We start from the raw sequence: 42,018 nt of genomic DNA on the forward strand, positions 1-42,018 counted from the left end.
ACTCCTAAGCGTTCATCTGAGAATATGTTAACTGTTACCTATGTATCCGGTCACTTGTGTTACCGATGTATCCGGGTCGGACCCCCTGGTCAAAATTCTAGCGCGGGCGAGGGGGTTCTCTTTGGTTTTGCCAATTTTTCTTATTGAACAAAAATATATCAGGATCACTCCGAGCGAAGCGGAATGCGGGAATAGCTCAGCCAATTGAGAAGTTGAATAACTTAGGGGTGAAATAGCGTTTGTTGTGTATCTGAATTAAGTGTCTCATCCTTTGGCGGTGGGCGAAAAATCGAAAGCCGGGGTAATTTATCTTTCACACGTGCGATCGCATGCTCTATGGTGAACGATCCTTTAGCCACGTGCTCATAAGAGGCGCTATCAAATTCACCTTTTTGATTTTGATATTTTTCCCCTGTTAATGTCACGTTATCGGGATGTTGCATCCAAAAGCGTAAAAGCGACTGCATACCGGTTTTGGCAATTTTGTGCTTAGGCTTTTGCTGCTCCATCACCTGCAGCAAACATTTACTCCGCCATACCGCCTGATCGATGGAGGGCGATTGCTGAACCTGCTGCTTTAAAAGCGATCGCAAATCCCGTTCTTTATTCGCCATTGTTAAGAACCATGTTTCAATCGCTTTTGAACCCATGAGGGGGTTTTGGGGCATCGTATCACTGAAAATATCAACATTATCCGATCTTGAATTCACAACCGCATTCATGGTCACATTACGAAAGTTAACTAACAATGTCTGCGCGTCTATCATGCGCATACTGATTTTCTTCTGCGACGCAATTGCTTTACTCATGTCATCGATGCAGTCATAAAAGCGATTCTGTGATAGAAGCATTTGCAGAAGTGAGGGTGCATTGCCGCTTGGCTCATCCTTTTTTGCTTACTTATAAATAAGTTAGCTATAGTTAATAAATAATGTACTTTCATCCTAAGGCTATAAAACAATGAATCTAAATACCGCCTATTTAAATGGTCAATTTATGCCATTATCGGAGGCAAAAATCTCACCATTAGACCGGGGATTTTTATTTGCTGACGCGGTGTATGAATTACTCATCGTTTATGAGAAACAGCCATTTCAACTCGACGCCCATTATCGACGATTACAAGGAAGTCTTCAGGCCATCCATCTGGCAAATGCGATAGAGTATGCAACGTTTAAATCGATTATCGCTGAGTTAATACAAAATGCACCCTATTCGAATAGCTTAGTGTATTTGCAAATCACCCGAGGATGTGATTCATCCAGAAACCATTTCCCGCCTAAGCAAATCTCACCGACGGTGTTCGCTTTCATCATGCCTTATGAAGAACAAACCATCGCACAGCGCTCCGTTGGTTATCATGCCATGATAGAAAACGATATTCGATGGTCTCGTTGTGATATCAAATCAACCTTACTACTGCCTAATATTCTTGCGTTAATGGCTGGAAAAGAAAAAACCAAAGACTGCATTGAAGTGCTACTAGTGAAAGATGGCTATCTGCAAGAAGGCGCCTCTAGCGCTGTCTTTATTGAGAAGGCTGACCATTTATACACAACCCCGTTAACCACGGCTGTGTTACCAAGCATTACGCGTCAAGTGGTCATCGATATTGCTCGCCTAAAGCGTATCCCAGTCCATGAAGAACCAATCCCTATACAGCGCTTATTTGATGCCGATAATCTGTGGCTTGCGAGCACGTCAAAAGAAATTTCGCCGGTGATTCGCTTAAATCAAAAACCCATTGCTGATGAGAAACCAAGCCCATTATGGTATACAATGATTGAGTCTTATAAAACAAGAACGCGGGAGTAGAGTCTTCCCACATGACTCAGAGCGAAGCGACGTTACCTAGTATATGCTTATCTTTTCTTTATTGGTCAGAATCTCATCGCTTAAAATGGCTGCTAGTTCGTCAATCCGAGTAACGGCATAATCAAACGTTTGATGTTCAAGGTGCTGATTTTTTTTCTCGGATTCCTCATCTTTAGAGCGATTAATAAAGGCCGTTTTGTATCCACATTTAGCAGCAGCGATTAAATCATATTCATGCGCCGCTACGAGTAAAATTTCCGATGGATTTAAATTTAATAATTCAGCGGCCTTTTGATAGACCAGAGGATTGGGTTTATAACAATGAAACATTTCTCCGGATAAAATCACATCCCAATCAAGCTTGGCATTTTTTGCTAAGGTTTCTAACAAGTGGATGTTTCCATTGGAAAGCGGCCCCACCGTAAACTGTTTTTTTAACTGATCAATCCCTGCAACCGAATCTGGCCAAGGATTTAATCGTTGCCAAATCGTGCCCATTCGTTCTTGCTCTTCATCGGTGAATAAATGCGAAAGTTGGTATTGTTGCAGTGTTTTCTTTACCGCTATTTTATTTAAATCATCCACTAAGGCAAAGGATTCTTTCCCTTCGCTAATGCCGTTCATACTTTGTGAATAGAACGTTATTAATTGATGCGCGAATTCGTCACAATCGATTGTTTTAAGCCCTTTTGACTGGAACAATTTGTTTAGCTCGGATAGCAGGCTTCCCCTCAAGTCGACAACCGTTCCAAACACATCAAATACAACCGCTTTAATCGAACCATGATTCTTCGATGGTATACTATCCTGCTGTTCGTCGTCTTTATTTGAAAAAAATCCCACGGTTTATCACCCGCCATTGAAAGTAACTGGTTAGATTGAATATTAGGAAACGTCCCTAATATATCGGATATTTATTAAAGAAATATTAAGGGCGTTGACTTTAAAAAGCACAAACTTTGCGGCGGAAGGACGAAACGGTCTCGGCTATGCCGAGTTGCTGCCGCATTCCGCTTCGCTCTATGCAGGCTACGTATATGGCATCGGCTGGAATACGGGAAAATCGGCAAAGGCGATTCAATTTTTTGTCCAAGATTAAAAAGCACAAATTATTTTGATAAACCCATATTCAATTGTGATTATTTCAGTTATAACTCAGTATATTGCAAATTCATTTTTCAGTTCGAATGTTCAATCAAAAAGAAAAGACCCTCTTGATAGCCAATAACCTATGGTATCTTTCTGAGGGTATGTTAGGCCCTTTATTCGGCGTGTTTTGTGAACGATTTAACTCATCCCCCCTCGATATTTCATGGGTTTGGGCGCTGTATTTAATATCCGTCGGTGTTGTTGTCATTGTGTTAGGCTTCCTTTCCGATTATTTACAAAAAGAAAAGCTCTTGATATTTGGCTATGCCATGCAAACTTGTTTGACGTTTTGCTACCTATTGGTTGAGAGCAAAACCCACCTGGCCATATTGCAAATCGCCTTAGGCGTTTCTGGTGGGCTATCGACCACAACTTGGTATGCCCTTTATTCCCGCTATGAAGATACCAGTCGAGAAGGCTTAACTTGGGGGTTAGCCAATGGGCTTTCGAGCATCTATACCGGGGTTGCTTTGCTCATAGGAGGCCTCATCATCTCTTATGGTTCTTTTGAAAAACTATTCTTTACCATGGGCCTGGCTCAATTAGGTGCCACTATTTATGTCAGCCGCTTGATCTATTATATCCATCCCCGCAGAACGCAAATGATTGACGTTTGATATCATTGATAACAGATAGCCATGAACTCACCCCACTTTGTCGGTTAGAGAAAACAAGCCAATCTATCTCAGACAACCATCAATAAAGCGGCAGCTATGCAGTGCGATTTTCGCATCGCTAAGTCCAATAACCCTCAGCGACGCTACTTATTATTCCGAAGATAACCTTGGTTTTATTGTTCCCCGATCATTACAGTAATTACCCGCTGCCTCAGTCCCTTTCCTCATCTTAAATACTGATTGGGAGGTTAGAGCCGTTTTTTCTGGTTTTGGTTTGTTCAAATTGCCATCATCACTATTCGCGGTTAAAACGCCTTTCTCGTATTGAAATGACTGAATGTCACCTTCTTGAGTGACGATTTGAACGTGGCAAGTTGGGGTAACCTCGGTTAAGAGGGGGTGAATTTTTGTTAATAACTCTGAGGCGCTGAGTGCTTCTCGGCAATGCCCCAAAAGGTAATATTGGTTCGATTCCGCGCTATAACGCAATACCAAAAACAAGATATCAGCCGCTTTTTCACCAAATACTTCTTCCGTTATCACTTGATAATGTAACGATGCGTTGTCTTTATAATTCGGTCTTGGAAGAGAAGCAACTAGCCTGTTAATGCCGCTAATATACCCAATTAAATCATGGCCTTTTAATTTCGAAATGGGCATTCCCACATGCGTGCTTTTAGCATATTCTTGGAATACTTCCGGTTTGTGGGTCAAGCCAAACTCATCACCTGCTAATGAATACCAGCCGCCTGAATTCATCAGGCTGGCGATAAAGATTTTCTCACGCATGCGCATATCCAAATCCAAATACAGTTGGGATATTTCTCTTTGACTTAATGAAAATTTAGCGGCAAGTAATGAAGTTAATTCAGCTGTGCTTCTAATCGCTTTAATAGTGACCTGCTTAAATTCCTGATAGATCGCATCAATATGGTTAATTTTTTCAACATCTTGGCCCGCCCTGCTCAGCGCTCTGCTATAAGCTATATCAAGCATCACTTTCGCTTTCAACGTGCCGACATCATGGTTTCCAACCACGCCGACTATTCCCTGACCACGTGAATTTCTGTTGGTTAAATCGTGTTGAATATCCAAGCTGTGAAAAATGTAATCTTTAATCAGCGAGCCTAGCTGGGTCATTTGTGACTTAATATGGTTTAACTCCAACATCAAGTCTGTTTTTAACCTTTCCAACTCGATATGGGAAACGCTCTCACCATGCTTAATTTGTTGATATTTTTTTTGTAATTCGCCAAGCTGCTTACCCTTGCGTTTATGATTATCCAACAAATTATGATAAATGATTAATGATAATACCAACATGGGATGTTTAGCTTGGTCAATGGGTTGAATCGCTGCTTTCCCAAAACAGATGTCCGTTTCATTGACACTTAATGTATAAAAATACTGATTCTGACGCTTACAAATATAAATCGTATTTTTTTTCCATTTTCCTAAAACATCCAAGTCGTTTTCTAAAATAACGAGATTGGTCGAGTAAGAAACGCTTTCGTTACCTGGAAGCATGGCGGACGACAACAGCTGGCTATATTTTATAAAGGATGATTTCTGACCCGTATTTTGATAGCCCCCTTCTTTTTCAAATCCCCAGAAAAAACTATAGGCATTCAGGCAATGCGTTAATCCACAAGCGCTGATGGCAGGAAGAAAATTTTCAGGATTCCCAATCATCAACTCACCGACAATAATAGCGGGTTGATTAAATTTTTTTTGTACTAATGTCTGAATTAATTGATAAGCTTTTTGTTGCACTGGCACGGGAACATGGGTAATTGCATCCACGCGCGCTCCCATAAAGCCGAATGTGTCAATATACCGCTCGATGAAAGGTTTCCATAACGCCTCAAAAATGGCATCGATTTTATCGCTATCCAAATATTTCGGTTCACAGTTAATGCCTCGCATTCTGGTGGGGGTATTTTCCTTGTAATAATCTAGCTCCTGAATATCTGGCCATCTGGGATTGGTATCAGGAAGAAGGAGGCGAAGATTCTTCTGTTTGCCTATTTTTTCAAGTTTTTGTTTGATAGGCGTATCGTCATTTTCATTCACCCCGATATGATTTAACACCAAATCAAATAGCGGCGACATTTGATGCCTTCGAACCTCACTCGTCCATTTCATCAATGAGTTTTCTTGAAATAATTGCTGTTGCTTAAGGCATGTTATTTTTTTTGGAACGGGAAATAAGAGAGGATTTAAACGTTGATCATCTGCCATCGCATACAAACTGCCGGATGCGCTATCAACCCCATTGGGGTGTGGATGAACAAGTGTCCCCACTGTTTGTAATGGATTTATCCAAACAGCGTTATAGTTCATCTCAGCAATTTTTGGAATATACGCGGTCATATCGTCTATTCCGATTGATTTATGATAGGCGCGGTAGGGAAACATATTGTACATGCGCAGGCTGCCATTTATCGGATCACCTGCAAAAGGCATGGTGGAGTAATCAAACTGGTTGTACATTTTTATCCAAATAGCTTTGTTCCCTGAGCTTAAATCAAGGACAATCGTTTTATTGTGGGTGATTTATTTCAAATAAGGTCCGCTTGATCCATCAAATTGCTTAGTAACATTACCTGTTAAGAACTATCGCTTCATACTATTCAGAATAGTTTTTGCAGCACACGACTAAAAACCGAAAAATGTAAATTATTAAGCCATGATTAATATAAATAAATCAGGTGCGATTTTATACTGATTATGGACTTGGATCAATATTTTCTGATAATCAAATCAAAAATCGCATTAGGCACTTTTCGTTAAAACCGAACGTCCCGATTCGGTTGGTTTTGAGAAATTATTATTATCTTGTGAAAAAACACTATTTTTTAAAAGCGGCGAACCATCAAAACTGAGAGAAGGATTCACATACCATCCATCTTTTGTCAAATGCCCCTGATTGTAATCAAACGCCTGAATGGCACCATTCTTATCCGTAATCAGGACTTGGCAAGTGAGGATATCACTCGGAAGGACACTTAATAGTTTATCGCTTAGCACGGATGGTGAGATCGCCTTATTGCAATGACCAAGCAAGAAATATTGGTCTTTTTCAGCACTATAGCGCAATACCATGAATAAAATATCTGCCGATTTTTCGCCAAATTGTTCATTAGATATCACAGCATAATGAAGCGACGTCTTATCTTTCACAGAAGGTCTTGGAAGTAGCTCAAGGATTTTATTGAGGCCCCTAACAAACAGTCTGAAATCATGTTGCTGATCGTTTGAATCACGGCGTTCAACCATCGAAGAACCAACGCGATAGCTTTCTGCAAATTCTTGAAACACTTCGGGTTTGTGACATACGCCAAACTCATCGCCTCCAAGCGAATACCAACCACCGGTACACATCAGGCTGACAATAAACATTTTCTCACGCATTCGCATATTCAAATCAATATAGAGCTGTTTTTTCTCCATTTCACTTAATTTGAACTCGGCTTGTAAACGATTCATTAAATCCGTTGTATTGATGATTCCTTTGATAGTTGCAGTTTTGAATTCTTTATACGTCTGTTGAATTTTAGTAATTTGCGCTTGGTTGCCGTTTGCGTTGCTTAATGCTCGGTTATAAGCAATCTCAAGCATGGTTTTCGCTTTTAAAGTACCGGTATCATGATTTCCTACCACACCAATGAGTCCACCAGGCACCTGCCGTGGGGCAGAAAAGTGCCATTGAAGTTCCTTTGATGTGTGTAAATGGTTTAACATCGTCTGTTCTAGTTTTTTTTGTTTTAAGCGTAGGGTGTTTTGAGCCGCTAAAAAGCTCTTTTTCTGATTGTTAAATAGAAGCTGTATTTTTTCGATTTCTTCTGATGAATTGCTGGTTTCCATCACAAGTTTATTATACATAACAGTGAATTCCCCAAAATTCGTGCCATTATCTTTTAATTCTTTGGAAAGCGCATCGTATGATTTAATTAGTTTCACTAATTCTTTATCTTCGAGATCATCAATCGGTACAATAACCGCATTTCCAAACCACAGATCCGTATCGTCAACATTTAAAGCACAGTATCGCTTTTGTTGTTGTGTGAAAATATAAATCGAATTATTTTTGAACTTGCTTGAGACCGACAACTCACCCTCTAAAATAACTAAATTATTTAAACTAGAAATGTGTCGATCAGGAGTCATAACAATGGGGGATAACCCGGTAACTTGACTGGTAAATGGCGAATTTAAATTCTGATAACCCCCTTCATTATTATATCCCCAATAAAAGCTACAGGGATGCAGACAATGGGTTAAGCCTAATGCGCTTAGCGCTGGTAGATAATGTTCAGGATTACCAATCATCAACTCACCAACGATGATTGCATCGGTCCCATAGATTTCCTTAACCAATGTTTTCACCAGCATTATCGCTCGTTGTTGGATCACCACAGGCGTGTGGGTTAATGCATCAACACGAATCCCCATAAAGCCATATTCTTTGATATAGCGGGTGATCAAAGGCTCCCATAACACCTTAAACAACAGATTAATTTTTCCTGGGTCCAAATATTTTGGCTCACACATCAATCCTCTTTTTTGCTCAGGTGTACCTTTAATATAATAGTCAATTCCCTGAATATCTGGCCAACGCTCATTTTTCTCTGGAATTAATAAGCAAAGCGCATTTGCCTTACCATAGAATTCTAATTTCTGTTTTAACGGGGCATCATCCTTTTCATTTATCCCAATATGATTGAGAACAAGGTCAAATAACGGAGCCATGCCTAACCGCCGGGCTTCACTTGTCCACGCTTTTAATTGGCTCTCGCGATAGGCTTGTTGCTCATTTGGATCGTTGATGTGATTGGGAACAGGAAATATGGTTGGATTGAGCGCAACATCATCAGCCATTGCATATAAACTTCCGGATGCTGTATCAACTGCATTCGGATGAGTGTGAACTAAATTTCCCACCGCTTGTAAAGGATTGACCCAAACGGCGTTATATCCCATTTTCGCGATGTCTGGTAAGTAGGTTGTCATGCCATCAATGCCCATCTGCCCGTTATAACGACGGAAGGGAAACATATTGTACATGCGCAAACTACCATTGTGGGGATATTCGGGGACTCGATCTAACCTTTGTTTCATGGCCTCGCCTCAAAGAACAACAATTGACGTTACCATGATTATATTATAGCTATATTAACAAATTATTAACTAATTTCTCGATAATTAGCGCCCCCTTTGTATCTTTGCATAATAATACCCAATCTGAAATAGCGTTTGACAGTTTGCTTTTTTCTTAGCATTGGCGATATGCGCTTTGATGGTTCTTGGTTTTATTTCTAATATTTGTGCAATCATAGGGATGGTTTTCCCTAATAAAAGCCAATGCAGCACTTCCATTTCTCTTTTTGAAAATAGTGATTTTTCAGGTAGATAAGGATGAATTTTCGGTTGATGATAGTCAAATTCTAGCACGGTTGTCACCTTATTTTAGGCAAAGAAACCCCCTAAATTGAATACATCAATTTGAAAAGTTTCTTATGCATTGAAAGGCGCTCACATTGCGTTCACGGACCGTACCATACAGTCGACTACCCTAAAACATGTCAGGGTATGGAGGGAGTATCAAAGAAAGTACAAAAAAGTGATAGTGATGATAATTATCAAGCATTTTTGTGTCTGCCTGATTGTACACTATTAAAACGGTAAGACAAAATGATTGGTCATCGACTGGTATAACCAAGAGAATTTCTACATGCTAACTTCTATCGATTGGACTTTTACAGCCACCAGAATGTGTAATTGGCAAAATTCAGTGCCTCTTTCTTTTTAAACAAAGAGGGAATATCCATGAATATGCCATCTGTTTTCACTTTCTTTATCATGTCTGATAAACCCTTTTCAACATAAAATCGATGCCCAACCGCTAGAATGGCGACATCTAAATCATGCAAATCTTCATAGGAAACCGGATTGATTTGGTATCGTTCGGAAAGAAGATCCGGCTCAACGATCGGATCATGGACCACGTAGTTAATTTGGTAATCATTTAACTCCTTGGTTAATTTTAACACCATGCTGTTTCTCACATCGGGAATATCATTCTTATAAGTCACACCAAAAATGCCAATTTTAATGGAATGAAGATTCGCGCCGCGCTTCATAAGTAACTTGACCATTTCCTGGATAATATATTGGGACATCCCATCATTGACTTTTCTTGCCGTGAGAATTATTTCAGGATCAATGCCATGTCTTTTGGCCTTGAACGCTAAATAGAGTGGGTCCACTGCAACTCGATGTCCCCCAACCAACCCAGGTTTATAGCGGGTAAACTGCCATCGTTTACTCGCCGCATCAATCACTTCGTCCACATCAATATCCATTGCATGCATAATTTTGGAGAACTCGTTCATCAAAGCAATATTGACATCCTTTTGTGTATTCTCAAGCATCTTCGATGCTTCTGCGACTTTGATACTTGACGCTGGATAGACAGACTGGCAGATGGTTTCATATACACCCACTATCTCTTTTAAAGCGCGTTGATTCGTTGCACCCACCACTTTCGTGGAATTAGCAAGATTATGACTATTATCACCCGGATTATAATGTTCCGACGAATACCCTACCTCAAAATCCACTCCGCAGGTTAATTTACTAACATCTTCGATTACCTTAATGCTAATTTCTTCCGTCGTTCCCGGATAAACCGTTGATTCATAGACAATAAAATCCCCTTTTTTAATCATTTTAGCAATGCTATAGGTCGCTTGAACCAGGTTTTCCAAATCGGGCAAGGTATAATAATAAACGGGGGTTGGTACAGTAACAAAATAAAAATTGGCTGGCTTGATATCATGAAGCTTGGCGGTGAATTTTATCGGCGATTTTTTCAGTGCCGCTTCGCTAATAATCCCGTCGTGATCATGATGTTGGCTTAATTCGCTGATCCTTTCTTGAGAAAGATCAAACCCGATAACTTCTGCGTGTTTAGAAAGTGCGAGCGCAAGCTCTAACCCCACAGAACCTAACCCAATAACAGCATATATTCTATCCATATTATTCTACTTTCGTTACGTTAGTCATGATTTATTAACCTTGGTCATTTAAGTATAGATAAAAAAAATCGGTGATGGAGATAGATAGACCCGTGATCACTTGGAATTGTTTAAAAACCGGGCTCGGGCTCGCTCACGGGCCCGATTTGTTCCGTAAAAAGTTGATCATCGCGTTAGCATATTAAATTTACTTTTTAATCAATAAGTTATGGAAAGTGCCACTTCAAAAATTTATGCAAAGATCGCTTGCAAAAATCACCATTATCATCGAGTATTGAAAAGGATCCATGCCGATGCTTTATTTCAAAAATAAATACAAGTATCAGCCTAAGCACACCTGATTATTTAGTTGACGGAGCAATCAAATGACAAAAGCAACATTTAAACGCGCTTTATATGACCTATTAAAGCCCCATGAAATTAATATTGAAAGCGGCATAGTCAATCAATTTGCCTTTGAAATACTTGAGATAAATCCATCTGGACAGATTGATGATGATCGGCATGGATTTGACCTTAGCCAGTCTCTTTACGGCAGCGATCCCGACGTCATTCATTTTAACCTACCCGAATTATCCCTGGAGGATTTATACAAGTGTTTAGACTATTTTAATATTCCGCGAAATGAATACAAAACAAACTCGCCATTAACTATTGGTGAAGATGCGGCTCGCAAATTCGTCCACGATTTTGAAGAATATTTTAAAAATCAAGTACAAAATGAACGTCCAGAAATTAACGATTACCAGATTAAATCGAAAGCGTTGCTTGAATCATCTGCTATCGAAACAATTCAAAAGTATGCAGAAGAGATTTCCAACTACATCCTTAGCCATAAGCTACAAGAGCAATCACAAACTTTTTTATTAATGTTACTTAGCATGGAAGTGCTAAAAACTATGAGCTCGCGATATAAGCTGGACGAATTCCCTGACATTTACAAAATCGTGATTGCGGCAAAAACAGAAGTGGATAAATTATTACAATTCAATGTGCGTGATCCCTTTCTCGCCAAGGCTTTACCTATGGTCAAGGCCGGCATCGAATCGTTTGAAAAATATCAACGTTATCAATCAGTTATTGACAACAAGGCCTTTGAGGATATGTTTGAAAAACACCTGCAAATACACCACCAGGTTTCAGAACATGCCTCAAATATCGCCCCCAATCTCGTTTTAAACTTAGCGGATGCTCATTTAGGCCCTCATGGCAAGTGCCAGATGAGCCTTGGTTCGGATAAATCAAGAATGTGCTTTAGATATACCGATATCAGCGAAGAAAACGCCCAAAAGATAGTCAATTATTTTAGAGGCCTTGGCGATATAACCGCTCGGATCGGCAATGGCAATAAAGTCTGGGCATCATATATTCCTGAAAGTGCAGCCGCGTTTAGCATGTCTCGCACTGAGACAGATAATAAACCCCTCGAATTAGAAAGACATTCGATTGAAATCGATGGTAGCTTTTTGAAAAATACCCTGATGTCTATGCTAATGAAAGCGGTTAGCGACCTTGATACGAATACGTTAGCCCACTACCAAAAACTTTCTCAACCCTATCTTGAGCAGCTCGAAAAGGAAAGAAAAGCAAAAGAAGAAGCAGCGTCTAAAGAAGCGCAGCCCCGAAGTTCTCGAACTGAGGTGAGTTCCTCTTTTTTCTTTACTTCCCCTGAAGAAACCGACAGCGCGTTACAATATAGGGCTTTATTCCCTTCAACATAGCTAGGTTATCACCATAAGTGAGGATGCATGCCAATTTTGATGAATTGGCATGCATTGTACTGGACAATTTTCAAACTAAGCCTTCGTTGCGAACGCAGTGAAGCAATCCAGAACGGAACTTTGTTCAGAGATCGAACTGGATTGCTTCGCAAAGCTCGCAACGACTAGGCTATTATGAAACTGTCCGGTACAAAGATTGGTAAGTCACCTCTTTTTTCCATTAGAGGCCTAATACCTATTTTATTTTTTGATAAAACCGTTTAGCATAACAGATATTTCAATCGCTATAGCTCACTATGTTTGCTCGAATTCTGTTGCTTTTTAGTTTTATCAATATTGCCTTTGCTGGGCCTTGGATGACAGGTCCTTTGCTAGCTCCTTCTGGCAAAAATATTCCACCGGGCCACTTAAATATTGAGCCCTATGCATTCTATACCGAATACCCCATGGGATTTAAAAACATCGAAGTTTTGCCCATTGTCTCTTTGGGTGTGTTTAATTTTATGGATGTCCTCATCTCACTTCCCTATGATTATAGTTGGGTACCGGGTGCTCACGGCAGTGGCATTGGCGATGTCACAGCGGGCATTGGTCTTCAGTTGCATCGACAAGATGAAAATAGTTTGCTGCCGGATGTGCGCTTAGTGTTGCAAGAAGTCATCCCCACAGGACGATTTGATAAGTTGGGGGAAACGAAATTCGCCACCGATCAAACCGGGACTGGGGCAAGAACGTCATTAGCCAGTTTGAACTTTCAGCAGCTATTAAATTTGGCCCACGATCACTATTTGCGAACAAGACTTAGTCTGGCCGCATCCACCTCAAGCTCCGTTAGAGTAAAAGGCGTTAATGTCTTTGGCGGTGCAAGAGACACATTCGGTCGAGTGCGTCCAGGTAATAATTATGCGGCCGATTTGGCATTTGAATATTCGTTAACGCAAAATTGGGTCCCGGTTTTTGAAGTGTTATACACCAAAAGTACCGCCTCTAATTTTACTGGAAATCCAGGATTTACCCCAGGGGGTGTCATTGCAAGCATTGGAGGACCTGGTGGCGAGCAAACCTCACTCGCGCCTGCTTTGGAATATAATTTCTCGAGCAACCTTGGCGTAATCTTCGGTGTATGGTTTTCAGTAAAGGGCCCTCAAGCCGCAAAATTTACAGCAGCTACTATTGCCGTTGATTATTTTATTTAATGGATTTCTCACTAGCTTCCACTCCATCGGAATGGTTAAATGTTAATCTCTTTGCATATATTTAACGCACTTTTAATGGATCCTAGCGGCAAACCCGGATACAATATAGTTAAAAGTAGTTGCTCTTTCACAGCTAACAGTACGCAGTAGAGAGGTCAAATTGAAACTGCCCTGTGCCAGCTTACCTTGTAGTAAGACGCCTAACGCAGCTTTTGCGACCTCATATTTTATCTATCAGAACTGATGCGAGACAACTACTTTTCCTTTTTAGCTCCTTCTGCCCGACAAATTGCACGGTAGCCCAGAAAGAATCAAGCAAGGCTTTTTTGAGCCTACTTCACCTGCTCCACCTCTTCATGATGAGAAAAAACTGGATCAAGGCTTCCTTCCTGAGCCACATAGAAAAATGTAGCTATCTGGTCTTCTAAATTACGGGCTTTTCTCAAACTTGAACTATAATTACAAATGTTAAATATATAGTCATGGAGGGTTAAATGAAATCACATGAGTCGGGTAATGATCATTCACCGCGCCTTTTGTCAATGGCACTAGCCCTGGCATTATTACCAGGCCTAAGTCTGGCAAATCCTAACAATAGCCTACCTAATAATCCAACAAACATTCAATTAGCCAAACATGGTCATCACGGCGGGCATCACGGCGTATGGCATGGAGGACATCATGGTAAATGGCATGGTGGTTGGCATGGCGGACTGAGATTCTACTGGTCACCCTGGGTTATTTACGGACCGGGAGTTTATTTCAATCCCAATAAATGTGTGAAACGTTGTTATTGGCATCACGGTTATAAAAAATGTAAAGTTCGTTGCCGACGATACTGGTAATTATTCCATCTCGAATAATTCTGTCAGATGCCAGCCCACATTAGCCACAACTGTTATATGTGGGTTGGTAAGCTTCTCACCAATATCACTTTCGCCTGGTCGAATGGGCTCACAGCCAAGTTAATCCGTCGTTCCTGGGTGAGTAAGCATTTTAATAATTTCTCCGATGTGCATCTCTTCTTCTTGTATCATTTGCTTTGCAAATTCTTCAACAAACACTGATTTATTTTCAGTCTGCTTAAGCAGTTGATGGTAAAGCGTCAGACTTTGTTTTTCGTGCTCAAGTGATTCTTCTAAGATGTTACGAATATTATGTTTATGCGTCTCTAATAATTTACCGATTTTAAGTGTCGGATGATGGGAAAAATGCGTAATCATTTCACCAATCCGATTGGCATGACGCAGACTCTCATCAGCTTGATCCCGCATCCACTTGCAGATAGGGATACGATTAAAGCCAAATACCATGAAAGAATAATGCGTATAGCGAACGACACCCGCCATTTCAAACTCTAACAAGGTATTTAGAGTTTGGATGATTTCATCATCGATTTTTTCTATCTCATAAGTCATATTGCTATCCTCGATACACAAATTGGTAGAGATATATCAATACAAGTATAGATTATTAAAAGGTGTCACTAACCGGATTAAGCAAATAAAAAGGAGGCTTTCGCCTCCTTATTGCTGTGACACGCTAGGATACCCACTTTACTTCATAGTAGGTTGAAAACCATTATCCTCACTTGCTGGGAAGGTTGGCACATTGGGGGCAGTCTCAATAGTCACGGAGTTTGCAGTGACGGAGACTTTTGCATCAGTAGGTTTAGCCGTAGTGGAAGATTCTGACGTAGATGATGTTGGTCCAGTCAACAGTTTGCTCATCGGATTAGGACTTTGTTTCGATGTGGTAAATGATGGCATTTGATCTTTCGTAACACTTAACACAACCGCTTCTCGACAAAGCTTTTCTAATCCCTTAATCAATTGCTTAGTATTACTAGAGAAATACCCAGCAAATATGACTTTTTCATTGGGTTTAATGTCTTCCAATGCATTTTTAAATTTGCGAATATCTAACGTGCCTGCATCATTATCAAAACAGCCTAGTACCTTGTTAAGCGCATCAATTTTTGCTTGCCTGCGGGAATGAAAGATAAAACCAAACCAACCATCTTGTCGATTTTGCAATGTATCGCGATACGCTTCGATATGCTTCTTGGATTCCGCCAACTCCTCGGCTAACCCTGTTCTTAGCACTTCTTGTCGCGCTCTCATCGCTTTTTCTCTTTCTTGGATATTGCTTATCCCTTCCGGCAGCCAGGAAGCATCGCTATTGATACCAACATCTTTATTCAACAATTCAAAAATATCGCCAATGGACGCATGAAGAGGAATTTGTATGCATACAGCAAACTCTTTATCCACCCCATAATGACGAAATGTCATTTGCTTCACATTTTCGTCAATATAATCTTTGGTAACAATTAACGAATTGAAAAGACTGTTTGTCATTTCAAGGGGGCCTGTTGTGCAAAGGACGATAAATCTTAAATAAAACGAACGCTCTTTTGCCATATGTGCCTGAACAAAGGCCTCATCATCCAACGCAAGCATCTGCTTCGCATTGTTGTATTCCGCTCGAGCAAATAACCATTGGGTAATTCCTGCTTGAGCTCGAACCTCCTCTCTTAAACGTTTAATAACATCTTGCTCATCCTCATCCGGCGTTTGTCGGTGGAATTCGATATATTTTGCTGAATCGCTGGTCATATCGTAAATATACGTACGAAGATTTCGCGAAGACCGATTATTGTCAGGTGGCGTTAGCTCATTACTTTTGTCGATATATACTGCATCGGGACGTCCTTTGTAAAGCCTTGTAGCCAGAGCGCGAATATAACTATTTTGAGAGACATCGTTGATGGATTTGTCAATCAGATCGCTCTTAAATTCAGTTAATTGCTTAATCATGCCTTTATGAAGCTCTTCTAAGTAAGGTCTAGCACCTTCTTCATCAACTACCGCGATAAGCTCATTGACTGCATAAATTAACTCTTTTTGCCCGAAGAGCTTTAGACTCCCCATATTTAGGAGTAATGGTGAATCCACTTCGATAACGTCTGGCAAAGCGTGGGTATCAACGGGTGCGTCGAGGTCCGAGTAGGTCCCTTGGCGGTAGGTGGGTGGCAACACGCGTAAAATATCGCTGGCAACCCCTAAATTGCCACCGTTAGTAAGATGGGTAATTTCATCTTTATAGAACGTTAGTAGGGTTTTCTCCTTCTCAGTCAGTTCCATATCGTAGAAGGTATTTGCATCAATCGGATCAATACTATTTTCTTGGCAAAACAGCGCTAGATCTTGTTGTGCTTGTGGGTTTAATAAGGTGGAGTCATAAACCAACGATAACTGTGCTTTGGGGTTATTAAAGCGAATATCAATGAGACGTGTTTGGTTTTCAAAGTTCATGAAAACATCGCGATCTTTGGAAAGCCACACTTTGACATGGTGATGAGGATTATATTGGTAAGACATTGTTTAAAACTCCTGACATGATTGGATTTGCCTTGGGACCCCCCACAAAGTAAGGACCACCGATCGGCAGACTCAGTCTTTTTGTGACCAACTATTATATTTTAAGGTCATTTTTTTGTCAACCTTGCTATGACTCATGTTGTTGAATAATTTTCAACCAGGATTGGGCGAAAGTGTAGCAATTTATCACTGAATTGATTACTCTTGAATATAGAAATGAATCGACATACGCTGATATAAGGGTTTTGGGTATTAGAGCAATGACGCAAAGGGAACTATCATGGATCCATTGGGAGAAGATTTCAATGACTCCCCCACTTTTTGGGAATCGTTAATCGGCTTTGATTTGACCAACGCCTGTCAGGATCTTGAATCAACGTTAAAAAATAACACACGCACCCTGTTAGGACAAGTCAATAAAGAGGCATCATCAACCTACACGTCTCGTCGTTTTTTATCTTCAGAACTGTTTTCCCATCATCATTTGCCTTTATATCAACAACTCAACTCGCAGTTATCACGCTTAGGAACCCTAATCAATTCGTTGAGCCGCTCAAATTCACCGCTTCCTATTTTATTGTTATTTGAAAAAGAATACCAAGCCTTAACCCTCTTTCTTCAGCGCAAAGAGTTTTTAGGGGTATATCAAAAAAACCAAGCAGATTATGAGTCCTGCCGCATAGAAATGGTGCAATGGCATAATAAAATCGTGTTGGAAAACGGCGACGATCAACTTAACTATAATCTTAGACTGAGCGAATTAAAGCGCGTTAAAAGCCGAGCAATTGCGCAGCGACTTAGCTTAGTCGCCATTCTCTATCAGACCAAAGCTGACTATGAGAACTACTTGTCTTCTCGCTATACAAACAAAGCGCTTATCAATCAAAAGTGGCAAGCCTATTTTGGGGATGTTGTTTGGCTCGAGAGGAAAAATGACATTGGTGATGCCAAGGGAAAAACCTTATCGACCCAAGCGCTTTGGCAAAAAATTGAGTCCATCTTTTTATTGGCCAAAAGACCCATGTTCCATAAAGACTCCCCGATTAAGGACATGCTGATTAAATTTATTCAAAGATACCAGAGTGACTCTGGCATTGACTGTCAACCTCAATCAAATAAATATCAGCTTACTTCTGACTATGAGCTTGTCTTTAAAGAAATGGTCAGCCACCATATTGAGTTAATCGAAAAATTGAAGCCCTTGCCCACTTACCAATCTGTGGTTGAACAGTTTAAGGAATATCAGAAACAAGCAAGCTTATTAAATCAAAAAGTCCATGTCGATGAAGAAAAGCTAGTTGATTTAGTTGGCACACGAATCGATGGTTTAATTAAAAAAGCAGGTACCATGATTGCAATGCCCAAATCAGTGATTGCAAAGTCACCCTTGTTAGTGAGCTCGGTCCTAAACCATTTGTTTCACTACTATCCCGAAATAGTCAGTTACCTCGATGGGATTGCATCGACTATCCATTGCAAGCTGAATGATAGGGGTAATTTGGTTGATGCACAACCAACGAGCAAAACCGCTTCAGCGATTTTGACTTTAATGAAATTGATAAGTACCCATAAACTAAGGGTTTCAGCACTGGAAAAAAATGATTTATTGCCTAACAAAGATTATCCGATTCACCTTGAGAAAATCGCATTTTTTGAAGCCCTGCATGAATTTAATCAACAACAAGCATTGTTGGTAACAAAAGATTCATCGCCCCAATTTTTTAGCAGAAATAACTTGCCCCAACAATTTTTAGCATTGGTTTTTCAATTAACGCAGTCTAACCTGGATCGTATCGATGAAACAATTGATCACCTTCGAACTGTCTACCGCTTGACTCACCAAGCACCCAGGCAAGAACAACATATTGAAAATGCCGCAACTAGCTATCCTTTAATTTGAACAGATATAGAACATGACCTTGGAGGGAAAATGAATTTTTTTGAATTTCTAAAAGAGCTTAAAGGCGTTTCACCCCCCTTAAATGATAAATACGGGGAGTGGCTTGGTTATCGTATTGAAAAGTATGACATCAATGCAGGCTATGCCAAAACAAAATTAATCATACGAGAGGCCCATCTTTCCCCCAGTATGGCCGTACATGGTGGTGTTATTTCTGGCTTTCTTGATTTTTCCTGTGGCTGCGCCGTCTTTACCCAGTTACAACGCGAGGCGTTATGCTCCACGGTCGATTTGGGGGTAAAATACTTTAAGCCCGTCAAGTTGGGTGATGTCATTTATGCTGAAGCTCGCGTGGTCCATAAAGGCAAATCACTGAGTTCAGTCGTCGCTGAACTGTATCAAGCAAACGATGAGAATACCTTGTATGCCTTGGCAACGGGCACATTTAATATCTATATACCCAAGCAACGTGTCTAGCGATTCGTCTCTTTAGTGCCAGACACCTTGCTATGTTTAGTTGTAGTTCCCGCATTCCACTTTGTTGCATGCGGGCTACATTTAAAAGTAGCCCCTATGAAGGCCTTTGGCCGGAATACGGGGAGCATCGGCGAAGCCGATTCCTTCTACCAGGTATAAATTTATCTTGCTGTCATTGCTACCCAGAGCATAGCAACAACTGCTGTAATGCTATTTTTTCCGGTACAAAGATTCTTCATTTTATGATATGAGAACTTAATACTCCTTAAGGTAGATTTGTTAAAATTTTACCCTTTTTATGTGCCTTCTGGAGGGCAGTTTGAAAGTCATTCATGTCAATTCGAACATTAGCAAAGATGACCTAGCGATACTTAAGCGCTTTCTGAGGCTGTTCAGTGACACTGAAAACTGCCTTGAAGCTGGCGAACATTTTAAAATTCGTGATCAAGAATACCAAGTAGCAGACACCATTGTTCGTAGACCCAAAGCGAGCAATCCCAAAGAATTTGTATTTGAAGTCATTTCACTCTCAACGCTTGGCAAAGGGGGATTCTCTAGCGTTCATAAAGTACGCGGGGTATTGAAATATGACCAAGATGGCAATCTTATCTTTCAGAAAAAGGAAGCTGACAAAAAGCGCAAGGCTAAAATATACGATCTAAGTGGCAGCAACACCCCTCGCAAAGTATTAGAAGAATTTCAATTGATTAAAGGCATAAAACATTTGCACGCCAAGGAACCTGTGTGAACTATTTTAAAAGTTTGAACAAACAAGACAGCAAACAAACGTCCCATAGTTATGATTCTCAATGCTTTGATTGTATGTTAAATCGATATACCGGCCACCTTGATGGTCATTATGCGTTTGAATCCATATTTCAAGATTTGGATGACTTATCGGTTGAACATCAACAAGCATTGCTAAGACTCTTAAAATCAATGACGAATGAAAAAGTGGATGCAAGACCCCAATTAACGAATGTGCTTGCAGAACTCGATGCACTGATTCAGAGTCATCAAACGAAGCCACTGAGTAATCATTCACCCACCCATTAATATCGTCCCATCACTTCGATAATGGGACAATAACGCCCCACGAAACATCGCGTCTTTCGCCTGGCTTTAATATCCAGGCACCCATACGATTATTAAGACCGTCAACGGCACTGGTCATTGGCTCGAGGGCAATACTTTTTCTAGGAGGCGGCGTATATATTTGTAGATAATTTAACCCATAAGCACCCACTTGTTGCCATATAATCAGCTCATTGGTTGGATTGGATAATCGGGTATGAGCGATGCTATTAAGCTGTTTAACTTGAAAGCAATCATCATAAGTTGTTTTGCTAAGTGACTGATGTTTTGTTTCCTGGATGGCCACAACGTTCTCTGTTGGCATCATGCGATGATCCAACTCCAATTTGTCCACTGGCGGGATATCTAGATAGCATTCATCAATTGAACTGGCTATCTGAAAATAGGGATGAAACCCCATGGCAAAAGGGAATGAGGTCTTAGCCACATTTTTAACCTGCATGATTACCCGCAATTCACCAAAATCTCCCAACTGATGGGTAGCGCAAAATTCAAATGCAAAGGGATAATAAGGATAGTGACCCGGATAGTGTGTATATATATCAAACACCAAAGGGGACAATGATTGAATCGTCCACTGCATGGGCAGATGCATACCAAACCCATGAATAGCATGGTGGTAACAAGCATCATTGATGGGCCAATCATACGTTTGCCCCTGCCAGGATAAACGCCCATCTTTTAAACGGTTAACAAAGGGAAATAAAAAAACATTTTTTGCCGCTGGCAATTCATCAAGTTCAGCTTCTGTTTGATAGCCATCGATAATAGACTGACCATTTATCATCAACCGCGTCCATGTCCCGCCTTTGGTGAGACATAATGTCAATTCATTTCCAATGCATTCATCATAGAACCGCACTAAGTGATGTTTGCCTAGCTGAAATTGCTGATAAGTATACATATACCCAAATTACTTTTTAATACTACATGACTTCTAAATAACTTCCCTCAATTTACCCTCTCCCCGGAAATGGGGAGAGGGTGCCCGAAGCGCGGGAGAGGGGTTTTTGTAACAAAGTTATATCCTGATGTGTGGCACCAAGTGCCTGAAATGCTTATGCTATCCATTTTTTCGCCCATATATTTGATACTGATAGGCGTTGCTATTTATCCTTGATGAGACAGTATGAACCAAGTGATATCGATTGAAAAAGCGCTGATTGGTTAGAAAATGTCGGGCCGCCGGTTCAATATAACCTCGGGTGTTATTTTCCCAGATGCTTATAATAATCCATTCAGGCTTTTGCTTATCTATCACCCAATCAACAAATTTCGGATAAGAATAATGGATAGGCGCTTGTGTCATCCATGGATTGTTCAAACAGTAAGAATCGATCACATTCACATCCAAGACATAAGGAATAAAACCTGAATCGGCAATAACCATCGTCTCATTGGCTTTTAAATGGGGCTTTAACCAGCTCACCAATTTGAGCCGATAATCAATACTCTTTAAACTGGACTTGGCATATTCATGGTAACTTTTTAGGCTGTAATTAGGGAGAAGAAATAGGCCAACGATGAAGCTACCCAGATACACCGATATACGTGTATAACGTTCATTTTGCATCAGATATTGACTGAGTTTGATAAGACCCAATGCTGGCAAGGGTAAGAGTAAGCAAAAAGCGGGTAAAAATAGGCGGTTATCAAAGCCAGAAATGATATCGGCGTCATAGAGTAAAACCAGATAAAGGATACTTGGGCTTATTAAAAAGAGTGTTTTCTTGTCTTTTTCAGAAAACCAATAGGGCAAGGCCAGTAGCACCAACGGCCAAATTAAGGCAAGATACTGCCCATCCAGTACCCCTTTGCTATCCTGAACGAGCCACTTGCAATACACCGAATTGGGAAAAAAACGCCCATAGTAATGCCATCGCCATAAAAAATAGGGCACATAGACCAAACTAATCACCAGAAGCACGATACCCATCGCTTGAAAAAAGCGCATTTTCTCCATGTGAAAATCACCATAAAAGACACATAGGATGAGCAGCATGGCTAGCATAATAGCTGGGGTTTCCGGCCGCGTTAGCCCTGCTAGGCTTAAATAAAAGCCACAAAGAAAAAATGCTTTAAAATTAATCGGTCGATGGGTTTCATATCGGAGTGGGTAGCTCACTGCCTTATAACCTAATCCACGAAGTACATAATAGGTGCTAAGCATGAGAAGGCATTGAAATGCACTGGTTTCAAGGCCACTGACTGTCCATAATATTTGGCCTTTATAACAAAGCAACCATAAACAAGGAATGAATGCATAGTGAGCGGTTACCCATAATCTGCTTAAACGATAAAGAAACCACAGCGTCACCGCAAATAGTGCTATGCTCACAAGCTTTAAAACAATTACTGCATCTAAACCCACCTTCAGGGCTAATGCAGCAAGGATCACATAAGAAAAATTGGAATAGCCTTCAACCAATAATGTTCCGTTATTCCAAGCGATACTGCCATGTTCAACCCAGTTCTTGGCATAAGTTAAGCTAATAAAGCTATCATCCATGGTAAAAGGCCAGGCAGCAATGAGTTGACCAAAGAATAAATAGGCAAACAGTAATCCCAAAAATATAATTGATTGATAACGTAACATGTCTTTCGGTTGTTATCTGCCATGCAGGGTTCGTTCAAAAATACCATATATAAAAATATTATGATATCCAGAATATACTCACGAATGCGAATGTTTTTCGTGAACGTACACGTTTGCGTTTGCGTGCCCGAGTTATGCTCAAGTTCACTCAATGTTATAAGCCCTCAGGACTAGCGATTAATCTCCATTCAATGCTAAATTAAAATAAATTATTCATTATTTGCTAACCAATGAGGCCCTATGCGCGTTTCTAAACGACTCACCGGGATGCTATTGCTTCTCCTAAGCGCCATCATCACCAGTGCAGGAAACCCAACCATCGCAAAGCTGATTGACGTTGGCAATCAACATCTCATCAATGGAAATAACCCCATTTCTTTTTGCAATGTCTTATTTGCAAGCAGCTTAGTTGCCCTAATCACACTAAGCCTTTTATACTATCGCGACCTGAAAACATTCAAACCCGCCACGTTAGACCGCACACAATGGTCGACCATTCTATTCGGTGCCCTTTTAAATGGATTTATCATACCCACCTTGTTTTTCTATGGCATCATGTATGCCAACATTATCAATGTCATTTTGATATCTACCTTACAAACACCCTTTTATATATTAGCCGGTTGGATTTATTTAAAAGATAAGCCAACGGCAATGACGATTTTCGCCGCATTTTTAACGACGCTGGGTGTCGCCTTGTTAGTTTTACTGCCATATTTTTTGTCGAGCCAGACCAATGACGCCACCACAACAGACGTTCTAACCAGCAATAATCGAATCTCATCCATACCTTATATTGGAGAAATGTTTATATTTGTTGCCGTATTAATGAGGGCTATCAATACGGTGATCATTTTTCGTGCCATCAAGACAATGCCTGAGAGTGTTTTTAATGTCTTCAGTATGGGTTTTGGGGTCATATTCTTTTTTATCTTTGTCATGGTTTTATTTGGCCCTTCGCATTTCATCGACTTATTTTCCCCCTTTCTATGGCAATGGATGTTATTTTATGGCGGGGTCGTCATTGCACTTTATCAGTATATAAAATTTTGGGGAATAAAAAGTTCATCCATCGCGGATGTTGCCATAAGTAAATCGTTGGTACCGTTTTCAGCTATCTTTCTTTCATTTCTTATTCTAGGCACGCTCCCAAAACCTTCCCAATATATAGGAGGCCTGTTCATTTTCGCAGGAATTGCCATCGCTTTAATTAGTAAATTAAAGAAAAATGAAAACCCAATATCGATCGTTCCCAAACAAGGTCCAACCGGTTTATGATTGGTTAACCCGCTCCAAAGTGTTTCATATATTTCCAATGGGGACACTTCAAACGCTTCTTAATCGATATAAACCAGATTGAGCTATACTTACTCTATGTGGATTTATTGAGAATCGTTATGGCAAACAAACCTCCCGTATCCCGATGGGCTCATGTTCAACCCGACAATTTGGTGAATAATAAGCAAGCTCCAGTAATCTCTGAGGACCAAATTAAAGATCACTATCTTAATACGCAAAAAGGCAGCCCAGTTGATACCAAGGAAGAGGGTGACGCCCAAGGGCTCAACTTAGGGGCAGTCGATACCAAAGCAGAAAAAATGGCGACAGAGCCTGAAAATAGTGAAAATAGTGGGTATAAATCACCCTGACCAACCCCTTAATGGATAGGGCATCATGTCTATCTTGATGATACACCTATTTCGTACGATAATACTCTGCGGGATATTGTTGCTATTCGTTGCCAGTCCTACTTATGCCCTTGAACCAGAGCAAAGCCTTAAGATTGGGGAAAAGCACTACACGCTATCTGAGTTAAAAAAGCAATTCAAAACCCACCACGTCGTGGTAGTCGATAACCCAGAATACGCTGGTATCACCAAAGAATATGACGCCTTTGATTTTAATGAAATTCTTGCTAAAGGGCTTCATGCTAATTTAGAAAACGTTAAACGAGATCAGCTTGTCATCATCAACACCAAGGACGAGTATCTATCACAAATTCCGTTGAGATATTTTACATCAAAAGGAAAAGCCTATCTGGCCTATCAAGAAACCCCCAATTCCCAATCGAGGGCAAATAAAACAAAAGATGGCCGTTGGGAATACATCGCAGCCCATGGAACACAAGTAGACCCTGGTCCTTTTTATCTTGTTTGGGATAGTCCGCAAACGTACCCAACGGGTTGGCCGTATCAGGTGATTTCAATACGAATTGTCACGACACATGATTAGAGAATTTGTGAATCATCCATTGTTTGACTCTTGATTCATTTATAAACCACTTCTCCCAGACGATAGTCATTCCTCCAACTCATCAGAGCTCGTTCCCCCTCCAGGTAATATCCATCCCCCCCGACGTGCCGCGACTCGTTCGCGGCATCCAGGGGATGCCTATACCCCCTCGCCGACGTGCCGCGACTCGTTCGCGGCATCCAGGGAATGCCCATACCCCCTCGCCGACGTGCCGCGACTCGTTCGCGGCATCCAGGGGATGCCCATACCCCCTCGCCGACGTGCCGCGACTCGTTCGCGGCATCCAGGGGATGCCCATACCCCCTCGCCGACGTGCCGCGACTCGTTCGCGGCATCCAGGGGGTGTTGTTTTTAACTATAAATTTCTTGATATAAATCAAGCCAATTTGGATTCAACTGCTCTATTAAATTAATTTTCCAACGCCGAGGCCAGTTTTTAAAACGCTTTTCGCGTTTTGCAGCATCATAATAAGTATCATGTATCTCATAATACACAAGCATTTGGATTTTATATTTGGAGGTAAAGCTTGGAACAACCTGATTCTTATGCTCCCAAACGCGTCTAATCAAGTCGTTTGTAGAACCCGTGTATAGTGTTCCGTTGCGTTTACTAGCGAGTATATAGACATAATATGAACTCATGTTGCTTCCTTGTTGGTGTTGGACTAAAAAACTAATTATTGTCATACAATTCAAGCATCTCCTGGATGCCGCGAACAAGTCGCGGCACGTCGGAGGGGATAGTCATATCCTGGACGCCACGAACGATTCGCAGTACGTCGATGGAGAGGTGATTGCTTTATACACCTGTAAATTTCTAATTATTTGACAATTAATTTACCTATACCCGAGTCGCCTATAAATTAGCATTTTGATGTAACTTGGGTATTGATACTAACGATCATAACTTATCGACCTAATTTGACAAAGGACTATAATCCAGGCTCACTAGCCGTGTATTATATCTAATCCGTGAATGCCCCCAAATGCATGGCAGTACCAATGATAGCACCATCATCCAGCGGCTAATATCGCCACGTCAACCATAAATAACCTATAATCAAAGAAATCCCGATGATAAGTGCTAGTCATGAAATTTTTTTCAAAATTAAAGTCAGTATTTTTTCGAAGTCATTTAACCACCGATGATCAAAATACTAAAACGCCTGATTCATCACTCAAGTCAGCTGAGATAAAAGAAATTTTAAGATATAAAAATGAATTAATAAAAAATCTGGATGCGTTAATCCAGCACATTGAAGATGATAAATCAGTGTCGCCAGAAATCAATACTATCGCCCTAGCCCATTTTGAGGCGATCAAAAAAACCTTTAACGATGCGAAGCCCGAAGAGTTAGTAGCGAATAGAATGAAGTATTTTGCTTATGCCGGGGTCCATCTTACCAAGTCAACCATTTTATCCCTCAATCGAAAATTAGATGGAACTGAGCAACAACAAGAAAATCCTGGTGTGGTATCTAATTTCATAAAATCATTAGAACCATACGTCAGTAATGTATACAAGGCGTTCGGTGCCATGGATATGTATACGAATAGCGCATCGAAAGCTATACTGAAAACCGAAAAAGCTGGTGAAGATGACGTTCTAAGCATCGAGGATTTGGACAAGACCCATGAAAACAGTGGTCCCAAGTTATAGCTAACTTCCCATACCACCGATCCTGATTATCACCAGGAGCTGATTCCCCTATGCGTTATTAGGATTAAATCGAGGCTGCTTTTCTTCCTGCTTGGCAAAGTCATCCAGGCTGGTATTGAGTGCATTTACCTTTTGCATACTTGCAGTTTCATTAAAAAACAAGAAATTCCCTGTTTTAAAATAATTCATCGTGCCAGCCACGACATAGCCCACACCAAGACCTAAGATGCAGGCCAACAAATTTCCTAATAGCCTTTTCCAACCCCGATGAACTTCTAGTACTGGTGTCGCTTGGCTAATGTGAGTTTGGCAGGATTGTTTAAATGCCTCTAACGCTTGTTTGGGATGTTGATTGCTATCTTTAAGATAAGTTGCCATTTCTTGACGAATCGCTTTTACTAATTCCTTGGCAACGTCGGTCTCACGCGTATATCCCCGCTTTGATAAAGACGCCCCATGTTCCTCGATTGCCTTCAGATGGCTATAAATTAGCGCCATATTAACCAACGCATCTTGCAACCATGGCGAGGCTTCTTGCGTATTATCTGTTGTCTGAGTCTCAACAATTTTTTTGAGTCGCTCTATTTCCGTGGTTTGTTGCTTGTTTTGATTGGTTAATAAAGTGATTTGTTCGCCTAATAGAGAATTTTCTTCTTGCACAGTTTTGAGTTGCTGGATTTTTTCTTCCAGTTCTTGCGAAATTGTTTTTAAATCTCGAGCTTGATCGATAAATTGCTGTTGCAATTGTTTCAAAGATGAATTGATCTGTTGGTTCGTTTCTTCTAACGCCCGAACATTTTGTAATGCTAATAGGTGGGCTGATTTTTCTTCTTCTAAGGATTGGGTGAGTTTTTTCGCGTCAAGCGCTAATTGGTCAATGGTTTTCTCATTTTCCTCAATGGTTTTCTCATTTTCCTCAATGGTTTTCTCACTTTCCTCAATGGTTTTCTCACTTTCCTCAATAATTTTTATCATCCACTGGTGTGCTTTTTTTAGCTCTTCCAAGCCCTCCATAAGCTTTTTGTTTTCCTGCTCATGGGACTCACCCATTTCCTTGATGTCATTCTCAAGCTTAAGTATCTTCTTCGCCTTTTCGCTAATTTCTTGCTTTTGTTTTTCAAGTGCATCTTGTTGGCTTTGAATCTCAGAAAGGAGTTGTATATTCACCTGTTTAACTTTTAGGAATGTCGATTCTGAAACAAGTCTTGGCGTATTGTTTAGAAACAAATCAATACTGTCGATGGTATTTTGATGTCCTTGTAACTGGCTCATAGTCACTGGTGACATATCTAACCAACCGCTTTCGAGGGTGCTTTGTAACAATGCGCTGTCGGTTAAAGAGCGGGGCTCGCTACTTTTTTCAATAGTCTGGCCACTATCGTTCAGTAATTCCTTTTTTATGGCGGCTAAAATCCTATTCTGTTCTTCTAATTTGGAAAGAAAAACACCCACACCGTTTTCTTTGGAGATATGATCGGTTGAAAAATAGTCCTTAAGAATCTTGGATTTTTCTTGCAAGATAGTAATGCGATTTAATGCTTCAGTGATCTCTTGTTGTACCAAATAATCTAAATGCGTTTGTTTTAATTTTGGATCAAATTCTTGCTGAAGTGTAAATAAATCGCCAATGCGAGAAATGGCTCGAATATATGCGGTTGGCGTGTCTGGCACTGAGCATATTGATTTGATTGAATTCAAAAATGATTCGTAGACATCAACATTACCGGCTTGTAATTCACTGATATGCCCCAGCAGATTTTGTTGAAATTCAAGCTGCTTGGTTTTAATTTCGCTTCTTTTTTCAAGTGGAATTTCATCTAATAAAATAGCAATCTCTTTCAAATAGGCGCGAAAATCCAAGGCAATATAACTTGTGATTGCTTGAGTTTCATCCTTTGCTGTACTCGGTGGCGTCAACAATTTTTTTAGGATAAGCGCATCTTGGCCCTTCTCTTGGTGATCATTGAGTTCTAATAAATACGCTTTAATAGACTTCCAATTGTCATCGGTTAGCGTGATTTGCATTGCACCATATTTATCCGGTGTTGCTGTTTTTGTTTCGCACAATAATTTGCTTTGATACACTGGGTCACTAAAGTATAACGACCCAGCGGCAGTGTAAGTATCAGAGGCTCCTGTTAATGAGTGGCCTTGCCCAAATTGATCGCTTTCTTCTTGAACATCTTTATCGGTGGGCGTATGTCCCCAAATCGCTTCTAAAATTGACGTCGCCGGTGCACTTTGTTCCAAACCAACCATCATCAGCTTTTCGGCATCATTATGGTGGAAATAAAGATGGCCACTGAAACCATTGGCAGTCACACGCTTACCCACCAAATTGGTTTCTCCCTCACCACCCATGGCAATGTTAACACCAAAGTCATAAGCCGCTTTAATCATCGTGGGTAATTGACCGACAACACCCAACATAAAACCTTTTAATTCAGTGATTTCTTTGTCTTGACGAACCACAGCATGCGTTGCTGAGCGAGAAACAACCCCATTTTCACCCGCCTTGGGGAAGAATTTTAAAAATTCAGCTTTGTCTGTTTCGCTTAAATTTTGATAATCAATGATGATACGGCTTGCATGAGAAAGATAATCAATGGCGGCTAACGTGGCAGGCGGGTTTGTTAATTCCTTACTCACCAAGGAAGACCGGGTTTTAAAATCCCCTATGGCAATACAAGCCAACATCAGTTTTGAAATCGATGTGGCTGGGTCAGTTATCTCATTATGTTTAAATGTTTTAAGCCACTGAGTAGCGACAAACGCTTGGTCTTCTTTGATGCTACGCGCAAGGATATTAGCTTTTACCAGAGTTCGCGTATCTTCAAATCGTTCTTTTGACATAAATTATTCTCATAAAAGTGGCTAAGTGCTATTAAAGCGGGCTTCTTTTCTCCTTGATATTCTGAATAGAGAGATAGAATTGCTCAATCGCACACATATCAATTACTCTGATCATACTTTATTCATATTAAGGCAATATTAAGAATCCCTTATCGTCAGAATGGTCCCTTTGTACCGGACAAAAAAAACAAAGAACTAATACGAGCCCGTGCGCGGGCACGTCTTAGATATGATTTTTTGTCCTGCACAAAGGAATGGTCCGATACAGCGGATGCAGGAATAACTAGCCTCCAACCTTGACAAGATATTAATCACAATGTATCATTCGGGCACTGTTGTTTCTGGTTTTAAAAATGCGTTTATCCGCTCGTATTGTTCTATTGCTCTCCTTATTATTGGTTTGCAGTCTCAATTTTGCCCAGTCTCTTGATTGCCAGCAAAGCCGCTGTATCGCGGTCATTGATGCCGGCAGCACCGGTTCTCGGTTGCATATTTATCAGTACGATGTGGATGAAACCAATACACCCATTCATATTGCAGAAAAATGGTCTAAAAGCATCAAACCTGGGTTTGCAACCATTCAAGCTAATCAAGCGACCATGGATGCGTATTTAACGACGCTTTTTTCCCAAGCACCAAACCAATCCATCCCTGTTTTCTTTTATGCAACAGCGGGAATGCGCTTATTACCTAAGCAAAAGCAGCAAGAACGATATCACTATTTAAAAAATTGGTTTGCCACGCAGTCTCAATGGAAGCTGGCAGATTCGCGGACACTCACAGGAACCGAAGAAGGTCTTTTTGGTTGGCTTGCCATTAATTATCAGTTAGGAACGTTCAATAGCGAGAGTAGCCAACCAGTGGGCGTGATGGATATGGGGGGTGCATCGGTGCAGATTGCGTTTCCAGTGGATGAAAACACCGTTGACTCAAGTGATGTTAAATCGATCTCAGTACATGGCCAATCATTTAAGCTCTTTATCAAGAGTTTTCTTGGTCTTGGGCAGACTGAAGTGTCTCACCAGTTTCTAAATAGCGCACCTTGTTTTATCACCGACTATGAATTACCTGACGGCCAGCATGCCAAGGGAGATGCGTATACGTGTGAGAAAGAAGTCTCACCGCTGATGAATACCATTCATCATGTGAATCGGATAATCCAGCCCATGCTCCAAGCCAATACCGTATCGCGTTGGTATGCGATGGGCGGAATTGCCACTTTAGCCAAACACAAACCCTTTACCTTCCAGGGATCCCAGTTTACCAATGAATCCTTGTTAGCTCAGGCAGACACAGCCGTGTGTCATCAACAATGGCTTGAAATGCAACGTCAATATCCCAATGATGAATACCTTTTTGGCTATTGCCTGTTTCCATCCTATTATTATGCACTCATGGTGGAAGGATATGGGTTAGACCCTAATCAGCCTATCCAATTGCTCAATGATACTCAGGAAACTGATTGGACAATCGGCGTGGTGATACGCCAAACCCCTGACCAATAATCTGAAAACCGTCTTTGTCTCCCCTTTATAGTTCTTGATGTTTTTTCCATATCCCCCTGCGTGGACATCCATGCCATAGTGAGTGGGTTTTCCCTTTGCTTTGGCAATCATACTTCGACCAAACGCTTGGCTAGGACTGGTTTTCACATCCATTGGTTGATTATTTTTATCATAGCCAATGGCATGAGTCGCCGATGTTCGCTGCTTGATTGGTGCATCGCCTTTTAGCCACTGCTTAAACGCAATTTGGTCATTTGCATCTAGGTTACTAAGATAAAAGAAAATTCGCCCACCATGGGTTAAATGTTCAGCCAGTTGGTAGTCTTGGTTAGGTGGTTGCCCATTCATTTTAAGATCGCCCAACGCAATAGCGGTAAACATCCGCCCAAGCAGTCCATTTCGCTTATCAATATCTTGTTTAACTTTCGGATCATTCGTCACTGGTTTATCAAGCATACTCGACAATCTTTCCACTTGAATATCTCTTTGTTTAAGCACCTCGGTTTAGTCAGCTGCATCCTTTTTTGTTTCCATAAGCTGGCCATGAATCAGGCGGAATATCAGTTGATTTTATTCATCTTAATTAAGTATATGACTGAAACCTAAATCAAGCAAAATAGTTGACCGAATTATGGCTAGGATGATTGTTTATTCCTATATTTCCAAAGCGAAGAACAAGGTGATTCTTTGATTCACATTACCCTAGAAAGATATAAAAAAATAACATCAACATGGCCTACACTAGAACATATGAACCATAATATGATCTAAAATATGGCTGAAGAAAAAACTGAGGCGTAAAATTCACGAAAATGGATGTAGTAATGTCAATAGCCATGTTATGGATTATATTGATGAAAATGGTGAGCCGAAAACCCGAAAACTAACTCAAGACGAATATAGTCAGCTGAAAGAATTTGGTACTATGTCAGCATATGCTCCATCTCCCCGAAAAGACACACACTCCCCAACCCCGCGAGCAAAATTTTACTCTTAGAATTCCTATCGCGGGCGAGGGAGCTTTCTTTGGGTTGCTAAATTTTTGTTTACTGAATAAAAAAAATTCAGGATCACTGGGAGCTGGGCTACATACTTTTTTGGCTTAGTCTCAAGAACGCATTATTTCCAAGTTTGGATAGTTCCAACTAGTCTATCCAAACATTCGATACCATGGATAGCTCCCAGAACGATCGTCTCTGACTTCCTCGGAGAAAATTGAATGTGTTTGTAGAGCACTCGTTGGAAAATCGTACTCATCGCTTGATTCGTTCGACAAACTATCCTCTTCATCCATTTCATGGCCTTTGGAGGATACCAATTCGGTGGAATTGTCTAACACAAGGCGAAAATTATATTGATTTAATTGGCGATCAACGTCTATTTCCGTCAATCGATTCACGGCTAATTTGAGATGATGGCTATCAAACATATCAACGGCATCTAAAAAAACATCGAAGTTACTTTGATTAAGTAATCGGTTTTTGGACAGCAACTGCAATGTTATTTGGATCAAATTCATTGCCCCCCTCGTTTGAATCAGTCGATCTAAATTTTTTTGCTTGCACAGTGTGTGATTTTGCAGCAATTGGACGCATAATGAAATATCCCGCGATTTTTCATAATTATCTAACGCCCAACTGATATTTTTTTCAATCAAAAAGCCACTCGCTTGAAACAAGTTGAGAAGGCTCAATAAATTGTCTGCGTATTTATCCCCGGTTTTCAATATATTTTCATAAATTGTTTTAAAACGATTTGAGAACTCATTGCTTGTCAGTAATTCAAAGGTTTTTGCAATATCTAGTGCGTATATTGGGTGAGATATGACACTATTAAAATAACATTTGTTAGCACTAGAAAGTGTTTTAACCCCTGACAAAATATTGTCATGATGCGAATAATCCTTCAGCAAAGCCTGAAGCAAAATCAAGGTTTGCTCATTGCTCGCCAGATTGAGTGTGGCCAACCTGTCGATGATGTTATCCATGTCAACGTGGGGATGTAATAAAAGATAAAATAGGATTGGTTCGAGGTCACATTGTATTTTTTTCAGATATTCTATCGACTTATCTGAAATAGTAAATAATGACAATTCATGTTTTTTAGTAAACACCTCACTCAGGAGTTGTTGATCAAGGCGTTTGTTTTGGGAGCTCGCTTTGAGTATATGAAGGAAATTTTCTAGGGCTTTTGGGTTGAATGAAATTTGGATGCACGAACTGATATTTGTGGCATTGAACAGTTTTGCATTAGTCGAGTAAAGAAGGGATAAACACTCATGTAATAGCAGGATTTCTTTATTGTTAACGGATGATAATTGGTACAAAACAGCCACATCAAGCTGTTGATTCTGGGAAAGTAGCCTGATTATCAAACCCATAGGAGGATTATGGCTGAGTGATTGGCTAATAGTGGTTAGGGTAGGTTTGATGCTTGCAAATTCGTTAGTGATTTTTGAGACGGGTTCGTCAGATTGAGATGCTAACTGAGAAATAATCCATACGGTATTTTTGTTTAATAAGTTTTCATTTTGCAGTTTGGTGAAGATGCTTTTCCCTCCGAGTGCTGCAAAAATCCCATCAAACGTCTGGCAACTCGCCGAACCATTCTCACTTTTCTTACCCAATCCAATGTGGACGGTGGCTAATAATTCTTCTGGCGATAATTCTCTATCCGAATCGCCGAGTGTTTTACGAAAGTCTCTTAACTCTTTGATATGTGGTTCATCTTTGAAGTATCTGCCAAAACCACTCTTTGCATCATACCCCTCCAACGCGTTTTTTAAATCTGAAATTTTCATTGGTAACATCCTTCCTGGTTAAACAACAATACATCTCCATCGACATGACTTATCAATATAGAAACACACAAGCTAGCCCAAGAGCACTCCTAGAATAAGAATTACCTGGTTCTCACCATACAACCGATTTTAACTTCCTCCAACAATAAAACATTGTATAAGAATTAACAAGTATCGATATCCCGATTACTTGCACACACCTTGTCATAATTATTATGCTAACCGTACAACCAGACCACAACCCACATAGTGATGTAAATCCGATAGAGCACCGGCTATTCGGTGTCCGTAGTTCAAATCCACCATGAGATTTTTGCTTAAAAGAATCATGAGCCCAATATCCCCATTGACACCCCAGCCTGATTCCGAGTCCGTTTTGCTTTGAGAATAAACCTCCCAATAAATTTGTATCGGGTCGATGGGTGACCAACTAATTAATCCGATAGGATTAAAACTATAATACGATTTTCCTCCCGAAATAGGCGGGTCTGAAAATAATGAGACATCGGCAATCGTAGTAAAACCAAACCCCGATGGAAGGCTGTGTGTATAAATACCTTTCAACTGAAATCCCCCTTTTCGACTCCCCCAAATACGGCTGCCGGAAGGTAGTCGTATAAATCCTAAAAAGGTAACTATCTGGTTGGTATCATGATAGGCAATTCGTCTGTATCCGATAGTCGTTATCCCAAACCCTGAATCAGTGGGTTTTTGATACCTGTTGTATGCGGATGGAAGGATATCCAATTCGCTCATTTCAGACAGCCCATAACGAAGATCACTATTGGGGTAGATGCGATGCTCAGTATTTTGAAGCGTTTTATCCCTTTCAAATCCCGATTCAACAACGATTGACTTTGTCCCAACGGTACAACTACTGGATGCAACTGAAGGCCTATCACTCAAGGACAATAAATTATTTGGACCGCTACATAGGGGAATTTCGGCAAAGGTGCCCGGTGAGACAAAAATCAAACCCAAACCAATCAATATGCCAAAAACGCTCAATCGAAAAGTTCGATACCAGCGTGTCGGATTTCGTTGAATCGGTTTGGTCCATTCTTTTATGCTGGTCATACTAGGCTTTATCAGAATAAAATGATATTTCACCGTATCGCTACTTGTCCATATGTCTGCTGTGGGTATATACCCGATGTATCACTATAATCTTTCCTTCTTCTATCCCGCCCTTCGGTCACACAATTGAGGGAAGTTATTTAGTCCTGGGCTATTCAAAGGGTTAGCAACGAAAGGTTTGATGTGTGCTGTCACCAGATAACTTTGAACCGTGTGGCCTAATAAGGTTAGCATTAAAGCAAACTGAGCATTTTCTTCGCTGTCATCATAAAAATAAGTGAATGCATCATCGGAAATGACACCATCGTCGACTAGATGCTCCACGATGATTTTAGACGGAAGATTCTTACCAGTGGAAGCTAACACCTCGCGCGCCATATGGTATTCGATATTTTTCTCCCCAGTTTCTGGGTCGCGCTCTGGATTTAGTCTAGGCAAATTCGTCATATAAATCGGCGTTGGTAACCCTTCAATGGTATATTTAGATAAGTAAAATGCGACCACTTCTTTGCCTCGTTTCTCATTAAACAATTGATAAGGCTTTTGCCAAAGCAGTTTAGGCGGCTGATGAAAAATCGATTGCAGATAAACAAGCACATTATCTGGCGCATCAATAAATGAATTAATCGCAAATATCGCCCCGTCTTTTCTTAAATAAACGTCAATATCCGTCTTGGTATTTTCGAAAACAGCTTGTGGATCATCGATAGGATGGGTGAACGATTCATCTACGGTGATAGTACCATCAAAATCAAACAAGCTTATCCGGTCATAAGGCAGGCCAAATAGGACATAAAGGGCATCGGTCAAAACGCGATCGGTGGTCTGATTTATGCGAAAACGAGCCGATACAGATTCATCTGATTCTTGTAGGATTGCTTGAGTTTCCGGGCTAACATGCAAGGTGAAACAGTCATCATTAGTACAGGTGGGCATATCTTTGCCAACCACGTTACACGTATAAGACCGCTTGACTCGTTGCTTTTTGGCATTGAACTGATAGGCCATTTGGCAGCGAATGGGGATTTTCAAACGATGTCCTGATTCAATCAAAGCCAACAGATCATGATTCAGTGTGTGTGCCGATTCGAGGTGGGAGAACTTATCATAATACCCAGGCATATGCAGCGGAGGCGACCCAAACAAATGTTCCTGCCACATAGCTTCCAAGTAAGAAAAGTGTGCTATCCTCGCATCGATAGGCCATGTCATGGTTTGACCTGGTTTTAAATACTCAAGCATCGGGTGTAATAAAGCCGTGGTGTTGATAGGTGTGATGCCGTGAATTGGCGTTTGAAAAACTCGGTTTAAATAATCGTTAGCAATCCGCGATAAACGTTCATTGTACTCTTCTTGTCCCTGTAATCCGCCTGACATCTGCCAAAGCTGTTCGGTTCGACTAACCAACGACTGTGCGGATTGTGATTGATGATACGATGCTAACGCCTGAGAAAGTTTAAGCTGGTAATAGGCTTTGGCTTGAGCAATTTGTGCCTGGGCATCCCCATTTCCTACAAACCCATCCTCAAACAAAGCGGGTGTACCGCTAAAAAAAGCCGCTATATCCTTAGCGCTTGCTATGCCTACGATGGATAGTTTTGACGGGTTAGTAAGCATTTTTTCCCGCAAATGTTGTAATGTCATGAAAGGCGCTTGCCGATTTTTGGCTTTGAACTGTTGCGCCAAAGACATGGCATAAAAATGCGTATCGCCTTGACCCGTTTGCTGGTGATGGTCAAAATCGCGTTGAAAAGGCTCATATTGAAGGCCCTGAATGATAGAAATTCGCTTTGATTGCAGGGCAGACTTCAGTTTTTCACGGTTATTTTTTAGCAATGGTGAACTCTCATCGGAAGCAAGATTGATTAACCACTGCGATAAGGCCATTGCTCTGAATCCTTGACCGTTTTCATCAAGGATTTCATTGGCAGTGATGATATACCATGGCTCCTTTGAATCCAACGCTTGCTTGAGAGAAACGAGGATAGCAAACAGATCGTCAGTATCCTCAAACGGGTCTGTAAACAGCAAATGGCTGCGGGGAAAATGATCATCAACAGAAGCTTGTGCGCCTGCAAAGTGCGAAACTAGCATCATTAGGACAATAGCAATAAACCGTTTCACAATAATCCTTTTGTTATGGTTCGGTGAGTCGGCAGTTTAGTGTTTTTCTTTGATAAAAACGAGCTTGGAATTGTAACAACATTGTTACAAATTTTCTTCGCATTCAGACGTCGTTTCAGTTACCTTAGTCAATTTTATTGATAGGGATATATCATGCGTTTACCCAGCCTACTTGTTCTGTCTTTTCTATTTTTTTCTTTCAATTCAGGGGCTTCGACGCTGGAATCGAAAGATTGGGTTGCCTATGTTAATCCAATGAATTCACCCGAAGAATACTACCTATCAAACCAAGATCAGATTAGCCAGATCCCCAATGGAACAGGGCTTCAGATACTTTTTACAAGCCAAGGAAAGTATTACCTACTAGCAGGCCCAAGAGCAAATCGTTTATTAACTGTTATTGGCGGCAAAATTGAAAACCTAAAAGCCCCTTTTCTTTCTCAGTTGCAAGAAGAGTTTGGAGAAGAAACTTATGGAGTTATGGCGATTGATACTGCCCTGCCCTTTCCTAGTCAATTTTTCTGGCTAATGATAAACGATGAACCTCACCCGCTGGAGATTGTTAGCGAAAGTACACTGATCCATGATAGCCCCAGTAAATTTGCCTATGTTACGTTTACAGGCCTTGTTTCCGACATCTCAGAAGAAGCCCTGGATAAACTTGCAACCCAACTAACCCCTACTGCGCTTTTTTGGGAAAAACTCGGCAGTTTCCTGCATCAACACCTCAATCAGGCACCTAAAGATGAGCAATTTGAGGCTTACTGGCAAGACCAGCAACAACGTTTAAACCAAGTTTTGGCGGAATTAAGCAAAGACTATGACCGCCTCAGTCACAAAGGACAACTGCTAATAAGCCCAGAACAAGCTTTTTCAGTATCCACCATCGAAGAAGCTTGGGATGTTTTACGTCATCTTCATACCTATTCACAATTGAAATACCATGCCCAAAATACCGTGGGACGATACTCAGAAAGAAAGGGGTATTACGTGATTGATGCCCGCTCCCTGTTGCATGCGGTCCAATCAGACAACACACCAATAACCGATATTCATGGCCGGCAGATAGCAAGTAGTGTTTTCAACAAAGAAGCCGTTGAATATATCTTTCCACGCATCATGGAAGATAACAATCGGGAAGTGACATCTTTTATTGAGAATCAAGCCAACATTCACAAAAGGCCAATTCAGTAGCAATTATTTTGATTATTATGTGCGCTTATTCTACACTTACAGGGTATAATATTCATTCCCACCAATGAGTATATTACGTGCCTTTTGAAGGGTATAAGTCATGGTGAATTTTAGACTTGCAGTATATAGCCTCATTGGTGTTATTGGCGCACCTATGAGACATTGGTATCGATGGCCGTTATACAAAAAAGTAAAGGTCATTGCCATCGCAATGGTACTTCTTACCTGGTATATCTCTTATTTATTCCCGAAAATAAACTATGGCATGATTGGTAATAACCCATGGATAATCCTAGCTACGACATGCTTGGCTTTTCATATTAGCATGGTTGTCATTTCCATTTATCTCCATCGAAGTGAAACCCATCGAGGCATCCGCTATGCTAAACCCATGCGTCATTTTTTTCGTTTTTGGTTATGGTTTATTTCTGGCATCGATCGAACTCATTGGGTGGCTGTCCATCGATATCATCATCAACATACTGAAACAGAAAAAGATCCCCACAGCCCTGTGGCAATTGGGTTAAACAAACAGCTCACGCATGGCATTGAAATCTATAATGAAGCTTTCACACTCCAAGCTGTGAAACAATTGGGTGTCATTCGTGATAATGATTGGTTAGAGAAAAAGCTATATTCTCATCGATTTGGTATCTTATTTTCCCTCCTGCTTTTTATCCTTCTGTTTGGCTTATGGGGGATACCTTGCTGGACTATGTTGATGGTTTCTCAAATATTCGCCCAAAATTTTGTCATTAATGGGCTGGGGCATCACACCGGGTATCGTAATTACAATACGGATGATAATTCACGTAACATCTCCCGGTTTGGCGTGCTTATCTCGGGTGAAGAGCTACACAATAACCATCACAAGAACCCCCGATCCCCAAGATTCTCAAGACGACGAAACGAATATGATTTGGGCTGGTTTTATATTGTTTTACTCTATAAATTGGGGCTTGCCAAAGTTGAGCTAAAGCGTATATATCACACAAGTAGAAATCAGAAATTACACACGATAGAAAGCGGTTTAGAGAATGATTCACATTATCACCAATAATAAAAATGAAACACTTTTTGTTATGAGCATATTTCTGATTTAGTCTTCTTTTTTTTTTATAAAATCCCTGGAAATTTAGCTTGGATATGCTAGATTTATATATATTGATTAATTTTTAATCATAGTGTTTGTGCAGTTTAATTCTATCTGTCAATTGTGACGGCTACCGTGTATTGACAAGGACATACACGACTTCCGGTGCGACATTATCAATATGTTTGAGGCCAAACGTCATGTCAAACTCTGGAAAAGCCATCAAATCGTCTAGCAAAAAAATAATCGTCGATGGTGTTAATGGCGATATTTCCATTAACACTTTATCTGGTAATGACAACATATCAGTTAACGATGTTAATGGTAATGTCACTATTGATACAGGCAATGGTAACGATAAAATCGTTTTAGACGATGTGACAGGCACTAATCATATAATCGATGCCGGTTCTGGTAACGATAAAATCACAATAAATGATATCACTGGCGATGTAATAGTCGAAGGGGGTAGCGGCAACGATAACACTCATATCGATGACGTCAAAGGAGATGTCACAGTCGATGCGGGTAGCGGTATCGACACAGTATTTATTGATGATGTGACTGGTGATGTCAACGTCGATGGAGATAGCGGCTCGGATCACATCAAAATAACCGATGTTAATGGCCAAGTCTATGTGGATGGTGGCTCCGGGAATGATACGATTTTCGTTTCCGACATCACAACAGGGGCTACGATTCTTGGCGGCTCAGGACACGATAAAATCATTGGCGGTAATCAAAATGATTTAATCTATGGCGGCGAGGGAAATGATTTATTAATTGGTGGTAGCGGCAATGACATTATTGATGGTGGAAGCGGCAATGATATCATTCTAGGAGGCAACGGTGATGACTCAGTGCGCGGTGGATCCGGATCTGATTTTATCGACGCAGGCCGTGGCGACGACATTGGTTACTATAACATTTCGGACAACTTAAATGACTGTGATCTTTATGTCGGTGGTAGTCAAAAGCTAGGAGACACTTTATATATCGAAGCCTCCTCTAGCCTTCAAAAAGCAGCCATTGAATCTTATATAGATTCTGTTTGCAACCCAAGTTCCTATCTAAATTTCGAGAACGTTGGGGGTGGATATGGGTTTAATCTAAAAGCAATCGGCTGGGAGTTTATCTATGTCACCATCGAAGGAAACACAAACCTTCCCCCTGAGATTCAGCCCCAAGATTTTAGTGTCAATGAAAATAGTAACAATGGCACGATTGTAGGCACCGTCATTGCCAGCGATCCTGACTTACCCGCTGATAGCTTATCCTATACGTTGAGTGGCGGGACTGGTCTTGGAATCTTCGGTATCAATGCCACAACAGGCGTCATCACGGTTGTTAACGGCGTTCTATTGGATTATGAAACCGTCACAAGCTTTACTTTAGCAGTCCAAGTCTCTGATAGTTTTGGAGAAACTGATAACGCAATAATCACGATAAATATCCAAGATGTAAACGATTTACCTACGGGAAATGTCACCATCACCGGCAACTTAGCAGAAGATCAAACACTAACTGCCAATATCGCAGCAATTGATGATGAAGATGGATTGGGAGAGTTTAACTATCAATGGCATCGCAATGGTAACGATATCAGTGGCGCAATCGCGTCGACCTATACCTTAGGCGATGCGGATGTTGGTGCCCAAATGTCAGTAACTGTTTCTTACACCGATGGACATGGTACGCTAGAATCCCTAACCTCCGAATTAACAGCAGCGATTGCCAATGTCGATGATGAAACAACAGGTACCCTCGATGTCACCGGCAATGCCGAAGAAGGTGGAACCTTAACTGCTGATTTAACTGGCGTGGTTGATGATGATGGTGTCACCACCACCGCTTATCAATGGCAATTAGATGGCGCTGATATCACCGGTGCCACCAGTGCAACCTTTAATATCCCAGACGATCAATCCTTTNTCGGTCATGAAATTAGGGTGATTGCCACCACCACCGACATCTTGGGTGGAACCACCTCATTTACCAGTCCCACACAAACCATCGCTAATGTCGATGATGAAGCAACAGGAACCCTCGATGTCACCGGCAATGCCGAAGAAGGTGGCACCCTCACCGCATCGTTAATCAATATCAGCGATCCCGATGGCGAAACCACCACCGCTTATCAATGGCAATTAGATGGCGCTAATATCACCGGTGCCACCAGTGCAACCTTTAATATCCCAGACGATCAATCCTTTGTCGGTCATGAAATTAGGGTGATTGCCACCACCACCGACATCTTGGGTGGAACCACCTCATTTACCAGTCCCACACAAACCATCGCTAATGTCGATTATGAAACAACAGGAACCCTCAATGTCACCGGCAATGCCGAAGAAGGTGGAACCCTCACCGCATCGTTAATCAATATCAGCGATCCCGATGGCGAAACCACCACCGCTTATCAATGGCAATTAGATGGCGCTGATATCACCGGTGCCACCAGTGCAACCTT

34 protein-coding genes are annotated in these 42,018 nt (G+C 40.9%); 18 read left to right on the plus strand and 16 right to left on the minus strand.

The genetic code is table 11. The features are described from left to right. Window positions 1–221: 221 nt before the first annotated feature. Window positions 222–809 carry a hypothetical protein gene (locus tag AB3348_RS14450; RefSeq protein ID WP_367608336.1) on the minus strand — a complete coding sequence of 196 codons (588 nt, stop codon included), beginning with the start codon at window positions 807–809 and terminating at the stop codon, window positions 222–224. A gap of 151 nt (window positions 810–960) precedes the next feature. Between AB3348_RS14450 and AB3348_RS14455 the strand changes: the two genes are divergently transcribed. Continuing rightward, window positions 961–1,815, plus strand: coding sequence for an aminotransferase class IV (locus AB3348_RS14455; RefSeq protein WP_367608338.1), 855 nt, complete (start codon window positions 961–963; stop codon window positions 1,813–1,815). A gap of 36 nt (window positions 1,816–1,851) precedes the next feature. On the opposite strand, the gene AB3348_RS14460 is transcribed toward AB3348_RS14455, so the two are convergent. Next, window positions 1,852–2,658, minus strand: coding sequence for a haloacid dehalogenase type II (locus AB3348_RS14460; protein ID WP_367608339.1), 807 nt, complete (start codon window positions 2,656–2,658; stop codon window positions 1,852–1,854). Window positions 2,659–2,752: 94 nt separating this feature from the next. Between AB3348_RS14460 and AB3348_RS14465 the strand changes: the two genes are divergently transcribed. Both AB3348_RS14465 and AB3348_RS14470 read left to right on the plus strand, forming a co-directional pair. Continuing rightward, complete coding sequence (locus AB3348_RS14465; RefSeq protein ID WP_367608340.1) at window positions 2,753–2,914, plus strand: hypothetical protein; 162 nt, start codon at window positions 2,753–2,755, stop codon at window positions 2,912–2,914. An 88-nt stretch (window positions 2,915–3,002) separates the two neighbouring features. Further along, window positions 3,003–3,581, plus strand: coding sequence for an MFS transporter (locus AB3348_RS14470; protein ID WP_367608341.1), 579 nt, complete (start codon window positions 3,003–3,005; stop codon window positions 3,579–3,581). Window positions 3,582–3,731: 150 nt separating this feature from the next. Here AB3348_RS14470 and AB3348_RS14475 read toward each other — a convergent pair whose 3' ends face one another. The 4 genes from AB3348_RS14475 to AB3348_RS14490 all read right to left on the minus strand — a co-directional run bounded on the left by AB3348_RS14475 (window position 3,732) and on the right by AB3348_RS14490 (window position 10,621). Then, a complete protein-coding gene (locus AB3348_RS14475) occupies window positions 3,732–6,074 on the minus strand; it encodes a hypothetical protein (RefSeq protein ID WP_367608342.1) in 2,343 nt (780 codons plus the stop codon). Window positions 6,075–6,356: 282 nt separating this feature from the next. Continuing rightward, entirely contained in the window at window positions 6,357–8,702 is a 2,346-nt protein-coding gene (locus AB3348_RS14480) for an alpha-amylase family protein (protein ID WP_367608343.1), read from the minus strand. Between the two features lie 84 nt (window positions 8,703–8,786). After that, on the minus strand, window positions 8,787–9,035 hold the full coding sequence (locus tag AB3348_RS14485; protein ID WP_367608345.1) for a helix-turn-helix transcriptional regulator: 249 nt from the start codon (window positions 9,033–9,035) through the stop codon (window positions 8,787–8,789). Between the two features lie 305 nt (window positions 9,036–9,340). Beyond that, the gene (locus AB3348_RS14490; protein ID WP_367608347.1) at window positions 9,341–10,621 is read right to left on the minus strand and encodes a nucleotide sugar dehydrogenase; all 1,281 of its coding nucleotides are present in this window, start codon (window positions 10,619–10,621) and stop codon (window positions 9,341–9,343) included. A gap of 365 nt (window positions 10,622–10,986) precedes the next feature. Between AB3348_RS14490 and AB3348_RS14495 the strand changes: the two genes are divergently transcribed. The 3 genes from AB3348_RS14495 (at window position 10,987) to AB3348_RS14505 (ending at window position 14,383) form a co-directional block, all read left to right on the plus strand. Beyond that, window positions 10,987–12,342: a hypothetical protein gene (locus AB3348_RS14495; protein WP_367608348.1), complete on the plus strand. Its 1,356-nt coding sequence runs from the start codon at window positions 10,987–10,989 to the stop codon at window positions 12,340–12,342. A 296-nt stretch (window positions 12,343–12,638) separates the two neighbouring features. Continuing rightward, window positions 12,639–13,538: a hypothetical protein gene (locus AB3348_RS14500; protein WP_367608349.1), complete on the plus strand. Its 900-nt coding sequence runs from the start codon at window positions 12,639–12,641 to the stop codon at window positions 13,536–13,538. A 494-nt stretch (window positions 13,539–14,032) separates the two neighbouring features. Continuing rightward, window positions 14,033–14,383 carry a hypothetical protein gene (locus AB3348_RS14505; protein ID WP_367608350.1) on the plus strand — a complete coding sequence of 117 codons (351 nt, stop codon included), beginning with the start codon at window positions 14,033–14,035 and terminating at the stop codon, window positions 14,381–14,383. A gap of 120 nt (window positions 14,384–14,503) precedes the next feature. On the opposite strand, the gene AB3348_RS14510 is transcribed toward AB3348_RS14505, so the two are convergent. Both AB3348_RS14510 and AB3348_RS14515 read right to left on the minus strand, forming a co-directional pair. After that, on the minus strand, window positions 14,504–14,956 hold the full coding sequence (locus tag AB3348_RS14510) for a bacterioferritin (protein WP_367608351.1): 453 nt from the start codon (window positions 14,954–14,956) through the stop codon (window positions 14,504–14,506). Between the two features lie 138 nt (window positions 14,957–15,094). Next, window positions 15,095–16,921 (minus strand): glycosyltransferase family 88 protein, encoded by a 1,827-nt coding sequence (locus AB3348_RS14515; protein ID WP_367608353.1) that lies wholly within the window; start codon window positions 16,919–16,921, stop codon window positions 15,095–15,097. A gap of 280 nt (window positions 16,922–17,201) precedes the next feature. On the opposite strand from AB3348_RS14515, the gene AB3348_RS14520 reads away from it, so the two are divergent. The 4 genes from AB3348_RS14520 (at window position 17,202) to AB3348_RS14535 (ending at window position 20,354) form a co-directional block, all read left to right on the plus strand. Then, window positions 17,202–18,821, plus strand: coding sequence for a hypothetical protein (locus AB3348_RS14520; RefSeq protein WP_367608354.1), 1,620 nt, complete (start codon window positions 17,202–17,204; stop codon window positions 18,819–18,821). A 30-nt stretch (window positions 18,822–18,851) separates the two neighbouring features. Continuing rightward, window positions 18,852–19,298, plus strand: coding sequence for a PaaI family thioesterase (locus AB3348_RS14525; protein WP_367608355.1), 447 nt, complete (start codon window positions 18,852–18,854; stop codon window positions 19,296–19,298). Between the two features lie 319 nt (window positions 19,299–19,617). Further along, on the plus strand, window positions 19,618–20,046 hold the full coding sequence (locus AB3348_RS14530; RefSeq protein ID WP_367608356.1) for a hypothetical protein: 429 nt from the start codon (window positions 19,618–19,620) through the stop codon (window positions 20,044–20,046). Beyond that, the gene (locus AB3348_RS14535; RefSeq protein WP_367608357.1) at window positions 20,043–20,354 is read left to right on the plus strand and encodes a hypothetical protein; all 312 of its coding nucleotides are present in this window, start codon (window positions 20,043–20,045) and stop codon (window positions 20,352–20,354) included. The genes AB3348_RS14530 and AB3348_RS14535 overlap by 4 nt, the downstream gene beginning before the upstream one ends. Window positions 20,355–20,364: 10 nt before the next feature. Here AB3348_RS14535 and AB3348_RS14540 read toward each other — a convergent pair whose 3' ends face one another. Together AB3348_RS14540 and AB3348_RS14545 are read right to left on the minus strand one after the other, a co-directional pair. After that, on the minus strand, window positions 20,365–21,297 hold the full coding sequence (locus AB3348_RS14540) for an aldose 1-epimerase (protein WP_367608358.1): 933 nt from the start codon (window positions 21,295–21,297) through the stop codon (window positions 20,365–20,367). A 159-nt stretch (window positions 21,298–21,456) separates the two neighbouring features. Further along, a complete protein-coding gene (locus AB3348_RS14545; protein ID WP_367608359.1) occupies window positions 21,457–22,989 on the minus strand; it encodes a protein LphB in 1,533 nt (510 codons plus the stop codon). Window positions 22,990–23,229: 240 nt separating this feature from the next. Between AB3348_RS14545 and AB3348_RS14550 the strand changes: the two genes are divergently transcribed. The 3 genes from AB3348_RS14550 (at window position 23,230) to AB3348_RS14560 (ending at window position 25,221) form a co-directional block, all read left to right on the plus strand. Beyond that, window positions 23,230–24,267, plus strand: a complete 1,038-nt coding sequence (locus tag AB3348_RS14550; RefSeq protein ID WP_367608360.1) for a DMT family transporter — start codon at window positions 23,230–23,232, stop codon at window positions 24,265–24,267. A gap of 119 nt (window positions 24,268–24,386) precedes the next feature. Further along, window positions 24,387–24,638: a hypothetical protein gene (locus tag AB3348_RS14555; protein ID WP_367608361.1), complete on the plus strand. Its 252-nt coding sequence runs from the start codon at window positions 24,387–24,389 to the stop codon at window positions 24,636–24,638. Window positions 24,639–24,663: 25 nt separating this feature from the next. Further along, window positions 24,664–25,221, plus strand: a complete 558-nt coding sequence (locus tag AB3348_RS14560; protein ID WP_367608362.1) for a hypothetical protein — start codon at window positions 24,664–24,666, stop codon at window positions 25,219–25,221. Window positions 25,222–25,593: 372 nt separating this feature from the next. Here the strand turns inward: AB3348_RS14560 and AB3348_RS14565 are convergent, their stop codons facing one another. Further along, window positions 25,594–25,884, minus strand: a complete 291-nt coding sequence (locus tag AB3348_RS14565; RefSeq protein WP_367608373.1) for a GIY-YIG nuclease family protein — start codon at window positions 25,882–25,884, stop codon at window positions 25,594–25,596. A 448-nt stretch (window positions 25,885–26,332) separates the two neighbouring features. Between AB3348_RS14565 and AB3348_RS14570 the strand changes: the two genes are divergently transcribed. Beyond that, window positions 26,333–26,902, plus strand: coding sequence for a hypothetical protein (locus tag AB3348_RS14570; protein WP_367608363.1), 570 nt, complete (start codon window positions 26,333–26,335; stop codon window positions 26,900–26,902). Window positions 26,903–26,950: 48 nt separating this feature from the next. Here AB3348_RS14570 and AB3348_RS14575 read toward each other — a convergent pair whose 3' ends face one another. Next, window positions 26,951–29,755 carry a hypothetical protein gene (locus AB3348_RS14575; protein WP_367608364.1) on the minus strand — a complete coding sequence of 935 codons (2,805 nt, stop codon included), beginning with the start codon at window positions 29,753–29,755 and terminating at the stop codon, window positions 26,951–26,953. A gap of 353 nt (window positions 29,756–30,108) precedes the next feature. Between AB3348_RS14575 and AB3348_RS14580 the strand changes: the two genes are divergently transcribed. After that, the gene (locus AB3348_RS14580) at window positions 30,109–31,260 is read left to right on the plus strand and encodes a multidrug DMT transporter permease (RefSeq protein ID WP_367608365.1); all 1,152 of its coding nucleotides are present in this window, start codon (window positions 30,109–30,111) and stop codon (window positions 31,258–31,260) included. Here AB3348_RS14580 and AB3348_RS14585 read toward each other — a convergent pair. The 4 genes from AB3348_RS14585 to AB3348_RS14600 all read right to left on the minus strand — a co-directional run bounded on the left by AB3348_RS14585 (window position 31,168) and on the right by AB3348_RS14600 (window position 37,261). Then, entirely contained in the window at window positions 31,168–31,716 is a 549-nt protein-coding gene (locus tag AB3348_RS14585) for a hypothetical protein (RefSeq protein WP_367608366.1), read from the minus strand. The genes AB3348_RS14580 and AB3348_RS14585 overlap by 93 nt on opposite strands. A 694-nt stretch (window positions 31,717–32,410) precedes the next feature. Continuing rightward, complete coding sequence (locus tag AB3348_RS14590) at window positions 32,411–34,060, minus strand: hypothetical protein (RefSeq protein WP_367608367.1); 1,650 nt, start codon at window positions 34,058–34,060, stop codon at window positions 32,411–32,413. A 213-nt stretch (window positions 34,061–34,273) separates the two neighbouring features. Then, window positions 34,274–35,137 carry a transporter gene (locus AB3348_RS14595; RefSeq protein WP_367608368.1) on the minus strand — a complete coding sequence of 288 codons (864 nt, stop codon included), beginning with the start codon at window positions 35,135–35,137 and terminating at the stop codon, window positions 34,274–34,276. 102 nt (window positions 35,138–35,239) lie between these two features. After that, on the minus strand, window positions 35,240–37,261 hold the full coding sequence (locus AB3348_RS14600; protein WP_367608369.1) for a hypothetical protein: 2,022 nt from the start codon (window positions 37,259–37,261) through the stop codon (window positions 35,240–35,242). Window positions 37,262–37,414: 153 nt separating this feature from the next. On the opposite strand from AB3348_RS14600, the gene AB3348_RS14605 reads away from it, so the two are divergent. From AB3348_RS14605 to AB3348_RS14615, 3 genes are all read left to right on the plus strand, one after another. Then, on the plus strand, window positions 37,415–38,455 hold the full coding sequence (locus AB3348_RS14605) for a hypothetical protein (RefSeq protein WP_367608370.1): 1,041 nt from the start codon (window positions 37,415–37,417) through the stop codon (window positions 38,453–38,455). Window positions 38,456–38,555: 100 nt separating this feature from the next. Next, the gene (locus AB3348_RS14610; protein WP_367608371.1) at window positions 38,556–39,515 is read left to right on the plus strand and encodes a fatty acid desaturase; all 960 of its coding nucleotides are present in this window, start codon (window positions 38,556–38,558) and stop codon (window positions 39,513–39,515) included. A gap of 233 nt (window positions 39,516–39,748) precedes the next feature. Then, on the plus strand, window positions 39,749–42,018 hold a 2,270-nt coding region (locus AB3348_RS14615), incomplete at its 3' end, for a cadherin domain-containing protein (protein ID WP_367608372.1).

Source organism: Legionella sp. W05-934-2, assembly GCF_964199965.1.
Classification (GTDB): Bacteria; Pseudomonadota; Gammaproteobacteria; order Legionellales; family Legionellaceae; genus JAFIFT01.

Bases quoted from the DNA above. Each gene is read 5' to 3' on its own strand.
- AB3348_RS14450 (WP_367608336.1), bottom strand. From the start codon at position 809: ATGAGTAAAGCAATTGCGTCGCAGAAGAAAATCAGTATGCGCATGATA.
- AB3348_RS14455 (WP_367608338.1), top strand. From the start codon at position 961: ATGAATCTAAATACCGCCTATTTAAATGGTCAATTTATGCCATTATCG.
- AB3348_RS14470 (WP_367608341.1), top strand. From the start codon at position 3,003: ATGTTCAATCAAAAAGAAAAGACCCTCTTGATAGCCAATAACCTATGG.
- AB3348_RS14475 (WP_367608342.1), bottom strand. From the start codon at position 6,074: ATGTACAACCAGTTTGATTACTCCACCATGCCTTTTGCAGGTGATCCG.
- AB3348_RS14480 (WP_367608343.1), bottom strand. From the start codon at position 8,702: ATGAAACAAAGGTTAGATCGAGTCCCCGAATATCCCCACAATGGTAGT.
- AB3348_RS14490 (WP_367608347.1), bottom strand. From the start codon at position 10,621: ATGGATAGAATATATGCTGTTATTGGGTTAGGTTCTGTGGGGTTAGAG.
- AB3348_RS14495 (WP_367608348.1), top strand. From the start codon at position 10,987: ATGACAAAAGCAACATTTAAACGCGCTTTATATGACCTATTAAAGCCC.
- AB3348_RS14500 (WP_367608349.1), top strand. From the start codon at position 12,639: ATGTTTGCTCGAATTCTGTTGCTTTTTAGTTTTATCAATATTGCCTTT.
- AB3348_RS14505 (WP_367608350.1), top strand. From the start codon at position 14,033: ATGAAATCACATGAGTCGGGTAATGATCATTCACCGCGCCTTTTGTCA.
- AB3348_RS14510 (WP_367608351.1), bottom strand. From the start codon at position 14,956: ATGACTTATGAGATAGAAAAAATCGATGATGAAATCATCCAAACTCTA.
- AB3348_RS14515 (WP_367608353.1), bottom strand. From the start codon at position 16,921: ATGTCTTACCAATATAATCCTCATCACCATGTCAAAGTGTGGCTTTCC.
- AB3348_RS14520 (WP_367608354.1), top strand. From the start codon at position 17,202: ATGGATCCATTGGGAGAAGATTTCAATGACTCCCCCACTTTTTGGGAA.
- AB3348_RS14525 (WP_367608355.1), top strand. From the start codon at position 18,852: ATGAATTTTTTTGAATTTCTAAAAGAGCTTAAAGGCGTTTCACCCCCC.
- AB3348_RS14540 (WP_367608358.1), bottom strand. From the start codon at position 21,297: ATGTATACTTATCAGCAATTTCAGCTAGGCAAACATCACTTAGTGCGG.
- AB3348_RS14545 (WP_367608359.1), bottom strand. From the start codon at position 22,989: ATGTTACGTTATCAATCAATTATATTTTTGGGATTACTGTTTGCCTAT.
- AB3348_RS14550 (WP_367608360.1), top strand. From the start codon at position 23,230: ATGCGCGTTTCTAAACGACTCACCGGGATGCTATTGCTTCTCCTAAGC.
- AB3348_RS14555 (WP_367608361.1), top strand. From the start codon at position 24,387: ATGGCAAACAAACCTCCCGTATCCCGATGGGCTCATGTTCAACCCGAC.
- AB3348_RS14560 (WP_367608362.1), top strand. From the start codon at position 24,664: ATGTCTATCTTGATGATACACCTATTTCGTACGATAATACTCTGCGGG.
- AB3348_RS14565 (WP_367608373.1), bottom strand. From the start codon at position 25,884: ATGAGTTCATATTATGTCTATATACTCGCTAGTAAACGCAACGGAACA.
- AB3348_RS14570 (WP_367608363.1), top strand. From the start codon at position 26,333: ATGAAATTTTTTTCAAAATTAAAGTCAGTATTTTTTCGAAGTCATTTA.
- AB3348_RS14575 (WP_367608364.1), bottom strand. From the start codon at position 29,755: ATGTCAAAAGAACGATTTGAAGATACGCGAACTCTGGTAAAAGCTAAT.
- AB3348_RS14580 (WP_367608365.1), top strand. From the start codon at position 30,109: ATGCGTTTATCCGCTCGTATTGTTCTATTGCTCTCCTTATTATTGGTT.
- AB3348_RS14585 (WP_367608366.1), bottom strand. From the start codon at position 31,716: ATGCTTGATAAACCAGTGACGAATGATCCGAAAGTTAAACAAGATATT.
- AB3348_RS14590 (WP_367608367.1), bottom strand. From the start codon at position 34,060: ATGAAAATTTCAGATTTAAAAAACGCGTTGGAGGGGTATGATGCAAAG.
- AB3348_RS14595 (WP_367608368.1), bottom strand. From the start codon at position 35,137: ATGACCAGCATAAAAGAATGGACCAAACCGATTCAACGAAATCCGACA.
- AB3348_RS14605 (WP_367608370.1), top strand. From the start codon at position 37,415: ATGCGTTTACCCAGCCTACTTGTTCTGTCTTTTCTATTTTTTTCTTTC.
- AB3348_RS14610 (WP_367608371.1), top strand. From the start codon at position 38,556: ATGGTGAATTTTAGACTTGCAGTATATAGCCTCATTGGTGTTATTGGC.